The organism is Streptomyces sp. NPDC088387 (assembly GCF_044753385.1).
In the GTDB taxonomy this organism is placed as follows: Bacteria; Actinomycetota; Actinomycetes; order Streptomycetales; family Streptomycetaceae; genus Streptomyces.
Window position 1 is genome coordinate 761,397 of the sequence record NZ_JBIVNC010000002.1, and the last position, 56,666, is coordinate 818,062.

Sequence of the window (56,666 nt, forward strand, 5' to 3'; positions counted from 1 at the left end):
CGGCGCTCCGGACGGGGGCTGCCCATCAATCCCTCGGCGCCTGGACTCGGTGTCGGCCCTGTTGTCACAGACGCTCCGGAGTCCGTCATCGTCACGCTCGCATCCCCTCCGTCCACGACGCCCGTCCTGCGCACTCCGGTTCGCCGGGCGGTGCGCCGGACCCGCGGCGCCGTCGCCTTCGCCGTACCCGCCGCCGTGTCGCTCGCCCTCGGTCTGTGGGGGCTGCGGCGCGGGGGCAGCATGTGGCGGGACGAGGCCGTCACCTACGACATGGCCCACCGCGAACTCCCGCAGCTGTGGGGGACGCTGGCCGGCATCGACGCCGTGCACGGCCTGTACTACCTGTTGATGCACGGCCTGTTCCGGCTGTTCGGCGACGCCGATCCGCTGCTGGTGCTGCGGCTCCCGTCGGCCCTGGCGATCGCCGCGGCCTGCGGCACGCTGGCCCTGGTCGGCCGCCGTCTCGCGGGCCCCCGGGCGGGACTGCTCGCGGGGGTCGCGTTCGCGCTGCTCCCGTCGGTGCAGCGGCACGCGCAGGAGGGCCGCTCGTACGCGCTGGTCTGCGCACTGGTGGTCTGGGCGACCTATCTGCTGGTGCGGGCGGTGGAGAGCGGGACGCGCCGGGCATGGGCCGGGTACGGGGCGGTACTGCTGGGCGCCTGTCTGCTGCACGAGTTCGCGGTGCTGGCCCTCGCCGCGCACGCCCTCGCGGTACCGCCGGGGCGGCGCCGGGCGCTGCTGCGGGTGGCGGTGCCGGTGTGTGTGCTGCTCGCGCCGCTGGCCGTGCTGAGCATGGGCCAGTCGGAACAGGTGGCGTGGATCGGCTTCCCCGCGGACGAGTTCGCCGCCTTCCTGGGGATGGCGCTGGCGGCGTTGGTGTGCGCGGGGCTGCTGCTGCCGCGGTCCGGGACCGTCGGACTGCCCGAACTCCGCGGCGCCCTGCGGCCGTCCACCCTGCGGACCACGGTACGGACCGTCCTGCTCCACGGCCGCGGTGGACTCCCCCTGCTCGGCCTCGCCCTGCTGATCGTGCCCACGCTGATCCTCGTGGTGGTCACACCGGTCAAGCCGCTCTACGTCGACCGCTATGTGCTCTACGGCAACGCGGGCGCCGCCCTGCTCGTCGGGGCCGCGCTGAGCCGGGTCCGCGCACGGGCGCTGCTCGTGACCGTCGGCTGTGTCGTCCTGGCGCTGCTGCTGCCGCCCTCCCTCCAGATGCGCACGCCGGACAGCCGCGTCGACAACGTCACCGCCGTCGCCGAGACGGTCCGCGAGGCCGGGCGGGACGCCGACGGGGTGCTCTACATGCCGGCCCGGCGGCGCGTGTGGTCGCTGCCGGATCCCGGCGCCTTCCGGGGCCTGCGGGACGTGGCGGCGGCGGGCACACCGGTCGCCTCGCACACGCTGTACGGCACGGAGGCCGACCCGGCCGTCATCCGGGCGCGGATGCTGGCGACGCCGCGGATCCTGGCCGTGAGCGACCCGCAGGGCCAGCCGCTGGACCGAACTCCGCAGGAGGAGGTCAAACGGCAGGTCCTGGCGACGGCGTTCGAGGAGTGCGGGAGCCTGCGGGTGAAGGGGGCGCGGATCACGCTGTACGCGCGGCCCGGCGACTGCCCGTGACACGGCACCGTGAGCCCGGCGACTGCCCGTGACGCCCCGGCGGGCCGGAGGCTACAGCGCCCTGGTCGCCGTGTGGACCGTGTGGGCCGCCAGGACGAACAGGTCGGCGCGGTGGTGGACGCTCGCCCTGTCGTCGGGGTCGAGGAGCCGGTCCAGGGTGTCGCGGTCGACGGTGTCGAGCCGGTCGCCCATCGCGTCGCGCAGCCGCCCCAGGGAGGCGGCGACATAGCCGCGGGCGCGGTCCGGGACGGGGGCGGGCAGGTCGAGCAGGAACGTGCGGGTGCCGGTGGGCTTCAGACCGGCGGCGGTCAGCAGGGCCGGCCAGTCCTCGGTCTCGGCGACGGCGCCGGGCAGCGAGGCACGCATCTGCGTGAACCACTCGTCCTCCAGCGCGTCGAGCCGCGACTGGAGCCCGGGGCGGCCCATCCCGAGGTCGCGCGGCAGGAAGCGGGCCGGCAGTCCGCCCTCCATCAGCGCGAGTGTGCCGCCGGTGGCGAGCCGCCCGGCGAACGCGGCGAGCGCCGCCCGCTGGTCGCCGAGGTGGTGCAGGCTGCGGCTGGCCCACAGCAGGTCGGCGGGGTAGTCGAGATCGTCGAGCACCTCGGGCAGCTCCCCGGTGAGGGTGCCGAACCGGTCGGCCACACCCAGCCGTTTCGCTCGGGCGCCGGCCCGCTCCAGGAGCGGCTCGTTGGCGTCCACGGCGACGACCCGGGCGCCGGGGAAGGTGTCGGCGAGCAGACAGGCGACGACTCCGGGACCGCTGCCCGCGTCGACGACCAGGCCGGGTGCCGTCTGCCGCTTGGACAGCCAGGCCAGCGCCCGCTCGTACAGCGGTGTGAACAGCTCGGCGTGCGTTTCCAGCAACGGGCCCATCTCGGCCCAGTCGATGTCGACACCGTCATGACCGTGGTGGTGTCCACCGCCGTGCCCCGGGTGGACGCCGCCGTCTCCCGGGTGTCCGTCGCCGTGCCGCCGGTGTCCGTCGCCGTCCTCGGGGCGGTGGTCGTCGTGCGCCATGGTGGTCAGCCTCTCCTGCCGGTTGCGGACAGCGTGCTCCGCGACGGCGGGAAGGGCAACTTCTGTTGCCGTATCGGCAAGGTGCCGCACCGCCGCCACATTTCACTCCGCCTTCCGGAACGCCCTCAGCGCGAAGCTCGGTTCGGGGCGTGGGCGGTCCTGGTCGGGGAGGGCGGCGAGGCGGGCCGCGTAGGCGTCGGCGCGCGGGTCGCCCGGCGGCAGGGTGACGAACCAGCCGCGGCGCAGGTCGGCGATGGTCCGGCGGGGGCTGCGGCCCTGTCCGCGCCCCGGGAAGCGGGAGGCCCCGACGGGCAGCAGGCCCTGTGCGACGGCGTACGCCTCGACGGCTCCCGACGCGTCCAGTACGGGGCTGGGCGGGCGCGAGGCGAGGATGGCATCGATGTCACTTCCCACGTTGTGGGCGGCGGACTTGTCGACCGTCGTGACATAGACGCCACCGGGGCGCAGTACGCGGGCGCACTCGGCGACGGCGGCCCGGACGTCCTCGGGGCGCCGGAGCAGATGCAGCAGCCACACGCTGGTGACGGCGTCGAACTCGCCGTCCCGGAACGGGAGTCGGCGGCTGTCCGCGAGGACCACCGCCCCGGGCAGCCGGGCGGCGGCGTAGCGGGCCATCTCCGGGGTGAGGTCGGCGCCCGTGACCCGGATGCCGTCGCGGCCGGCCGCCAGCCGCCGGGTCACTATGCCGGTGCCGCACGCCACGTCGAGCAGGCTGCGGACGTCGGCCGGTAAGAGTCCCAGTACGGCGCGGGCGGCGGCCTCGGCCCGGGGTTCGCCGCCGCGTGAGGCGTCGTAGCGGGCGGCCTCCTCGCTGTAGTCCAGCACCGCCGGGCTCACTGGGCACCGTGTGCCGGGGCGAGGGCCTCCACCCGGGTCGCCAGCTCGAAGTCCTTGGCGGTGACCTTGCCGCCCACGCTGTGGGTGTTCACCGTCAGGGAGACGGTCCGGTAACCGAGGGTGAGGTCGGAGTGGTGGTCCAGTTCGTCCTGCACCCGGGCCACGTGCACCACCAGGGCCGCCGCCGCGAAGTGCGAGCCGAGCCGGTAGGTGCGGGTGAGCCGGTCGCCGTCGGCGGTCCAGCCGGGCAGCTCCGTCAGCCGGTCCTCGATCTCGTGCTGCGACAGCGGTTCGACGGCCATGGCCGGGCTCCCTCCGTGGATGGCGCTCTCCCTTCAGCGTGCCACACAAGGGGAGGTGAGGGCCTGGTCGAAGCGGTCCGGGAGCACGGTCGCGGGGAGTCTCCGGGCTCACCCGTTACCGTCGTACACATGACCACTCATCCGTCCCCGCCCGCCGCCGCGTCGACCGACCGGGGTGTGGGCTCACTGCTGCGGGCCTGGCGGGAGCAGCGGCGGGTCAGCCAGCTCGAACTGGCGCTGCGGGCGGACTCCTCGGCACGGCACATCAGCTTCGTCGAGACGGGCCGCGCCCGGCCCAGCGAGGAGATGGTGCTGCGGCTCGCGGAGCATCTGGAGGTGCCGGTGCGGGAGCGCAACGCCCTGCTGCTCGCGGCCGGTTACGCCCCGCGCTACCCGGAGACACCGCTGGACGACCCGGCGCTGGACACCCTGCGCGACGGCCTGGAGCGGCTGATCCAGGGTTATGAGCCGTACCCGGCGCTGGTGGTGGACGCCCTCTACCAGGTGGTCGCCGCCAACCGGGGCATCCTGATGATCCTCGACGGCCTGCCGGAGCATCTGCTGACACCGCCGGTCAACGCGATGCGGATCACCCTGCACCCCGAGGGCCTGGCGCCGCGCATCCGCAACTTCCCCGAGTGGCGCGGGCATCTGCTCGCCCAGATGGAACGGCAGATCGCGCTGCGCCGCTCGGACCGGCTGCGGGAGCTGTACGAGGAGGTGGCCGCCTACCCGGTCCCGGAGTCGGAGACAACAGCGACGGCGCCGGACGGCGAACCGCCCCAGGACGTCCCGTACTTCGCGCTGCCGATGCGGCTCGAACACGAGGGCCGCACGCTGTCGTTCGTCTCGTCGATCTCCACGTTCAACACACCCATGGACGTGACCGTCGCCGAGCTGGCCATCGAGACACTGCTCCCGGCCGACCCGGCGACGGTCAAGTACCTTCACGCACTGTCCCCCTGACGGACCTTCAGGGCCGCCCACTGCACCGCCGCGAAGCCGGCCACCACCAGCGCCTGGAGCACGGTCCACACCGCGCCGGCGGTGGTCGGCGACAGCCACAGCAGCGGGGCGAGCAGACTGAGCACGGTCCAGGCCAGGTTGGTCTCCACCACGGCCCGCACCGGCAGCGCCGCCGGACGGGGCCGGGAGGCGAGCAGGCCGACGGCGACGCCGTACACCGTCAGGACCGCGCCGAGGACGAGGAGCAGCCCGGAGTCCACCCCCAGGAGGCGGCCGAGAGGGCCGGAGACGGCGAGGTAGGCGAGCCCGTTCGCGCCGGTGACGGCCGCGTCGAGGGCGAGGAACCGGCGCAGCATGACGTGCGGCTCGGAGGTGCGGGCGAGCGCGGCGAGCTGGGTTGCGGACATGGCTGATCACCCTTCGTGAAGGTCGGACGGGCGGGGCCGGATCCCGGACCGGAGTGCGCCGGCCCGGGATCCGTGACGACCACGATGGCGGGCCGCCGGACAGCGGTCGATTACGCGTGAGGTAATGGCCGGGTGACACCCCGTCCGACGCCCGGCACCCGGAACCCGCCCGCACGGCGAACGTGGCAGGCGTCTCCCGGCACCCCGGTGAAGGCGCCGGAGGAACATGACAGACTGCACACGTACGTTCGGCCCATAATGGAGGCGTGGCGTGAGTGAGCGGCGGCCCGCGCCGACGGTCGGCCAAGTGGTGCTCGGCAGAAGGTTGCAGGAACTCCGGGAAGCGGCCGGTATGCGCCGCGAGGAGGCGGCCCACGCGCTGCGTGTGGCCCCCGCGACGGTGCGCAGGATGGAGACGGCCGAGGTCTCGCTGAAGATCCCGTACGTCCAGGTGCTCCTGGAGACATACGGCGTGAGCCCGGACGAGACCGCCGCGTTCGTCGCGCTGGCCGAGGAGGCCAACGAACCCGGCTGGTGGCAGCGGTTCCACGACGTGCTGCCCGACTGGTTCAGCATGTACGTCAGCCTGGAGGGCGCGGCCCGGATGATCCGGTCCTACGAGCCGCACTTCGTCCCCGGGCTGCTCCAGACCGAGGACTACGCGCGTGCCGTCCTGGAGGCGGGCACGATCGGCCAGGACGGTCCCGAGACGGTCGAGCGGCACGTGGCGCTGCGGATGACCCGGCAGAAGCTGCTGACCGGCCCGAACCCGCCGCATCTGTGGGTGGTCATGGACGAGACGGTGCTGCTGCGTCCGGTGGCGGCGGACAGCGCGGTGATGCGTGCGCAGCTGGACCGGCTGCTGGAGTTCGCGGAGTCCGACCGGGCCACGCTCCAGGTCGCGGAGTTCGCCCAGGGCCCGCACCCGGGGACGTACGCGCCGTTCTCGCTGTTCCGGTTCGCCGAGCCGGAGCTGCCGGACATGGTGTTCACCGAGTATCTGACCGGCGCGCTGTACCTGGACTCGCGTGAGGAGGTCGCGGCGCACCTGGAGGTGCTCGACCACATCTCGACGGTCGCGTCCTCGGCCACCCGCACCAAGAAGCTCCTGCGGGAGCGCCGCGAAGCCTGCTGACCCGCCCACCCCGTACGTTCCGAGGAGACCGGACCCATGAGCGACGCCGAGCCCCTGCGCATCGACACGAGCCGCCCGCACCCGGCGCGGGTCTACGACTGGTGGCTGGGCGGCAAGGACAACTACCCGGTGGACGAGGAGCTGGCCCGCCGGATCGCCGACGAGGACGAGGCGGCGGTGCGCTCGGCGCGTGCCAACCGGCGTTTTATGCACCGGGCCGTCCGGGTCGTCGCGCACGCCGGGATCCGGCAGTTCCTGGACATCGGCACGGGCATCCCGACGGAGCCCAACCTGCACCAGGTGGCGCAGGAGGCGGCGCCGGAGGCGCGGGTGGTGTACGCGGACAACGACCCGATTGTGCTGCGGCACGCGGAGGCGCTGCTGCACAGCAGCCCGGAGGGCGCCACGAACTACGTGCACGCCGACGTCCGTGACCCCGGGACCATCCTGCGGCTGTCCGCCGAGACGCTGGACTTCTCGCGGCCCGTGGCGCTGTCCCTGGTCGCGCTCACCCACTACCTGGACGCGGAGCCGGCCGGGGACGATGTGTTCGGCCTGGTCAAGCGGTATCTCGCCGAGCTCGCCCCGGGCAGCTACCTGATCCTCTCCCAGGTCACGCCGGACCTGAACCCGGACGTCATCCAAAAGGTCGCGGACCACTTCCGGGCCGGCGGCACGCCGTTCCACCCGCGGCCGATCGCCGAGTTCTCCCGCTTCTTCGAGGGCCTGGAGCTGCTGGGTCCCGGGGTCATCCCGGCGTCCGGCTGGCGCCCCGGTGCGGAGGACGTGGCGGTCCAGGCCGAGGGCATCGTGCCCATGTACGTGGCGGTGGCCCGCAAGCCCTGACCCGTACGGGCGCCGTGAAAGGGTGCGTTCCCCGCTTCGCCCCTAGCTTCGAAGGCACGGGCAAGCGAGGGAGCGTACGTGACGGACACCCGGACACCCCCGGCCGAGCCCGGCGCGGCACTGCTGAGGGCCGGCCGTTTCCTCCGGCCCGGCACACCCGCGCCGGACCCGCACGGCATCGGGCTGACGGGCGGCCGCGGGGCCGACGCCGCCGAGGAGGCCTGATGCCGTCGGACGCCGTGCTGTACCAGGGGGCCGCACTCTGTCTGACCTACCCGGACGACGACTTCCGCGCCCGGCTCCCCCTGCTGCGCGAAGCGGCCCCGCAGTTGCGGGAGTTCACGGACCACGCGGCGCTCACCCCGCCCCGGGAGCTGGCCGCGCACTATGTCCAGGTCTTCGACGTCAAGAACCGGCACAGCCTGTACCTCAGCCGGTGGCAGGACGGCGACCCCCGCCGCCGCGGTATGTCACTGGTCCGCTTCAAGGACGTCTACCGGGCCCACGGCCTGGAGTTCACCGGCGAGGAGCTGCCCGACTTCCTGCCCGCGGTCCTGGAGTTCGCCGCCCGCACCGGCGACACGGACCTCCTCACCGACCACCGCGCCGGCCTGGAACAACTCCGCGCCCGTCTCACCGACTTCGGCACCCCCTACGCATCCGTCCTGGCCGCCGTCTGCGCGGCCCTGCCGACCGTCCGCAACGGAGCACACCCATGACGACACCGAACAACTGACGTCCGGCCGGAACCGCCGAGGCCAGGAAACTCCCTGAAGCTCAGACAGCACCCCCCTTCTGGTTCTTGTCGTCATCGACGATCTCGGCGTCCACCACACCCTCCTCGTCCTGAGGAACGCCCTGTTCGGTCCCCTCCCCGGCAGGCGCCTGCGCATACATGGCCTGCCCCATCCGCTGACTCACCGAAGCCAGCTTCTCCACCCCGGCCCGCAACGCGGCGACGTCCACGTCGTCCCGCTCCAGAAGAGCCTTCAACTCCCCCGCGGCGTCGAGGACTTCCGCCTTCGTCTCCGCGGGCACACGCTCGTCGTTCTCCCGGACGAACTTCTCCGTCTGATAGACAAGCTGCTCCCCCTGATTCCGCGTCTCCGCGGCCTCCCGTCGCCCCCGGTCCTCCTCCGCGTACTGCTCGGCCTCCCGCATCATCCGGTCGATGTCGTCCTTGGGCAGCGCGGACCCCCCGGTCACCGTCATCTTCTGCTCGCGCCCGGTCGCGAGATCCTTCGCGGAGACGTGCATGATCCCGTTGGCGTCGATGTCGAAGGCGACCTCGATCTGCGGGACACCGCGGGGCGCCGGCGGCAGACCGGTGAGGTCGAAGACGCCGAGCTTCTTGTTGTACGCGGCGATCTCGCGTTCGCCCTGGTAGACCTGGATGCCGACGGACGGCTGGTTGTCGACGGCGGTCGTGAAGATCTCCGAACGCCGCGTCGGGATCGTCGTGTTGCGTTCGATGAGCTTGGTCATGATGCCGCCCTTGGTCTCGATGCCGAGGGACAGCGGGGTCACGTCGAGCAGCAGCACGTCCTTGACGTCGCCGCGGATCACGCCGGCCTGGAGCGCGGCGCCGACGGCGACGACCTCGTCCGGGTTGACGCCCTTGTGCGGGTCCTTGCCGGTGAGTTCCTTGACCAGGTCGGTGACGGCGGGCATCCGCGTGGAGCCGCCGACGAGGATGACGTGGTCGACCGCGGACAGCTTGATGCCGGCGTCCTTGACGGCCTGGTTGAAGGGCGTCTTGCAGCGGTCGAGGAGATCGGCGGTCAGCTCCTGGAACTGGGCGCGGGTGAGCTTCTCCTCCAGGTGCAGGGGGCCTTCGGCGGAGGCGGTGACGTAGGGCAGGTTGATCGAGGTCTCGGTGGAGCTGGACAGCTCGATCTTCGCCTTCTCCGCGCCCTCCCGCAGCCGCTGGAGCGCCATCTTGTCCTTGCCGAGGTCGATGCCGTACTGCCCCCGGAACCGTTTGACCAGGTGTTCCACGATCCGCTGGTCCCAGTCGTCGCCGCCCAGGTGGGTGTCGCCGTTGGTCGCCTTGACCTCGATGACGCCGTCGCCGATCTCCAGCAGCGAGACGTCGAAGGTGCCGCCGCCGAGGTCGAAGACGAGGACGGTCTGTTCCTCGCCGCGGTCGAGGCCGTAGGCCAGCGCGGCGGCGGTGGGCTCGTTGATGATCCGCAGCACCTTGAGGCCGGCGATCTCCCCGGCCTCCTTGGTGGCCTGCCGCTGGGAGTCGTCGAAGTAGGCGGGGACGGTGATCACGGCGTCCGAGACGTCCTCGCCGAGATAGGCCTCGGCGTCCCGCTTCAGTTTCTGGAGGACACGCGCGGACAGCTCCTGGGCCCGGTAGCGGGTGCCGTCGACGGAGCCCTCGGCGGGGAAGCGCCAGTCCGTCTCGCCCATGTGCCGCTTCACGGACCGGGCGGTGCGGTCGATGTTGGTCACCGCCTGCCGTTTGGCGACCTCGCCGACGAGCACCTCGCCGTTCTTGGCGAAGGCCACCACGGAGGGGGTGGTACGGGCGCCCTCCGCGTTCGCGACGACGGTGGGTTCACCGCCCTCCAGGACGGCGACCACCGAGTTCGTGGTCCCGAGATCGATGCCGACTGCACGTGCCATCGCTGTCCCCTTCCGTCGGCCTCTTCCTCCCATGAGTACCCGGAAACGGCGATGCCGCATCCCGGCGGGCGGGACACGGCATCAGGGGCTGCGAGCGACGCGTCAGGCGAGCTTGGCCGTCAGCGTGATCGTCGTGCCGGTGAGCGCCTGGCTGACCGGGCAGTTGGCCTTGGCGTTCTCGGCGGCGGCGGTGAACGCCTCGTCGTCGATGCCGGGCACGGTGCCCTCGACGGTGAGGTGGATGCCCGTGATGCCCTCACCGGGCTGGAACGTGACGTCCGCCGAGGTGGTGAGCTTGGTGGGCGGGGTGCCGGCGCCGGCCAGGCCGTGCGACAGCGCCATGGAGAAGCAGCTGGAGTGGGCGGCGGCGATCAGCTCTTCGGGGCTGGTCTTGCCGTTCGCCTGCTCGGCGCGCGACGGCCACGACACCGGCTGCTCGCCGATGCCGGAGGAGTCGAAGGTGACGACGCCGCTGCCTTCGAGGAGGTTGCCTTCCCAGACGGTGTGTGCGGAGCGCGTGGTGGCCACGGTTTTTCCTTTCGCATACTTCCGATGCGACCCCGTTGCCGGGGTTCTCGTGCCCTATCCGATCACATTCCGGCTCACCGCACCCGAAACACCGGGCCACGGGCGGTGAACGGCAGGCGGGCGCCCTGGGGAATCAGGTAGGCGTGCTCGCGCCGCACCCGCAGTACGTCGCACCAGCCGTCCGTGATCACCAGCAGTGGCGCGCCGGGCGGGAAGTCGTCCGCGCGGTGCAGCAGATCGATCCCGGGCTGGAGGACCGTACCGCCGCGGCCGTGCACCCGGACCCGTCCGGCGATCTCCGTGACCGGCAGATAGCCCGCGTCGTGCGGGGCGGCGTCGCACATCACGAGCCGCGCGGCGGGTACGTCCCGGGCCTCGGCGTACGAGGCGATGGCGCCCAGCGCCTTGCCGAGCAGGGTGCGGTCCATGGAGCCGGAGGTGTCGAGGACCACACCGAAGGTGCAGCGGGCGATCTCCTCGGGCGGGAAGTGGCGTCCGGCGCGCGGGATGTCCGGGGTGGAGGACTGGCGGCGCGAGGGCCGGGCGTACGACCGCACCGGCTCCGGGCGGGGTACGAACTCGTCGAACCAGCGGGCGAGTTGCGCGTCCCAGGGCAGCGGCGGGTGGCTGAGCGCGCGGATGTCGTCGACCAGGCCGCCGGGCAGGAACCCGCGCTCCTGGCGCTCGTGCAGGTCGAGGCCGTTGACGAGGCCGCGCCGGTAGAACTCGTCCAGGTCGACGTGGTCGCGGGGGTCACCCAGCGGGGCGCCGAGGATGTCGCCGACGCCCTTGCCGCGCAGGGTCGACAGACGGCGCATCCGGCGCAGGTCGCCGGCGATCCGGTCGTAGACCTCCTCGGCGGACAGGCCGGCGAGCGCGGAGTCGTACAGCAGGCCCTCGGGCATCTCGCCGACCTGCATCTCGCGCAGCCAGCCGTTGATGACGTAGTCGGCGGCGATGTTGAAGAGATACGGGTCGCGGGCGCCGCAGCGGTCGCCGTGGCGCAGGGCGGCGTGCAGCATCTCGTGCGCGAGGACGAACCGCCACTCCTCGTCGTCGAGGTCCCGGTGCGGGTTGACGTAGATCTCGCCGGCCTCGGCGTTGACGGCGGCGATCGCGATGCCGTGGGCGCGGGTGAGTTCGGGGTCGGCGACCAGCTTGATGCCGGCCGCGATGCCGCCGAGCAGCGGGTAGGAGGAGACGAACCAGCTCAGGGCCTTCTCCCAGGGGCGCCGCGGGGCGAGTTCGCCGTCCAGGGAGTCGCGCCGGCCGCCCGCGAGGTCGAGGGTCGCGGACATGGTCCGGGTGAGCGCGTCCGCGAAGGCGCGCTGCCAGTCGGGGGGTGTTCCGTACCAGTGGCTCGACGCGACGAGCAGCTGGTCGGGGGTGCCGTCCGCGGTGCCCAGGTGCTCGTGGGCGGCCGGGAGACCGTCGCGTCGCCAGCGGGCGGCGAGCCGCTCCTCGTCGCCGTCGGGGTAGGCGGCGGGCAGGTGCTCCGGGGTCCGGCCGATCGTGAAGGTGAGCAGGAAACGGTTGACGACCGCGCAGCGCGCGGCGAGGTCGAAGCGGTCGGGCTGCTCGCGTACCGCCTTGGCCGCGGGGACATGACCGAAGCCGAGGTGGAGTACGGCGTGGGCGAGTGCCCAGGCCCAGTCGCGGCCGTCGGCCAGCCGGTCGGGGTGCGAGTGCAGTACGCCGTCGGAGTCGACGCGGACCAGGCCGTCCCTGGGGGCGAGTTCGCAGTTCTCGGCCCGGCAGGTGTTGAACTCGACCGCTTTCAGCGCCGGGTTGGCGAGCAGCAGCCGCATGCCCTCCGCGTACGCCTCCCCCGCGACGTCGCGTTTCTTCTGCCCCTTGCCCCGGCCCCGGCTCACCTGCGCGCGTCCACGAGCCGCGGCATGTCCCGCGCGGCCTCGATCAGGAACCAGGCGGGCAGTACGGGGTTGCCGTCCGGGTCGGCGGCGATGACGCTCTGCGCGACCTCGACGGAGATCTCGGCGAGCTGCACCAGCAGCGACTTGGCGCGGTACGCGGTCTGCCGGCCGGCCGCCGACATGTGCTCCTTGTCCGCGGGGAGTTCCTTGACGATCCGTCCGCGGAACGACTCGGCGAGGTAGTACAGCAGGTCGCGGTCCTCCAGGCGGTGCGGCCAGCGGGCCTCGCCCTTGATGATCGCCTCGATACCGAACCGGCTGCGCACGATCTTCACGTAGCCGCAGAACGCGGTGGCGTGGGCGGGCGTCAGGGTGCCGTGCGCGAGCACCTGGAGCGTCGCCTCGTCGAGACCGTCGCCGAAGGAGTGCAGGGCGTCGGAGAGCATGTGCCAGGAGCGCGGTGTGGAGAACGGCTCCTCGGTCTTGGGCGGCTTGGACCACAGATGGTCGGGGCGGTCGGTGAGATGGTCCTGGATCCACGGGTGGATGCCGTTGCCGGCCGCCCAGACCAGCCAGTCCTTCGAGGACGCCGCCAGGTGCACGTGCGCGAGCCGGTTGACGAGCGCGGAGGCGATCGGGCGGGCGAGCGCGTTGTCCGTGGCCCGGTTGCCGGCGCCGATGACGATGGAGCCCTTCGGCAGTTCGTAGGTGCCGATCCGGCGGTCCAGGATCAGCGAGTAGAACGCCTTCTGCACGTCCGGGGTGGCCGCGTTGAGCTCGTCCAGGAACAGGCAGTACGGCTCGTCGCGGGCGATCGCCTCCGGCGGGCAGAACACCGAGCGGCCGTCGCGGATCTGCGGTACGCCGATGAGGTCCTCCGGGGCGAGCTGGGTGCCGAGGAGGCTGACGCACTCCAGGCCCAGGGACTCGGCGAACTCCCTTACCAGGGAGGACTTTCCGATGCCGGGGGCGCCCCAGAGGAAGACGGGGCGGACCGTCGCGAGGCCCAGGAGGAGTTCGGGGATGCGGGCGGGGGTGACGGTTATCGCTGCCTGCAACGGAGAGAGCTCCTCTTCGGGGGGTGGCTCCCCAGTGTGCGCTCGGCGCGGGTGCGGTGCAGCTGATTTACGGGGCCTACGGGTGGGGTTCGTCTGCGGGTTCGTGGGGGCTTGTCGCGCCCCGCGGCGGAGCCGCAGATGTCACTGCCCCGCGCCCCTTGGGTCGGCTTCCGAGACGTTGGTGGTGTTGGTCACCGGGACTTGGGGGCCGTTGGTCTCCCGCAGCCAGCGGCGCAGGACCCTGTGGATCTGTTCCGCACCCACCAGGGGGGTGCCGTCCGTTGTCGGGGTGGAGAAGGCCCGGGGGGAGAGGAGGAAGGGGCGGGACTGGGGGCCGCCCAGGCCGCCGTGGGAGCCGATCTGCTCCTCGAAGGCGAGGACTTCGCCGTCGGCCGGGTCGTGGAAGGAGTTGACCATGATGTCGGCGGTGTGCGGGAAGGAGTGGGTGCGGCGTACGGCGTCGGCGGCGCCCGGACCGAACGCGGCGAGGGGGCCGGGGGACGCGTCGTCGAGTTCGTCGACGGGGACCTCGGCGCCGTACGCGCCGAGCACGACTCCACCGTGCCGCTCGCTGCGGACCAGCAGGAAGCCGACGCCGGGGTGGTTGGCGAGGGTCGCGAGAAGCGCCGGGTGGCGGGCGTCGATCTCCTCCTTGGTCATCCGGTGCGGGACGTCCGGGAAGGAGACCAGGCCGAGGTTGCCGGAGGCCAGCACGATCGGCTCGGAGCGGCGCGAGGGCCGGTCCTGCTCGCCGCCCATCTCGACCGGCCGGCGCAGCGCGGCCCGTACGGCGGCGCGGGCCTCGGCGCCGCTGCGGGTGCGGCGCGCCCTGCGCGGCACGGGCAGTCCGCAGCCGGCCCTGACCAGGTCGCCGAGGGTGAGTCCGTAGCGGGAGCGGAAGGTCTCGCCGGGGCTCTGGCCGTGGTCGGAGAGGACCACGATCCGGTAGGGCCGCGGGGCGTGGTCGGCGGCCTTCTCGATCAGCGCGAGCGAGCGGTCGAGGCGCTGGAGGACCTTGCCTGCGTCCCGGCTGTGCGGCCCGGAGTGGTGGGCGACCTCGTCGTAGGCGACGAGGTCGGCGTAGACGGAGGTGCGGCCGGCGAACATGTCGCCCATCACCGCGGCGACGACGACGTCCCGTTCGACGACGGTCGCGAAGGCGCGGACGAGGGGGTAGAGGCCGCCGCGGGAGACGCGCGGGCGGGTCTTGCACATCCGGGCCCGGGTGGACTGGCCGATCTCCCGGCCGACCTCGGCGAAGAAGGACAGCGCGGTGCGTACCGCGTTGGCGGGGTCGGAGAAGTAGGCGAAGTAGCCCTCGCGGGAGCGGTTCTCGCGGCCGCGCCGCCTGGTCGCGATGGACAGGACGAGGGCCTGTTCGTCGGCGCCGCCGCCGAAGAGGTTGCCGCGGCTGGCGCCGTCCGCGGAGAGCAGTCCGCCGTCGCCGGTGCGCTCGACGGCCCGGCGCTGGAGTTCGGCGGCGCTGGTCGGGCGGTTGCAGACGACGACCTCGCGCTGGTCCTTCTCGTACCAGCGGAAGGCGGGGACGTCGAAGTTGCTGCCGTGCAGGATGCCGAGCTGGCTGGCGCCGGTCTGGCTGGACCAGTCGGTGCGCCAGGGGACGAGGCGGTGGGTCGGGCCGGTGCGGACGCCGGCGCCGAGGAGCCGGGCGACGGTCGGCATCAGGCCCTTGGCGACGGCGTCGAGGAGCACGTCGTGGCCGACGCCGTCGAGTTGCAGGAAGACCGTGCCGTGCGAGAAGGGGCCTGGTGGCAGGTTCCTGCGGCGGCGGTCGGCGAGCCGGTACAGGCGGCGCCGGTAGGCGTCGTCGTCGCGGACGGCGAGCGCGCCGCCGGTCGCGGAGGCCACCGCCGACATCACGGCGGCCACCACCACGGCGGTCTCGGGTCCGGCGCCGCCGCGTTCGGCGGGGTTCAGCCGCAGGGCGAGCAGGAGCAGCGCGCCGTTGAGGAAGAACACCAGCAGGCCGAGGACCAGGGCGGGCACCAGCAGCAGGAGGCGCACGAGAAGCGGCCAGACCAGGGCGGACAGCAGAGCGAAGGCGCCGGCGCCGAACGCGGCGGCCACCGCGATCCGGGTGGCGCTGTCGCCGTCGGGGGACTGCAACTGGAAGTCGGGCAGGATCCCGGCGAGCACCAGCATGGTGACCGTGGAGACGGCCCACACCGTGGCACTGCGCCCCACCTGGCTGGCGAGCCGCCGCCAACGTCCTCCTAGCACGCCCCGCACACCTCACGTCCCGGGCCCACCACCGGCGCAGGCCTGCACCCAGCCTGTCACAACGCCCCGCAGAACCGGTTCGCCGTCCACGGACCGAACCGCACATCAGGAGGTCGCGGCGGCCTGGTGAGGGTCAGCGGCCGTCGTATCCGGCCGTCGGCATCGACAGCCGCCGGTGCACCTGGGCCTTCATCTGTGCGTCGTACGCCGGTTCCGCGCGCCCCACGGTCTCCACCCGCACCCCGCGGCGGGCGCACTCCTCGGTGAACTCCTCGACCGAGGCCAGCGCGCTCTCCAGCACCCGGCGGCTGGGGGCCACGAAGACGTCCCGGCCGGGGCGGACGTCGTCCCAGAGGATGCAGTGGTCGGGGCGCAGGCCGCGGACGAGCAGCTGCCGCGTGACGACGTATCCGCGCTCGGCGGCCCAGCGGGCGCACATGGCGTGCTGACTGCGCGAGTCCACGAGGAACGGATCGGCGTCCAGCTCCTCCAGCGGCGTCAGACTGGCGATCGCCGTGACGCGTGTGCCGGAGGCAGCACGCAGCTCTCCCATGGCGTCCCCCCTCACCTCCGGGTTTCGCGGCCGACCCTACTCCTGCACGTAGGCTTCGGGGAGTCGCGCGAAGGAGGCAAAGAAGTGCCGGTGGAGATCACCTGGTGGGGTCACGCAACGTGCGCCGTCGAGGATTCGGACGTACGGGTCCTCACCGATCCGTTGTTCGCCCGCCGGCTCGCTCATCTGCGCCGCCGCCGGGGCGAACTGCCCCCGCGCGACGACCGGCGCGCGGACGTGGTCCTGGTGTCCCATCTGCACGCCGACCATCTGCACGTGCCGTCGCTGGCGGGGCTCGCGCCGGGCACGCGTGTGCTCGTGCCCCGGGGTGCGACCCGGGCCGTGCCGGGACTGCGCCGGCTCACGGGGCTGCGGCTGACCGAGGTGGCGCCCGGCGACGAGACCCGGGTGGGTGATCTGGTGGTACGGACCGTGCCGGCGCGGCACGACGGGCGGCGGCTGCCGGTGGGGCCGCACCGCGCGCCCGCGCTGGGTTTTGTCATCGAGGGCGAGGCGCGTACGTACTTCGCCGGGGACACCGGTCTTTTCGACACGATGGCGCGGGAAGTCGGGCCGGTCGACGTGGCGTTGCTGCCGGTGGGCGGGTGGGGCCCCTATCTCGGGGAGGGGCATCTGGACCCGGAGCGGGCGGCCCGTGCGCTCGCGCTGCTGGCGCCGCGCAGTGCGGTGCCGGTGCACTACGGCACGTACTGGCCGATCGGGATGGACGCCGTGCGCCCGCACGAATTCCACACGCCGGGCGACGAGTTCGTCCGGCTCGCGGCCGAACTCGCGCCCGGCACGGCCGTGCACCGGCTCGCGCACGGGGAGAGCGTGCGCCCGGAGGTCGCCCGGTGAACTGGCTGGCGGCGGCCGCCACCACGGTGTCGCCGGCGAGTACGCAGCAGGCGATCGGGCTTCCGACGCTGTTTGTGCTGGTGTTGCTGGGGGCGTTGGTGCCGGTGGTGCCGACGGGGGCGCTGGTCAGTTCGGCGGCGGTGGTGGCGTTCCACCAGACGTCGCCGCTGTCGCTGGCGCTGGTGTTCGTGACGGCGTCGCTGGCCGCGTTCCTGGGGGACGCGACGTTGTACTGGCTGGGGCGGCGCGGCATAGGTTCGAAGAACGGGTCGCGGTGGCTGGAGGCGATACGTTCGCGGGCGCCGGAGGAGCGGTTGGCGCAGGCGCAGGAGAAGTTGGCGGATCACGGGGTGGCGGTGCTGGTGCTGTCGCGGCTGGTGCCGGCGGGGCGGTTGCCGGTGATGCTGGCGTGTCTCCTGGCGGAGTGGCCGTTGCGGAGGTTCTCGCGGGGGAATCTTCCGGCGTGCCTCGCCTGGGCGGTGACGTATCAGTTGATCGGGATTCTGGGGGGCTCCCTCTTCAGCGAGCCGTGGGAGGGGGTGGTGGCGGCGGTCGTCCTGACGGTGGTCATCAGCGTGGGCCCGGCGCTGTGGCGCCGAGCGCGGCGAGCCTGAGCGGCGCCGGCCACCGGGGGTGCCCTGAGGGTCGTGCGTGTGCGGACCCTGGATGCCCGATCGCGCAGTTCCCCGCGCCCCTGGAGAACCTCGCTCGCGAGGAGTCTTGTCCGTGCGGGCCGGTGGGGGCTGGTCGCGCAGTTCCCCGCGCCCCTAAAAGCACCACCGGCGTTGCCTGCAACCCCCTCAGGGGCGCGGGGAACTGCGCGACCAGCCACCCGCGGCCCGCACACGCAAGCCCTTCCGGAGCGAGGCTCTCCAGGGGCGCGGGGAATGTCAGTCGAGGACCCGGGATGCGCCCACCGGCAGGTCCCACAGGTGTTCCCGGGCAAGCCCCGCCCGCTCCCAGGCGACCCTGACCCGCGTCAGAGGCTCAAGCACCGGCTCCGCCGACAACACAAACGTCCCCCAGTGCATGGGAGCCATCCGCACGGCCCCAAGATCCGTCACCGCCCGCACCGCCTCCTCCGGATCACAGTGCACGTCACTGAGCCACCACCGGGGGTCGTACGCACCGATCGGCAGCAGCGCGAGGTCGATCCCGGGATAGCGCCGTCCGATCCGGGAGAACCAGTGCCCGTACCCCGTGTCCCCCGCGAAGTACACCCGCCGCCCCGCCCCGTCGGTCAGCACCCAGCCTCCCCACAGACTGCGGCACGTGTCGGTCAGGGACCGCTTGGACCAGTGGTGGGCCGGCACGAAGTCCAAGCGCACACCACGCAGTTCGGCCGCCTCCCACCAGTCAAGCTCGGTGACCGTGGTGAACCGCCGCCGGCGGAACCAGGCACCCAGTCCGGCCGGCACGAACACCGGCGTGTCGCGCGGGAGCCGCCGCAGTGTGGGGGCGTCGAGATGGTCGTAGTGGTTGTGGCTGATGACGACCGCGTCGACGCGCGGCAGGGCGCTCCAGGCCACCCCGACGGGTGTGACGCGGGGCGGTGTGCCGAGGATGCGCCGGGACCAGACCGGGTCGGTGAGGACGTGCAGCCCGCCGATCTGGAGCACCCAACTGGCGTGTCCGGCCCAGGTGACGGCGACGGTACCGGCGTCCACGCGGGGCAGCGGGCCCGGGTCGAAGGGGAGACGGGGGATGTCGGCGAGCCCCTCGCGGCCGGGCCGCACCGCGCCTTCGCGGGCGAACCGGGCGAGCGCCTTGAGGCCGGGCAGCGGAGCGGTCAGCCGGTCGTGGAAGGTGCGCGGCCACACCCGCCGCTCCGCCAGCGGCCGGGGTTCGGCGAGCGGCGGGAAGGGGGGCGCGAGCGGGGAGACGGCCGACGTCGTGGGTGCGCCGGGCTCCTGGGTCGTGGTGTCCGTGGTCGACTCGGACTGCTGCGTCATCGAGGAGGCTCCCATCGCTGGGCGTCGTCGCGGAGATCGTCGAAGACCGTACTCAGGGTGATCAACGCGCGTTGCACGTGTGGCAGTTCCAACGGCGAGGGTGAATCGAGGCACTGGGCGCGTTCGGCGTCGGTGTCGCCGAGGAGCGGGCCGGTGGCCAGCCGTACGCGCAGTGCGGCGAGGTCGTCGCCGAACCGGTGGCCGCCCGGCGCGGGCATGCCCAGGCGGTGGGTGAGGAAGTCCTCCAGGTCCTGTGCGTCGCCGACGCCGTGCGCGGTGAGGGCAGTGCGCAGGGGGCCCAGGTCGACGTAGAGATGGCGGCCGGACCGGGGTGGCCTGGCGAGCGCGCCGGCACCGGTGACGGCGGAGTGCGCGGCGCGCGCCACGCGCGCGTGCAGATGTACGGCGGCGGCGACCCGCGCGGTGACCGGTCCGGGCTCGGTCAGGGCGTACCCGGCGGCCGCGGCGACGGGGCCCGCGACCTGGGCGCCGAGCGCGGTCAGGACGTCGAGCACACGCGCGTGCAGGTTGTCGCCGGCGGCTCCGGCCGGGAGGCGGGCCACGGCGGCCGGCCAGGCGGGCGGCAGCAGCGCTCCCGCGAGGTCGCTGACGACGGTGACCCGGTCGGGCAGCATCTCGGCGGGGCTGACGAGCACGGTGTCGTGCGGTTCGTGGAGGGTGTCGCGCCAGGTCTCCTCGCTGACCAGGTGCAGCCCCTCCGCCGCGGCGGCCTCGACGACCCCGTGCAGTACGTCGGGCGGAGCGACCGTCGCGGTGGGGTCGTCGGCCACCGACAGGACGAGGAGCCGCGGATCGCCGCCCTCGTCGCGCACCCGGCGCACGGTCTCCAGGAGGGCGTACGGGTCCGGTACGCCGCCCCACTCGGCGGGGGTGGCGACGTGGAAGACGGGTCTGCCGAGCAGTCGGGCGTACGGCGCCCACCAGGCGGCGCACGGCCGGGGCGCGAGGACGTCGCCACCGACCGCGGCGGTCAGCGCGAGGAGCAGGCTGTTGGCGCCGGGCCCGGCGGCCACCTGGTCGCGGCCGGTGCGCAGGCCGCGTCGCTCCCAGTAGCCGGCCGCGGCCTCCCGTATCTCCGGGCCGCCGCCGACCGGCTGGGCCTCGGTGCGGGCGGCGGCGCCGGTGAGGGCGGCGGAGAGTTCGGGCAGCAGGGGCAGGCCGTCGGCGGGGAGGTGGGGCCCGTAGCGGACGGGGCCGTGACTCTCCGGGTCCGTCCGCCGCATGCGTACCTCCGCGCAGTGCCGTGTGCCGTGTGCCGGTGGAGCCGTGTGTGGTCGTGGGCCACGGGTGTGGTCCCGGAGGTCTGCGTACCCAGCCCGCGGGCCCGTCAGGCCTGCGCGCGCGGCGACTTGCGGCGCAGCCGGTAGACGGCCCCGCCGAACGCGCCCGCGATGAGCAGCCCGCCGCCGACGAGGGCGGGCACGGAGTCGGTGAAGGTGCCACCGGTCCCGGCGCGGACGCCGTGCTCGACGGTGGCCGGCGGGCAGGAGGTGGCGTCCCACGCGGTGTGGCACGGCTTGGGCGTGTTGCCGCCGCCCCCGCCGCCGCCATCGGTGTGGGTCACGGTGAAGGTGGCGCTCCACGGTTTGCCCTTGCCTCCGCGCGCGGCGGGGCAGGTGCCGTCGACGGTCCAGGCGGAGTCCCGTCCGACGGCGTTCTGGCCGCTCTCGAACTCCCCGGCGGGCGCGATCCGCGCGGTGCCCCGGTAGGCGGGCCCGGACACCTCGTCGTCGTTGCCGGAGACCAGGTGCAGGGCGACGGTGCCCTCGTCGAAGGCCTGTGACGTGGCGTCCATGGTCTTCGGCGCGGGCCCGCCGACGGGATCGCAGGAGACGGCCACGGTGATGCTGCCGCCGGGCCGGACACTCGCCGGGCTGATCTCCGCGGCCGGCTCCGCGGACACGGCCGACGCGGCACCGAGCAGGGCGGCTCCGGTCACGACGGCGACGGACAGGGCACGGGGTCTGCGGCGCATAGGACGAACTCCTCGGACCGGCGGCTCCGGGGACACGACGATCGCGCCCCCGACCCCATCACAGCCCCCCACCCCGCCCCCCGCACACACAGAAGCCCCAACAGAGTGAACGCCCCTCAGCGGGGGGGTACGTGGGGGCGAGCCGCGCAGTTCCCCGCCCCTAGGGGGTGGTGGTCGACGCCGGTGACAACAGTGCCGCCAGGGGCGCGGGGAACCGCGCGACCAGCCACAACGCACCCGCACCCGCCATCGCGAAAGACCCCCCACGGCCCCCGGCGCACACCCCGCACCCCCGGCGGAGCCCTACGCGGCGTCCTGCAACACCTGCTCCCGCAACCGCCGGCAGCTCCGGCTGATCAGCCGCGACACATGCATCTGCGAGATCCCCAGCTGATCGGCGATCCGGCTCTGCGTCATGTCGTCGAAGAACCGCATGTAGAGAATCACCCGCTCCCGCTCGGGCAGCGCCGCGAGCCGCGGCTTCACGGCCTCACGGTCCACGACCGTGTCGAGCGCGGGATCGGAGGAGCCGAGCGAGTCGCTGAGCGAGTAGCCGTCGTCACTGCCCCCGACCTCCGCGTCCAGCGACAACGCGGTGAAGCTCTCCAGCGCCTCGAGCCCGTCCCGTACGTCGTCCTCGCTCATCCGCGCGTGGTCCGCGATCTCGGCGACGCTGGGCCGCCGTCCGGAGAGGCCGGAGGAGAGCTCCTGGGAGGCGATCCGGACCCGGTTGCGCAGGTCCTGGACGCGGCGCGGCACGTGCACGGTCCACATGTGGTCGCGGAAGTGCCGCTTGATCTCGCCGGTGACGGTGGGCACGGCGTAGCTCTCGAAGGCGTGGCCGCGGTCGGGGTCGTAGCGGTCGACCGCCTTGACCAGGCCGAGGGCAGCGACCTGACGCAGGTCGTCGAGGTTCTCGCCGCGGCTCCGGAAGCGGCCGGCGAGGCGGTCGGCCATGGGCAGCCAGGCGACGACGATCTCGTCGCGCAGGGTGTCCCGCTGTTCGCCGGGCGGCAGCGCGGCGAGGCGGCGGAAGTCGGCCGAGGTGTCGGGGGCGTCGTCGTGCGGGTGGTGCTTCGCCTGGGCTCGAGTGCGCATGATGCGTCGCAACTCCCTTGACTGCGTGCTCTGGGTGGACGGTCCCGTGGAACGCGGCCGCCCACCGGACGGGGCGCGCGTGGGGGCGGGTCTCCCGGCCCTCTCCACGGACGTGCCTCCTGTCCGAAGCACTGATACTGCGCCTGCCCTCGGACCTGCCGCACAAACACCCCGTCTGCACAAGCGGAGCGTTGGCGTTTTCCGGCGGGCGGAAAGGCGGAGGACGGCGGACGAAAGGCCGGAGACCGCCGGCCGGTCGCACCGCCCACGCCTCGGCGCCGTCAGCTGGCGCGTTCCCGCGCGCCTTCACGCGTGCGGCCGGCGGCGACGAAGCGGCGCGGGTTGCGGCGCAGGTACTCGCCCTCCAGCTGGGCCATGCGGTCGTTGTGGGCGCGCAGCGCGTCGTTCGAGCCGTGGAGCAGCGTGTCGTGGCGTGTGCGGTGGATGGTCTCCAGCGCTCTCATGAGCTGCTGGTCGTCCAGCCGACCCGGGTCGACTCCGGTCATCGTGGTGCCCCGATCGTCGTGTCCGTCCGTGCTCAGTCCACTGTACGAACATTCCGGCCGGACGGCGTTTCCGCAGCTAGCGCGCGCGTTCCACCCGCCGCTCGTCCCACACCGGCTCGGCCGTCTCCCGGACCCGGCCGTCGCTGCCGAAGACCAGGTAGCGGTCGAAGGAGCGGGCGAACCAGCGGTCGTGGGTGACCGCGAGCACGGTCCCCTCGAAGGCCTCCAGGCCCTCCTGGAGCGCCTCGGCGGACTCCAGGTCGAGGTTGTCGGTGGGCTCGTCGAGCAGCAGGGCGGTGACGCCCTGAAGCTCCAGGAGCAGGATCTGGAAACGGGCCTGCTGGCCGCCGGAGAGCCGGTCGAAGGCCTGCTCGGCCTGCTGGGTCAGCTCGTAGCGGCGCAGCCGTGAGCTGGCGGCGCCCCGGTCCTGGGCGTGCTCCTTCCACAGGATGTCCAGCAGGGTGCGCCCCTCCAGTTCGGGGTGCGCGTGGGTCTGCGCGAAGTGGCCGGGCACCACCCGCGCGCCGAGCTTCCAGCTGCCGGTGTGGGCCACGTCGTCGCCGGCCAGGAGGCGCAGGAAGTGCGACTTGCCGGAGCCGTTGGAGCCGAGGACGGCGACCCGCTCGCCGTAGAAGACCTCCAGGTCGAACGGCTTCATCAGGCCCGTGAGTTCGAGGGACGCGCAGGTCACGGCGCGTACGCCGGTGCGGCCGCCCTTGAGGCGCATCCGGATGTCCTGCTCGCGCGGCGGCTCGGGCGGCGGTCCGGCCTCCTCGAACTTGCGCAGCCTGGTCTGGGCGGCCCGGTAGCGGGAGGCCATGTCGGGGCTGTTCTCGGCCGCCTGACGGAGTGTGAGCACAAGCTTCTTCAGCTGTGCGTGCTTCTCGTCCCAGCGCCGGCGCAACTCCTCGAAGCGGGCGAACCTCGCGCGCCGCGCCTCGTGGTAGGTCCCGAAGCCGCCGCCGTGCACCCAGGCGTCGGCGCCGGCGGGCGAGGGCTCCACTGACACGATCTTCTCGGCCGCGCGGGAGAGCAGTTCGCGGTCGTGGGAGACGAAGAGGACCGTCTTGCGGGTCTCCGCGAGCCGCTCCTCCAGCCAGCGCTTGCCGGGGACGTCGAGGTAGTTGTCGGGCTCGTCGAGGAGCAGCACCTCGTCGGTGCCGCGCAGCAGTGCCTCCAGGACGAGCCGCTTCTGCTCTCCGCCGGAGAGGGTGCGTACCTGGCGCCACTGGGCCTTCTCGTAGGGCACGCCGAGTGCGGCCGTGGTGCACATGTCCCACAGTGTCTCGGCCTCGTACCCGCGGACTTCCGCCCAGTCGGAGAGCGCCTGCGCGTAGCCCAGCTGGGCGGCCTCGTCGTCGACGGTCATCAGGGCGTGCTCGGCGGCGTCCACGGCCTTCGCGGCCGTCTGGATGCGGGGGGTGGCGACGGACACCAGCAGGTCCCGTACGGTCGTCTCGTCGCGTACGGAGCCGACGAACTGGCGCATGACGCCTAGGCCGCCGCCTACGGTGACGGAGCCGCCGTGGGGTTTGAGCTCGCCGGAGATCAGGCGGAGGAGGGTGGTCTTGCCTGCGCCGTTGGGGCCGACGAGGGCGACGACGGCGCCTTCGCCCACCCGGAACGACACGTCGCCGAGCAACGCCCTCCCGTCGGGGAGGTAGTACTCAAGATGCGCCGCTTCCAGATGTCCCATGCCCCCGATTCTCCGCGCCCCCGGGAACCCCGGGCAAACCGTTATCGCCAACGCGGCCGACGGAAGCTGTTCGCGCCCCCAACAGGCCGGTGGCCGACCGCGCAGTTCCCCGCGCCCCTGGGTGGATGGGGGTTGACGCGGGGACGACAGTGCCGCCAGTGACGCGGGGAACCGCGCGACCAGCCACAACGGGCCCGCACATACCCACCCACCCGCCCACCCGACAGGGGCGCGGGGAACTGCGCGAACAGCCACAACGGCGCCGCACACACCCACCCACCCATCCGACAGGGGCGCGGGGAACTGCGCGACCAGCCGCAACGGGCCCGCACATACCCACCCACCTCACAGGGGCGCGGGGAACTGCGCGGTCACGCCTCGCTCACCGGCTCTCCCGCCGGACCCCCCTCCCCGTGCGGAGTCACGGTCGCGCCCGCCCAGGTCAGGGCCTTGAAGCCGTCGGCCAGGGAGCCCTCCAGGACCACCACACCGGTGTTCTCCAGACCGTGCGTGGCAGCGAAGTCCACATCGACGTTGCCCGCACGAACGGCGGCCCACAGCCGAATCACCGCACCGTGACTGAACACGGCAACCGTGCCCGCCCCACTCGCCGCGGCCTCCGCCACCACCGCGTCGTACCGAGCGAGAACCTCGTCCCCGCTCTCCCCACCGGGCATCCGCACCCCCGTGTCACCACTCATCCACGCGAACACGGTCCGCATGTACGTCTGCCCCCGCTCGGTGTCCCCGGGCAGCATCTCCAGGTCGCCGGCGGCCACCTCCCGGACACCGTCACGCACCCGCACCTCCAGCCCGCGCGCGGCGGCCAGCGGCGCGGCGGTGTCCTGGGTGCGGGTGAGGGTGGAGACGTAGACGGCCTCGATGTCCTCGTCGGCGAGGACCTCCGTCAGGGCGGTCGCCTGCTGCCGCCCGAGGTCGGTCAGCCCGGCGCCGGGGACGGCGGTGTCGAGCAGGAACCGCACGTTGGCGGTGGTCTGGCCGTGACGTATCAGGAGCAGGCGCATGTGCGGGATTCCTTCTGTGGCGCGGGACCTCGTGTCGCGCGGGACCTCGGCGCGCCGGTCACGGGCGGCCTCGCGCGCCCGTGTCCCGCACGGCCGGCGGGCGGCCCACCTGGCGGGACAGCAAACGGCCACTTCAGGGTACCCGTCACCGCATGAACCCAGATGTCGACCTGACCATCCCGCGGCCCGGCCGCCACGAGCTGCGTGACTGGCTCCTCACCCTGGACTCCCGGCTCTTCGATTTCGCCGCCGAGCGCGACTGGCCGTACGCCGAGCGGGTGCTGCCCCGGCTGAGCCGGAGCGCGAACCACGGTGTGCTGTGGTTCGCGACGGCCGCCGCCGTCGCGGCGAGCCGCTCGCCCCGGGCCCGCGCCGCCGCCGTCCGTGGCCTGGCCTCGCTGGGCCTGGCCTCCGCCACGATCAACACCGTGGGCAAGCGCAGTGTGCGCCGCCCGCGCCCGCGTCTGGACCAGGTTCCGGCGGTGCGGCAGCTGAAGCGGCAGCCGATCACCACGTCCTTCCCGTCCGGCCACGCGGCGTCGGCGGCGGCCTTCTGCGCCGGTGTGGCGATGGAGTCGCCGACCTGGGGCGCGCTGGTGGCGCCGGTCGCGTTCTCGGTCGTGATGTCCCGCGTGTACACCGGCGTCCACTTCCCGAGCGACGTGCTGGCGGGCGCTGCGCTGGGCGTCGGCGCCGCCTACGCCGTACGGGCCCTGGTGCCGCCGCACGGACATGCCGTGCACCCGTCGCGTCCGCGCGTGGCCGCCCCTCCGCTGCCCGAGGGGGAGGGGCTGATCCTCGTGGCGAACCAGGCGGCCGGGACCGCTGAGCGGGCGAACGCGCTGCGGGACGTGCTGCCGCGCGCCCGGATCGTCGAGTGCCCGCCCGAGGAGATGCCGGCCCAGCTGGAGAAGGCGGCGACCGAGGCGCGGGCGCTCGGTGTGTGCGGCGGCGACGGGACCGTGAACACGGCCGCGGAGGTCGCCCTGCGGCACGGTCTGCCGCTCGCGGTGCTGCCCGGCGGCACCCTCAACCACTTCGCCGTGGACCTGGGGGTGGAGGACGCCCGCGCGCTGGGCCGGGCCGTCGAGGGCGGCGAGGCGGTCCGGGTGGACGTGGGCCGGTTCGTCAGCCGGGACCGGACGGGCATCTTCCTCAACACCCTCAGTCTGGGCGTCTATCCGGAGCTGGTGCGCGAGCGGGACCTGTGGTCGCACCGGATCGGCGGCTGGCCGGCCGGTCTGGTGGCGGCGCTGCGGGTGCTGCGGGCCGACCGGCATCCGCTTCAGGCGGGCCTCGGCGGCCGGGCACGCCCGATGTGGCTGCTGTTCGCGGGCAACGGCACCTACCACCGGATGGGCCTGGTGCCGGGCCGCCGTCTCGATCTGGCCGACGGACGGCTGGACGTGCGGGTGGTGCACGGTGGCCGCCGCCCGGCGCTGCGGCTGCTCGCCGCGGCCCTCGCCGGCCCCCTCACCCGCTCCCCCGCCCACGCGGCCGTACAGGTCGGCACGCTCCGCCTGTCCGACGTACCGCCCGGCACGCTGCTCGCCTACGACGGCGAGGTCACGGACGTACAGGGCGAGGTGCGGCTGGAGAAGCTGCGGGAGGCGCTGGTGGCGTACCGGCCGGCGGGTGGCTCCACCCAGCACGGCTGACACTCCGTCAGTCCAGATTCCGATACGAACTGTCTCAGCATGCGGCTGTGCGCGTACCGTTCCGGAGGAAGGCCGGACGAGGGGAAAGGTGCACAGCCATGCCACAAGCGCGTGAGACCGCCGTCTACACCCACGGGCACCACGAGTCGGTGCTGCGGTCGCACAACTGGCGTACCGCGGCCAACTCCGCGGCGTATCTGCTCGGTTCGCTCAAGCCGCACATGCGGATCCTGGACATCGGCTGCGGACCCGGCACGATCACCGCCGACCTGGCCGCGCTGGTGCCCGACGGCCGGGTCACCGGGCTCGACCACGCGCCCGGCATCCTGGACCGGGCGCGTGCCGTCGCCGCCGAACGGGGCCTGGACAACGTCGACTTCGCGGTCGGGGACGTGCACGCGCTGGACTTTCCGGACGACACGTTCTGTGTGGTCCACGCCCATCAGGTGCTCCAGCACGTCGGCGATCCCGTACAGGCGCTGCGCGAGATGGTCCGGGTGACCAGACCGGGCGGGTACATCGCCGTACGGGACTCGGACTACGAGGCGATGACCTGGTATCCCGCGTCGCCGGGCCTCGACGACTGGCTGGATCTGTACCGCCGGGTGGCGCGCGCCAACGGGGGTGAGCCGGACGCCGGGCGACGGCTGAAGGCGTGGGCGCTGGCGGCCGGGCTGACCGACATCACGGCGACGTCCGGCACCTGGACGTTCGCCACGCCAGAGGAGCGTGCCTGGTGGAGCGGGCTGTGGGCGGACCGCACGGTGGCCTCGGCCTACGCCGCGCTCGCCGTGCGGGGCGGACACGCCACCGAGGAGCGGCTGGCGGCGGTGTCAGCGGCCTGGCGGGAGTGGGGCGAGCGGCAGGACGGCTGGTTCTGTGTGCTTCACGGGGAAGTTCTGTGCCGGAAGCAGGTCTGACTCAGAAGTCGTCGGCGGCGAACGAGTAGGCCGCCGACGGACCCGTGAGCTCCACCAGGACTCCTGGTTCCGTCCCCTTCACCCGATCGACGATCTCCACGAACTCCTCGGAACGCGCCCGCGGCACCAGATAGGCGGCATTGAGCACGTTGCGGCCTCCGGTGCCGTCGGGCGCGCGGTTGCGCAGGGGATAGGTGTGGGAGGCGTCGGACTGCCCGGAAAGCGCCGTGTGCAGACGGGCGGAGAAGTCCTCCGCCGGTGACTCGTACGGCGCTTCCGTCATGCCCTTCTCCTGCGACACCCGGGCCGGGTCCATTTCCTGCGGCGCCCCGGAGTCCCGGAAGACCCGTACGCCCCATTCCACCCGCCCCTCCAGCCGGTCGAGGGTGCGCCGGAGCTCGTCCTCGCGCATCTCCATCATCAGCCGCACCGCGCTGTCGTCGCGGAACACGGAGGCGGGCCGCAGCGGCAGCGGGGTGGTGACGGTGGTGAGGGCGTCGACGACACCCTGGTGCAGCCGGGCGACACCCGCGAGCCAGTCGGCGTCCTCCAGCCGCCCGGTGTCCTCCAGCCGGGCGCGCAGCTCGTCCTCCGCGAAGTCGCCCTTCGGCACATGGCTGACCACGGCGACCAGCCCGTGGTGACGCAGCAGGCGGGGTGGATCGCCCGCCACGCCGGTCAGCTGGCACTGAAGGGCCGCGTCGAACGGCCGGCAGACGGCGTACACGTACCGCAGTGTGCTCATGAGGCCTCCTTCAGGGGGGACCTACCCGGTGCCGGCGTCGTGACGCGTGTCCCGCCGGGCCCGTCTACGGCACCACCGCCTGCTCGACGAGCAGCCGTACGGCGGCGGCGACGGCCTCCGCGTCGATGCCCGCGGCGTGCAGCTGCTCGTCCGGGGTCGCCGAGCCCGGCATGGTGCCGACGGCGAGCCGGACCAGCCGCGGCACGGGCCGCCCGTCGAGGAAGGCGTCGAGGACCGCGTCCCCGAGCCCGCCCTCCTCGTGGTGGTCCTCGACGGTGAGCAGACAGCCGGTGTCCTCGGCGGCCTGGCGCAGGGTGGCCCGGTCGACGGGTTTGACCGAGTACAGGTCGATCACCCGGGCCCGGATGCCCGCCTCTTCGAGCGTCTCGGCCGCGGCGAGGGCCTGCGGCACGGTGACGCCCGCGGCGACGATGGTGACCCGGTCCAGGCCGGACGAGCGCAGCACCTTGGAGCCGCCGACCGGGAACTCCTCGTCGGGGCCGTAGATCACCGGCGTCGCACCGCGCGAGGTGCGCAGATAGCGCACACCCTCCAGGCCGGCCATGGTGGCGACGAGCCGCGCGGTCTGGTTGGCGTCGCACGGGTAGAGCACGGTCGAGCCGTACACGGCCCGGAACATCGCGAGGTCCTCCAGGCCCATCTGCGAGGGCCCGTCCTGTCCGATGGCGGCCCCGGCGTGCGAGCCGACGAGGTTGATGCCGGCCCCGCTGATCGAGGCCATGCGCACGAAGTCGTACGCGCGCGAGAAGAAGGCCGCGAAGGTGGAGGCGTACGGCACCCAGCCGCGCGCGGCAAGGCCGACCGCGGCGGCGACCATCTGCTGCTCGGCGATGTAGCACTCGAAGAACCGGTCGGGGTGTTCCTTGGCGAAGAACTCGGCGCGGCTGGAGTCGCTCACCTCGCCGTCGAGGGCGACGACGTCACCGCGGGTGCCGCCGAGGGCGGCGAGCGCCTTGCCGTAGGCGTCGCGGGTGGCGACCGGGTCGCCGCCGCGTTCCCAGCGCGGCGGTTCGCCCGCCCCGGCGGTCACGGAGTGCAGCATCCGCGCCTCGGGCGGCTCGGTGACGGATACGCGCAGGTCGCGCCGCCCGCCCAGTTCGGCGATGGCGCGGTCCGCGTCGGGCAGCGGTTTGCCGTGCATGCCCTCGCGGTCCTGGACGGCGTCGACGCCCTTGCCCTTGAGGGTGCGGGCGAGCACCACGGTCGGCTGCTCCCTGGTCGACGCGGCCTCGGCGTAGGCGCGTCCGATCGCGTCGACGTCGTGGCCGTCGATCTCCACGGTGTGCCAGCCGAAGGCCCGGAACCGCCTGGCGTAGGCGTCGAGGTCGTGGCCGTGCCGGGTGGGGCCGCGCTGGCCGAGCCGGTTGACGTCGACGATGGCCGTGAGGTTGTCGAGATGTTCGTACGAGGCGTGCTCGGCGGCCTCCCAGACGGAGCCCTCGGCGAGTTCGCTGTCCCCGCACAGCACCCACACCCGGTAGCCGGTGCGCTCCAGCCGCTTCCCGGCGAGCGCGATGCCGACGCCGACGGGCAGCCCCTGGCCGAGCGATCCGGTGGCCGTCTCCACCCAGGGCAGCCGCCGCGGTGTGGGATGCCCCTCCAGCCGGCTGCCGAGTGTCCGGAACGTGAGCAGTTCGGCGTCGTCGATCGCGCCGGCCGCCTTGTACGCGGAGTACAGCAGCGGCGAGGCGTGTCCCTTGGACAGCACGAACCGGTCGTTGGCGGGGTGGTCGGGGCGGTCGAAGTCGTAGCGCAGATGCTCGGCCAGGAGTACGGCCATCAGGTCCGCGGCGGACATCGACGAGGTCGGATGCCCGGAGCCCGCGGCGGCTGAGGCGCGCACGCTGTCGACACGCAACTGCTGGCCGAGTTCGGCGAGTTCACGGGTGTTCATCGGTCTCCCTCGGGGTCTTCGGAAGGGTCGCCGGCCCTGACGGGGCCGGGTGGTTCGGTGTGCGCCGGGGCGGGCCGGCCGGGGACGCGGGCCAGTTCGGGCGAGGCCGACTCCAGCGGCACCGACCAGGACCGGACGAGGCCCAACTGCACGGCCTGGCGCGGCAGTACGGCGTCCAGCAGCCAGTCGGCGCCGACCCGGACACGGTTGCCGGGCATGGCGGCGAGGTGGTAGCCGCGGGTGACCGCGCCCGCGAGCGGACCGGACAGGGGGATGCCCAGCGGGTTGGCGGCGGCCTGGACACCACCGAGGTCCACGACGAAGCCGAGGTCGCGGTGGTGGTGGGGCCGGCACTCGCCCCTGCCGAGCGAGGCGAGGACGTTGCGGGCGGCCGAGCGGCCCTGCCGCCAGGCGTGCTGTGCGGTCATGGGGGCCAGTTCGCCGGGCCGGTCGAGATCCGGTACGGCGGCCGCGTCCCCGCACGCGAACACCTCGGGCCTGCCGGGCACCTGGAGATACGGGTCGACGACCAGGCGGCCCTGCTCCAGGGGCAGCCGGGTGGAGTCGACGAGCGGGTCGGGGCGTACGCCCACGCACCACACGAGTGTCCGGGTCGCGACGGACTCGCCGTCGCTGAGCAGGACCCCCTCCCGGGTGGCCTCCTTCACGGAGGTCTCCGTGCGTACCTCCACACCACGGCGGCGCAGGACCCGGGTCGCGGTGCGGGCGAGGCGTGCGTCGAGTCCGGGCAGGACGCGCGGGGCGATGTCGACGAGCAGCCAGCGCGGCCGCACCTTGTGGCGCAGCGGGTTCCTGCGGACCTGCGCGTCGGTGAACAGCCGGCCCTGTGCGGCGACCTCGGTACCGGTGTATCCGGCGCCGGCGACCACGAACGTACAGCGCTCCGCGCAGGTCGCCCGGTCGTCGGCCGCGGCGGCCAGTTCCATCTGCCGGGTGACGTGGTCGCGCAGGTACAGCGCCTCGGGCAGTCCGCGGAAGCCGTGTGCGTGCTCGGCGACGCCGGGGACCGGGAGGAGTTTGTTGACGCTGCCCGCCGCGACGACCAGCCGGTCGTAGGCGAGGGTGCCGGCGCCGCCCTCGGGGTCGGAGTAGTGCACGGTGCGGGCGTCGAGATCGATGCGGTCGGCCTCGCCGAGGACCAGCCGGACGCCGGGCAGGGTGCCGGTGAGCGACACGGTGACGCGGCGCGGTTCGAGGATGCCGGCGGCGACCTGGGGCAGCAGGGGCAGGTACAGAAAGTAGTCGGTGGGGTTGAGCAGGGTGACATCGGCGGTGCCCCGGGCCTGCCGGGCCAGTTCACGGGCGGCCCGGAACCCGGCGAAACCGGCACCGACGATGACGACGTGTGGTCGACTCACGAACTTCGCCTCCGGTCAGCGCTCGCCTGCGGGACCTGTCGCGTCCCCCCGAGCGGGCCCGCCAAACACCCCGGACCGGCACGAAACACCGTGCGGCGGCGCACCCGACCGCAGTGGAGGCCGGGCGGGAGGCCCGCTGCGGGCCCCGGTGGGTGGCAGACCGCTCCCCCGCCGACCGCCCGTCCGTTCCCGCCCGCTCACGCCCTCTCAGCGAACCGCGATCCCCGACCGGCCGCAAACGCCCGCGGCCTGCCCCCGGCTATCCCTCCGGCCGCATCCGGAAGTCGAATCCCTCCGGCAGCGGCTCGTCCGACAGCCGTGCCCACAGCCGGCCGATCGTCTCCGCGCCCTCCCGCAGGTCGGCGACCTCGAAGCCGGCGTAGAAGACGGCCAGCGCCTCGTCCGGGCGGGCCTCCGCGAGCAGCAGCCCGGCCTCGATCAGCCGGAACCGGCCTCGGTGGCGGGTCGTGGGGTGCAGCCGCTCCCAGACACCGCGGGCGGCGGCCACCCGGCCCACGGCGAGCAGGGTCTCCAGGGCCTCGCGGCCCAGCGCGGCGGTGGCCGCCGTCCACTGTTCGCCGTCGTCGCGGCGCTCGCCGCACAGGTCGTCGAAGGCCTCCTCGTACCGGTCGGCGGCCCGCTCGTGGTTGCCGGCCTCGCGGTCGGCGACGGCGAGACAGCGCAGCAGGGGCCAGAGGGAGGGCGCGAGTTCCAGGGCGCGCTCCCAGCTGCGCACGGCCTGGGCCCGGTCGCCGGCGTGCCACTGGGCGACACCGAGGTGGTACTCGGTGAGCGGGGTCGCCGGGGCGGTCTCCAGCATGTCCCGCCAGTGCGGGGCGACGAGGGTCTCGCCGGGCGGCCGTACCCGGCGCGGTTCGGGCACGAGGCCGGAGCGCAGCAGTTGGAGCCACGGTGTCTGGGCGTCGGTGAGTGTGGCCTCGTCGAAGGGTGTGCCCGGCAGCTTGAAGCCACCGCGCAGCACCTCCAGCGCGCCCCAGCCGGACCCGGTGGCGAGGAGTTCGCCGGGTTCGGTGTCGGCGTACGGCTTCCAGGCGGCGTAGGCGGCGTCGACGTCCGCGCGGGGCAGGACGGTCTCCAGCCGGTCCTCGGCGGCGCCCAGGACGGCCGGCCACTCCCCCTCGGGGTCGGTGTCGAGCGGGCCGTACGCCTCCAGCCAGGAGAGCTCGCCCCCGGCGTCGAGGCGGACGTGTTCCAGCTGGGTGCGGGCGAGGCCGGCCTGGATCTCGCAGTAGCCGCCGGTGCCGGGTTCGGTGAGCCAGTTCTGCCAGCGTCGGCCGCCGCTGCCGGTGCCCCAGACGAACAGCTTGCGGCCGCGCAGGGTGTCGGTGGACGTCTGCACCAGCCCGTGCCCGTCGGCGTCGAGGGCGGCGATCCAGCGGCGCCGCCCGTCCGGCACGTCGTAGAAGTAGTCGGCGGCGAAGGTGCTGTTCGGTGGGTACGTGCGGTCGGTGCCGTCGTACTCGGGGACGGGCACCCGGCGCAGCCGCCGTTCGTAGCCGAAGTGCCAGGCCTCCTCCGCCGGGGCCAGCACGCGGCACCGCTCGGGCACGGCGATGTTGGACCACCAGTACGTCGGGACGGGCCGTTCGTGCGGATTGCGGACACGGACACCGACATGGAGGAAGTCGGAGCCGTCGGGGAGCCAGAGGTCGACCTGGAAGGGCAGGTCGCGCAGGCGTTCCCACTCCCACAGGCGGAGCATCTCGCCGCCGTCGGGGGCGGGGACGCGGGCGGCGTGCAGGGGTGAGCAGGACAGGGTGGTGTGTCCGGTGGCGCCGATGTTCCACTCGACGCCACCGGAGAACCAGGCGCCGTTGAGGGCGAAGTTGGCGGGCTGGAACACCGGGTTGCGGTAGAGGAGTTCGCGTCCCGTGGTGAGCTGCACGAGGGAGACGAGCCGGCCGCCGAGGCCCGGCAGTACGGTGGCCCGCAGCCGGTCGTTCTCGATCACCACGGCGTCGAACTCGCGCGGCTCACGCGTCCGTTCGTAGCCGTCGCGCACCCGGACCGGCAGCAGGCTCCGCAGCGGTTCGTAGTCGGTCTGCCGGGCCATGTCGCGCGGCAGCTCGTCGCGGTCGCGTTCGTCGACGCGGTGGACCTCGTCGAGCGGCAGAAGCGGAGGGAGGGGGTTGTCCGGGCCAAGCTGCGCGGCGGGCAGGGTCACTGCGGCGCGTCGGATCGTCGTCACGATCACCATGGAAGCGGGCCGTCCGCCGCTCGGCCAGGGCCCTGTCCGGTCAGGATTGGGCAAAAGGCCGAAACAGCCCCCCACGCCCTTGATTCGTTACGCGAACGCGTCCACCACGATGTCCGTGAGCAGGGCGCCCGCGGTGCCGTCCGGGTCCAGGTCGGGGTCGTAGATGGTGATGTTGAGGCCGACGCAGTGCGTGGAGGCGAGCAACGGCCGCAGCAGCGCGCGGAGTTCGTCCGGGAGCAGTCCGTCGGGGTCGGGGCTGTCGACGGCGGGCATCACACTCGGGTCGAGCACGTCCGCGTCCAGGTGCAGCCAGAACCCGTCGAGTTCGGGGATCTCGAAGGCCTCGGCGGTGGCCCGCGCGAGTGCCTCCGGGCCCCACTCCCGCAGGTCGCCGACGGTGACGACGGGGATCTTCAGCGCGGCGAGTTCGGCGCGGTCGTCCTCGAAGCAGTCCCGGATCCCGAAGAACCGCACGTCCTCGTCGCGCAGATAGGGCCGCAGCCCCTCCAGGTCCGTGAGGTCCGTCTGTCCGCGGCCGGTGGCGAGGGCGACCTCCTCGCCGCCGGCCGCGCCGATCCGGTCCGAGTTGCCGGGGTGGCGGAAGTCGGGCGAGGCGTCCAGCGCGGCCAGCCCGTACCGTCCCAGGCGGCGCAGCGCGAGCGAGGCGCCGAGCTGGATCGAGCAGTCCCCGCCGAGCACGACCGGGAAGTCCCCGGCCCGCACATGGTGTTCGAGCCGGTCGGCGAGCCGGCGGGTGTACCCGGCGAGCGCGGCGGCGTTGAACACCCCGTCGCCCTCCTGCCAGTCACCCAGGTCGTAGCGCGGCGGCACCACCACCCCGCCCTCCAGGGCCCGCAGCCGCTGGACGATCCGCTGCTCGCGCAGCGCGCCGGCGAGTTTGTGACAGCCGGGCACGGTTCCGGGGGCGGGTGGGCGCAGGCCCAGGTTGGAGGGGGCGTCGATCACCACGATGTTCCGCATACGGGCCATCCTCCGTGACCCGGTGCCGCCGATCAACGGCCGGAGCGCGCCACGGGTCCAGCGGCCGGCCGGGGCGCCGGGAGGATCAGCCGGAGGTCCGCATCTCGACGGTGAGCGCCCAGCGCTCGTGGTCGCGCCAGGCCCCGTCGATGAAGAGCATCTTCGGCGAGTAGCCCTCGCGGCGGAATCCGCAGCCGCGGGCCAGCGCGATCGAGGGGGCGTTGTCCGGCTGCACGTTGATCTCCAGCCGGTGCAGCCGCCGCGGTCCGAAGGCGTGGCCCACGACGAGCCCCAGCCCCTCGCGCATCAGCCCGCGCCCGGCCGCGTGCGCGAAGGCCCCGTAGGCGAGGGTGCCGCTCTGGAAGCCGCCCTCGACGATGTTGTTCAGAGTGATGAATCCGGCGATGTCCCCGCCGTCCCGCTCGCAGACCAGGAACCCCATCCTGGTGGGGTCCTCGATCAGCCGCTTCGCGTACAGGGCGTACGCGTCGGCGGTGTCCGGCGGGAACAGCCACGGACGGTGCAGGTCCCTGCTCTCCCGGACCCGGGCGACGAACTCGGTGCCGTCACCGAGGGTGAACGTACGGATGCTCACACGCGGGCCCTTGGCGAGGTGGAGCGAGGCGTCATGCGGCATTCGGCCAGCCTACGACGGCTGCCGCGCTCCCACCCACGGCGTCTGCCCGTACCCACGCCGACCTCCCGCGGCGCACGGTGAGCCGCCCGGGGCGGGGGGTCAGCGCAGTGCCGGCTCCTCCAGGGTCAGCGTCCCCGCTTCCGCGTCCAGTTCCGCGCGTACGCCGAACGGAATCGTCAGCGCCCCGTCCCCGTGGCCGAAGCCGAAGTTCTCCGCGACGGGCACACCCAGGGCGCCGAGGCGGTCGGCGAGCAGGGGCCGCAGCCGCTCGTAGGGGCCGCACTTCTCCCAGGAGCCGAGGAGTACTCCGCCCACCCCGTCCAGCCAGCCCGCGCGGAGCAGTTGGGTGAGGCAGCGGTCGAGGCGGTACACCGGCTCCCCCACGTCCTCCAGGCAGAGCAGGCCGCCCGCGGCGGACGGGCGGGCGTGGGCGGTGCCGAGTTCGGTGGCGAGCAGGGAGAGACAGCCGCCGAGCAGGACTCCGCGGGCACGGCCCGGTACCAGGGCGGTGCCGCCGGAGGTGATCGTGCGGACCGTCTCCGGGGCGAACAGGGTGGCCTTGAGATGGTCCTGCGCGCGGGCGTTCTTGATGAGGTCGACGCCGGCGGCCACGGGGCCGTGCAGGGTGACGAGGCCGAGGCGGGTGGCGAAGGCCTCGTGCAGGGCGGTGATGTCGCTGAAGCCGAGGAACACCTTCGGCCCGGCCGCGCGCATCGCCGTCCAGTCGAGGAGCTCGACCATTCGCTGGACGCCGTAGCCGCCCCGCGCGCAGAACACCGCGTCCACGGCCGGGTCGCACCAGGCCCGCTCGAAGTCCGCGGCGCGGTCGGCGTCGGTTCCGGCGAGGTAGTCGAACTCGCCGTGCCGGTCGAGGACATGAGGAGCCACGACCGGGTCGAGGTCCCAGCCGCGCAGCACGTCGAGGCCGGCCTGGAGGCGTTCCTCCAGCACCGGTCCGCTGGGGGCGACGACGGCGACCCGGGCGCCGGGGGCGAGCCGGGGCGGCCGGGTCAGCTCCCCGGGGAGGGATTTCACTTGGACAGCTCCAGCCGGCTGAGGTTCGGCGGGTTGAGGCCGAACACCTGGGCGTACAGGGAGAGTTCGGCTTCCAGGGCGCGGGTCATGGTGTCGGCGCGCCGGAAGCCGTGGCCCTCGCCCTCGAAGGCGAGGTAGGCGTGCGGGACCTGCCGGCCGGCCATCCGGGCGAGGAAGCGTTCGCACTGCGCGGGCGGGCAGATCACGTCGTCCAGGCCCTGGAGCAGCAGGAAGGGCGCGGTGATGTGCTCGGCGTGCTCGATCGGAGAGCGCTCGGCGTAGCGGGCGGGCACCTCGGCGAAGGGTCCGACGAGGCTCTCCAGGTACTGCGACTCGAAGTCGTGGGTGCCGCCGTCGTTCCAGCCGTCCAGGTCGAGCACCGGATAGATGATCGTGCCGCAGGCGTAGACGTCGGTGGTGGCGAGGGAGGCGGCCGAGGTCCAGCCGCCGGCGCTGCCGCCGCGGATCGCGAGCCGGGCCGGGTCGGCGGTGCCCTCCTCGGCGAGGGCGAGCGCGACGGCCGCGCAGTCCTCGACGTCGACGACGCCCCACTGCTCGCGCAGCCGGTCCCGGTACGCACGGCCGTAGCCGGTCGAGCCGCCGTAGTTGACCTCGGCGACACCGATGCCGCGCGAGGTGAAGTAGGCGATCTCCAGGTCGAGGACGAGCGGGCTGCGGCTGGTGGGTCCGCCGTGCGCCCACACCACGTAGGGCGGCAGCTCGCCGTCGGGCGCGGCGCACTCCGGGTGGTGGGGCGGGTACAGGTGGGCGTGGATCTCGCGTCCGCCGGGGCCGGTGAAGGCCCGGATCCGCGGATCCGGGTAGTAGGCGGGGTCGACGGCGTCCTGGTGCGTGACTCCGATCACCCGGCAGCGGCCGGTACGGGTGTCGAGTTCGACGACCTCGTGGGCGCTGCGCGGGCTAGCGCCGACGGCGACGACCCGCGCGCCGTGCACGGCGAGGGTGGGGCCGAACTCGGTCCAGGGGCCGGCCGCGTCGACGACCTCGCCGGTCTCCGGATCGAGTATGCCGAGGGCGGTGCCGCCGCGGCCGTGCACCACGGCGATCAGTCCGCCGTCCAGGGGCGCGAACCAGCGGTGGCCGATCCGCCACAGCGCCCCGCCGAACTCCTCCTCGCGCGGGCACAGAGGTGCGCCGTCGCGGTACAGGTTCCACCAGCCGGTGCGGTCGCTGGCGTACAGCAGCGAGCCGTCGGGGGCGAACTCGGCCTGCGCGACGGACTCGCCGGGCCCGCCGGCGACCGTGCGGGCGCCGGTGAGCGTGCCGTCGCCGGTCACGTCCGCGAGCAGCAGTTCGGTGCCGTCCCACGGCATCCGCGGATGGTCCCAGCCGAGCCAGACCGCGCGCCGCCCGTCGGGCGAGAGCCGGGGCCCGGTGACGAACCGGTGCCGCTCGGGCGCGAGTTCGCGTACGGCGGACCGGTCCTCGGCGGCCGAGCCGTCCAGCGGTACGGCGGCCAGGACCCGGCGGACGTCGGTGGGCGCCTCGCCGGTGAACTCCTCGAGCACGCACCACACTTCACCGCGGTCGGCGAGGATCTGCGGGTCGGCCCAGCGCAGCCCGCCGCCGACCGCGGACAGCGGGGTCAGCGGGCGCGGCTCGGCGCCCGGTTCACAGACGTAGAGCCGCTGGTCGGGGAAGTGCACGAACACCACAACGGGCCGGCCGTCGACGACGGCCCCCGCCCAGGGCTGTCCGCCGTACTCGATGACCCGGCTGCGGACGTTCCAGGGGGCCGGGAGCACCGGCTCCTCGGTGCCGTCGGCGTGCCGTCGCACCAGGGTGCGGCGGCCGCCCTCGGTGGGCCGCGGTTCGGTCCACCAGGCCTCGTCGCCGACGAACCCGACGTACTCGGGGCGTCCGTCGTGGGCGGCGGCGAGCGCCGCGTCCACCGGGGAGGGCCAGGATCCGTAGGCCAGTGTCCGCACGTCGTCCCCCATCGTCTAAGCCTGTCGCAGGAATCGGTCGAGCACCCGGACGCCGAAGTGCAGCGCCTCCACGGGGACGCGTTCGTCGACGCCGTGGAACATGGCCTGGTAGTCGTAGGTGTCCGGCAGCCGCAGCGGGGAGAAGCCGTAGCCGGTGATGCCGAGCCGGGCGAACTGCTTGGCGTCGGTGCCGCCCGACATGCAGAACGGCACCACGTCCGCCTCGGGCGCGAACTCCTCGACGGCGGCCCGCATCAGCCGGAACGTGGGCGACTCGACGGGCGCCTGGAGGGCGATCTCGCGGTGGCTGAACTCCCAGTCCACGTCGGGCCCGGTCAGCTCGTCGAGCGTGGCGCGGAACTCGTCCTCGCCGCCCGGCAGGAACCGCCCGTCGACATACGCGACGGCGTCGCCGGGGATGACGTTGACCTTGTAACCGGCGTTCAGCATGGTCGGGTTGGCGCTGTTGCGGACGGTCGCCTCGACGAGCCTGGCGGCCGGGCCGATCTTGGTCAGCAGGGCGTCGACGTCGTCGAAGTCGGGGGTGATGCCGTAGAGGGCGGCGAGTTCGGTGAGGGAGGCGCGCACGGTCGGGGTGAGCCGGAGCGGCCACTCGTGGGCGCCGATCCGCGCGACGGCGGCCGACAGCCGGGTCACCGCGTTCTCCCGGTTCACCTTGGAGCCGTGCCCGGCGCGGCCCCGCGCGGTGAGCTTCAGCCAGCCCGTGCCGCGTTCCCCGGCCGCGATCGGGTAGATCTGCCGTCCGGCGCCATCGTGGAAGGTGTACGCGCCGGACTCACCGACACCCTCGGTGCAGCCCTCGAACAGCCCGGCGTGCCGGTCGGCGAGAAAGCCCGCGCCGTCCTCGGCGCTGGCCTCCTCGTCGGCGGTGAACGCGATCACGATGTCCCGGCGGGGCCGTACGCCCTCGCGGGCCCAGGCGCGCACGACCGAGAGGATCATCGCGTCCATGTTCTTCATGTCGACCGCGCCCCGGCCCCACACGACGCCGTCGCGGATCTCGCCGGAGAACGGGTGCACGGTCCAGTCGGCGGCCTGTGCGGGCACCACGTCCAGGTGGCCGTGGACGAGCAGCGCGGCGGCGGTGGGGTCGGTGCCCTCGATCCGGGCGACGACGTTGCCGCGTCCCCGGGTGCGTTCCAGGACGACCGGCTCCAGGCCGGCGCCGGCGAGCTGCTCGGCCGCGTACTCGGCGGCGGGCCGCTCCTGGCAGTCGCCGCCGCCGCGGTTGGTGGTGTCGATGCGGATGAGGTCCGAGGTGAACCGGACGACCTCGTCCAGTGCCTGCTGGTCAGCCATACTGCTCCTCCACGGCGGCCGAGACGAGCGTGGTGACCGCCTTGAACGTCCGGATCGCCTCGTACATGGTTCCGTTCGTGTACGCCACTTTGCGCTCACCGGTCCGCTCGACGCCGGGCACGACGGTGGCGGCCAGGGCCAGGTGCTCGGCGTCGAACTCCAGGGCCACGGTGTGCGGTCCGGCGTGCACCGGCTCGTGCCGTACAGCCAGGGAGGCGGCCTCCTTGGCGGCGGCGCGGATGTCGGCGGCGGTCCTGGCCGGGGTGCGGCACACGGCCGCATACCGCGACACATGGTCCTTGACCGCGACCTTCAGCGCCCCGGGCGCGTACCCGAGCGCGTCCTCGCAGGCCACGTCGTCCCCGGTGACGAGGACGACCGGCACCCCGTACTCGGCGACGACGTGCGCGTTGAGCAGGCCCTCGCTGGCGCGGACGTCGTCCAGCCACACTCCGGTGATGGAGTTGGCGAGGTAGGTGTGGGCGAGGACGCCCTCGCTGCCGGCGCCCGCGTGGTAGCCGACGAACGCGATGCCGTCGACGTCGCCGTGCTGCACACCCTCGACCATCGACAGCGACTTGTGCCGGCCGGTGAGCATCTGCGCCCGCTCGTCGAGCTGTTCGAGGAGCAGGTTGCGCATGGTCCAGTGGGCTTCGTTGATGAGGACCTCGTCGGCGCCGCCGTCGAGGAAGCCGAGCACGGCGGCGTTGACGTCCGAGGTGAACATCGACCGGCACCGCTCCCACTGCGGTGTCCCCGGCAGCACGTCCGCCGGCCAGGTGACGCCGGTCGCGCCCTCCATGTCGGCGCTGATGAGGATCTTCATGGGGCGTCACGTTACGCCGTGGGGTGAGGGGCGGCCAGGACGCGGGTCCCGGTTTGCCGGAGTCTCAGACGCGCTCGGCGGAGACCAGGGTGCCGATCTTGTCTATGCGGTGTTCGGGGTTGCCGCGGTCGTCGCGCCAGAAGTTCCCGGCCGCGTTGTCCTCGGGCGTCGCACAGGTGGAGAGGGTGATCATCGCCTTCGTGGGGGTCGCGCCCGGATCGCCGGGGACGGCGGCGCGCTGCTCCGCGAGCGACTGCTCCGAGCGGAACGACGTCTCGCGGGTGGCGGTGATCCGGTACGTGTAGCGGACGTCGCCCAGGACGACGGTGACGGTGTCGCCGTTGGTGAGGTCGGGCAGGTCGCGCAGGGGGCCGCCGGCGCTGAGCCGGTGGGCGGTGACGAGATAGTTGCCGGTCTCGCCGGGGCCGACGCCGCCCTGGTCGCCGTAGGGGCTGGCGCCGTCGCCCTCGTTCTGGATGCGGGTGCCGGGCCAGTCGTCGGTGGTGCCCTCGTACGGGACTATCGCGAGGTCCCGCAGGCCTATGTCCGGGATGCTCAGCGCGGCGGGCTCGGTACGGGGGTCGACGTCCGGGGTGGGGGTGGCCGGGGCCTCGGAGGTGGACGCGGGCGCCGAGGGTGTGGCGGCGGGCGGCGCCTCCGCCTGCGCGGTCGCCGAACGGCTCGCGGTGGGCCCGGACAACGACGTCTCGGCACCGGGTGTGCTCGCACCCGTACAGCCGGTGACGAGGAGGAGCGTCCCCGCGGCGAGCGCTGTGCTCACGCCTCGCCAACCGGACATACAGTCGAGCATAAGCGCTTCCGCCCGCCGGGGAAGGGCCCAGCGCGCCCCGCGTACGGAACCGCCCGCCGCGCGGCTCACGCGCGGCCCACCACCAGCCACTTCGACGGCAGCTCGATCCGGGCGCCGTCGGGCGCGTACTCCGTGGTCGTCAGCGGCAGTTCCCCGCCGGCCAGGACCTCGAGGCCGGCCGCGCCCAGGTAGACGGGGACCGCCGCGTCGGCGACCTCGCCGGGTGCGATGCCGTGCCGGAAGACCGGGGCGAGTTTGGCGGGCGGGCCGGTGGGGCTCTGGGCCAGGCCCCTGAGGAGGGCGCCGGCGGCCTCGGCGAGTTCCACAACCAGAGCCCGGCCGCGGGCGCCGACCAGCGTCGCGATGCCGTCGACCAGCGCCTGCCGGTCGTCCGGCTCGCACTGGTGCAGCACCCCGCGCATGTAGACGTTGGCGTCGCCGAGCTCCGTGTGCAGCGCCTCCGCCTCGGTCCGCTCCGCCGCGTCCAGCAGCCGGTACGCCGCCTGCCCCGCCGGGTCGGCGTGCCGCGCGTGCTCCAGCGCCGCCTCCGAGAGATCGACGCCGAGGACACGCGGGAAGCGGTCGGCGAGGAAGCGGGTCTGGGTGCCGTTGCCACAGCCGAGATCGATCAGCGGCAGGCCCGGGTCGACGACGTAGGGCTCGAAGAGCGCGAGATGCACCCCGGAGGTCAGCACCGGCTCGGCGTCCCAGAAGACGGCCCCGGGTTCCCCCGTCGCCTCCCGCCAGAACCCCTCCCAGGCCTCCCGGTACTGAATCGTCACGCTCATGCCCAACTCCCCAGGGTGTGCCGCCAGATCACGGTGAGTGACGGTCGAGTACGGTCCTGTCGTGCGCCGCGGACCGCTGCGAGAAGCGCGCTCATTCCTTCACGCCTCGTCCGAAGAACGTACGTGGGTGCCCGTGAGTTGCGCTCAATCAGCTTCTGGGCAGGGTGAGTTCGAACCACACGGTCTTGCCCGCGGCGGTGCGGCTCGCACCCCACTCGCGCGCCAGGGTGCTCACCACGCGCAGGCCGCGCCCCTGTTCGTCGGCGGGTCCGGCGCTGCGCAGTGTGGGCAGTTCGTGATCGTCGTCGTCGACCTCGCACAGCAGCGTCTCGCCGCGCACCAGGCGCAGGGTGACGGCGGCCCGGTGGGAGTGGCGTACGGCGTTGGTGACCAGCTCGCCGACCAGCAGCTCGGCGATGTCCTCCAGCCGGTCCGCGAGGCCCCACTCGTGCAGCTGCTCGCGGACGGCCGCCCGCGCGCGGCCGACCTCGGCCGGGTCGGGCGCGAGGCGCCACTCGGCGACGTGGTCGGGCGCGATGCCGTTGAGGCGGGCCATCAGCAGGGCCACGTCGTCCTTGCGGCTGCCGCGGCCCGCTTCCGAGAACGTCACGGCCAGGGCGCGGATGATGGTGTCGCAGGCGGCGTCCATGGACGCCGCCGGGTGGGCGGCGGACTCGCAGAGGGTGGCGAGGCCGACGCCGATGTCCTCGCCGCGCATCTCGACCAGTCCGTCGGTGCACATCACCAGCCGGTCGCCGGGCGCCACCCGTACCCGTACGGACTCGAAGGGCACTCCGCCGACGCCGATCGGTGCCCCGGTGGGCAGGTCGAGCAGATCGGTGCGGCCGTCCTCGGCGCGCACCAGCACCGGCGGGATGTGGCCCGCGTTGGCGAGGTGCAGTTCGCCCGCGATCGGGTCGTACACGGCGTAGAGACAGGTCGCGAGGTAGCCGTCGCCGAGGCGCTGGGCGAGGTCGTCCAGGTTGCGCAGCAGCTGGGCGGGCGGCAGGTCGAGCGCGGCCATGGTCTGCACGGCCGTACGCAACTGGCCCATCATCGCGGCCGAGTTGAGGCCGTGGCCCATGACGTCGCCGACGACGAACGCGGTGCGCGCGCCGGGCAGTTTCACCGAGTCGAACCAGTCGCCGCCGACGCGGCCGAGCAGGGTGCCCGGGAGGTAGCGGGTGGCGATGTCACAGCCCGCCATCCGCGGCGGGATGTGCGGCAGCATGCTGTCCTGGAGGGTCTCGGCGACGCTCTCCTGGTAGGTGTACATGCGCGCGTTGTCGAGGACGAGGCCGGCGCGGGCGGCGAGTTCGGCGCCGGTGACGCGGTCCATGTCGTTGAACTCGGCGCGCTCGGGGTGCCGCAGCAGGATCATGAAGCCGAGCACCACATGGCGTGCCTTGAGCGGTACGACCAGCATGGAGCGTCCGGTGATCAGCGGCCGGATGTCGCGTTTCTCGAACTGCGAGGCGATGGCGTGGCCCATCTGCTCGCTGATCCGGGGCACCAGGACGGGCTCGCCGGTCGTCATGCACTGGAAGAACGGGGTGTGGGCCGGGAACGGCATCGCCTCACCGACGGGGACGACGTCGTCCCAGCGGCCGGGTTCGTCGGTGTGCTCCAGGGCGACCCGGTGCCACATGGTGGTGGTGTCGGGCACACCGTCCGCGAACCCCTCGCCGGCGACGACCTGTTCCCGCAGATAGGTGCCGGCGACGTCGGTGAAGCGGGGCACGACGGCCCGGCTGACCTCGACGATGGTCCGGGCGAGGTCGAGGGAGGTGCCGATGCGTCCGCTGACCTCGTTGAGGAACTCCAGGTGTTCGCGTACGGCCGCGTACTCCAGGTCCTCCTGCTCGTCGGCGAGTCCGCTCGGCACGGGCAGGCCCTCGGCGCGTGCCCGGTCGGCCTGTTCACGGCGGGCGCGGCGCTCGGCGCGCCGGGGCACACCCCAGTCGGGGGTGACCGGCACCCGGTCGTTCTGGCTGAACTCCAGGACGGGGTAGCCCAGTTCGAGGACCTGGGAGACGATCCGGGCGCCTTCGCCGACGCTCATGCTGGGCAGGATCTCGGGGAGTCCCCGGGCGAGCCGGTCGGCGCCGGGGAAGTCGGTGTGCAGCGCGAAGACGGGCGCGATGCGCTCCACGTCACGGGCGGCGGCGGGTGTGTCGCGGCGCAGCCCGGCGGCGTCCGCGGCGAGCACGAGCAGCCGCTCGCGGCCGGGACCCACCAGCGGGTAGGCCCACCACAGCACGTCGACCCGGCGTGAACCGCCGGTCATGGGCGCGGTGTTGCCGCCCTGCTCGGGCACGGTCTGCCCGCCCGGCTCGGGCACGGTGAGGCGGGCGCGGCCCGCGGCCGGGTAGGAGAGCCGGCCGCCGAGGGAGGACTCCAGGTCGGGGCCGAGCCCGTCGTACGCGGTGAAGGGCCCGTCGGCGGCGAGGTCCTCGTCGTCGGGGAGGGCGCCGGAGACGGGGAGCAGATCGCCGACGGGGCGGCCGATCGCGGTCTCCTTGGTGGCGCCGAAGAGACGGCGTGCGCCGCTGCTCCAGTGGGAGACGAGGCCGTCGCGGTCGACCACCACCACGGCCAGCGGGACGCGTCCGGCGGCGAGTTGCCCGGACACCGCGTCCCGGTCGGTGCCATGGTCCATGGCCCAGGCCCTCTCTCCCCCACGCCTCCACAAGATCTGTTCCCGCCACCACGGTACGGCGGCGGCCGCTCACGATGTGTGGCAATACGTGAATTGGTGGCGCCGGTGAGCTCCGGCGCACCCGCCCGCGCATCCGGGCCGCGGCAGCGGTCGGTCAGTCCTCGTGGCCGAGCTGGAGGTCGCGCTCCGTGCGGCCGCCGCCGGCCACCTGGAGGACCGTGGCGACCGGCGGGTAGCCGGCGGCGATGACGGTGTACTCGCCGGAGGACAGGTCGACGAACCGGAACGTTCCGTCGGGTCCGGTGGTGAGGGTGTCGACGACGTTGCCCGCGGCGTCGAGCAGGGTGACGCGGGCGTCCTCGACGGGCCGTCCGCCGCTCGCCCGGACCGTGCCGCGCAGCACGGCGCCGCCGGCGAGCTCGATGTCCTGCCGGGTCTCGCGGGAGGCCTGGACGCTGACGGGGAGCGCGGCCGGGCGGAACGCGGGCGCGCTGGCGGCGAGGGTGTACTCGCCGGCCACCAGCTCGCTGATGACATAGCCGCCCTCGCGGCCGCTGCGGGTGCTGGAGACGACCTCGCCGTGCACGTTGGTGAGGGTGACGGCGGCGTCCCGGACGGGGGTGCCGTCGGCGGTGAGCACGGATCCGGCGAGCCGGCCGGCGCCGCCGAGGACGACGTCGAGTTCGACGGGGCGTTCACCGACGGTCACCGAGACGGCCTGCGGCTGGTGGCCGCCGGCGGCGGCGATCAGGACGTAGGAGCCGGTGCCGGGGGTGGCGAGCGCGTACCGTCCGTCCTCGCCGCTGGCGCCCCGGCCGATCTGCTGTCCGGCGACGTCGATGAGGGTGAGGGCCGCGCGCGGGACGACGGTGCCGTCGGGGTGCTGCACGGTGCCGCAGACGGGGATGCCGGCGGCGTAGGACGCGCGGGACGTGGCGCCGCCGGGCGACGGCTGGTGGCGGGCGTGCGGCACCTGGACGCTCACGTGGAGGGCATCCGTCTCGGGCGCGGGAACGTTCTGGGACACCAGCGGTTTCTCCTTGAGGAAGAAGGCGAGCAGCAGGCCGAGGACGAGCACCGGCACGAGGTAGAGGAAGATCCTCGGCATGGCGTCGGCGTAGGCGTGGATGTAGGCGTCGCGCAGGGCGGGCGGCAGTGCGTGCACGGCCTGCGGGGTGATCGACTCGGCGTCGGGCAGTGCCGTGCCCGGCTGCGCGGGGAGCCGGTCGGCGAGGGCGTCGGTGAGCCGGTCCGCGAAGAGCGTGCCGAAGACGGCGGCGCCGACGCTGCCGCCGATCTGCCGGAAGTAGTTGTTGGCGCTGGTGGCGGTGCCGAGGTCGGCGGGGCGCACGGAGTTCTGCACCGCGAGGATGAGGACCGGCATCACCATGCCGATGCCGGCGCCGAGGACGGCCATCCAGATGCTGTACTGCAACCGGGACGTGCCGATCTCCAGCCGGGACAGCAGGTACATGCCGACGACGGAGAGCGCGCCGCCGAGGATCGGGTGGATCCGGTACCGGCCGGAGTGGCTGATGAGCTGGCCGGAGATGATCGAGGCGCCGACGATGCCGCCCATCATCGGCAGCATCAGCAGTCCGGACTCGGTGGCGGAGGCGCCGTCGACCATCTGGAGATACGTCGGCAGGTAGCTGGCCGCGCCGAACAGGGCGACGCCCACCACCAGGCCCACCAGGCCGGTGATGTTGAAGACGGAGTCCCGGAACAGCCGCAGCGGGATGAGGGGTTCGGCGGCGAAGTGCTCGGCGACCAGGAAGAGCAGCGCGGAGACCACCGCGCCGGCCGCGAGGGCGAGGATGGTCCGCGAGCCCCACGCGTACTCGGTGCCGCCCCAACTGGTCAGCAGCACCAGGCAGGTGGAGGCGGCGGCGAGCAGTACGGTGCCGAGGATGTCGAAGCGGGGTTTCGCGGTCGGTTTGGGGAGCTTGAGGACGACGGCGACCACGGCCATGGTGAGCAGGCCGAAGGGGACGTTGATGTAGAAGCACCAGCGCCAGGAGAGATGGTCGGTGAAGTAGCCGCCGAGCAGCGGTCCGGCGACCGAGGCGAGTCCGAAGGCGGCGCCGATCAGGCCCATGAACTTGCCGCGTTCGCGCGCGGGCACGATGTCCGCGATGATCGCCTGGACGCCGATCATCAGCCCGCCCGCGCCGACGCCCTGCACCGCGCGGAAGGCGATCAGCTGGTCCATGGTCTGGGCGCGGCCCGCGAGCGCGGAGCCGACGACGAAGATGACGATGGCGAACTGGAAGACGCTCTTGCGGCCGAGGAGGTCGCCGAGCTTGCCGTAGACCGGCAGTCCGATCGTGGAGGTCAGCAGGTAGGCGGTGATCGCCCAGGACATCTTGTCCAGGCCGTGCAGTTCACCGACGATCTTCGGCAGCGCGGTGGCCACGATCATCTGCTCCAGCGCAGCGAGCAGCAGCGCGAGCATCAGCCCGAAGAAGACCAACCGCACCCGGCGCGGGCTGAGTTCACCCGCGACCGGCTTGGCCGGGGCGGGGGGTGCCGGGGGTGCCACCGCCGGTTCGTCCTGCACCAGAGTGATCCCGCCCACGTAACGCTCCCCTCGTCGCGCCTGCCACACAATTCCCGCGTAAAAGCGACAACTACTGGCAAGCGCGACGAGTTACGGCGTACCGCTGCATCAGGAGCGGATCCACTCGAACCGGTGAGAGAACACCGGCGCCGGGCGTGGCGCGGCCTCAACGGCCGCCCGGCAGTGGGCTCTTGGTCTACTTCTCGACCTCGGTGGCGAGCCGGGCGAGGACCGCGTCGTGGATCCGGGCGAGGCCCTTGGGGGCGAAGGTCTTCTCAAAGAAGCCGCCGATGCCGCCCGCGCCGGTCCAGGTGGTGGTCACGACCACCCGGGAGTTGCCCTCGCCGGCCGGGGTGACCCGCCAGACGGTGACCATGGAGGAGTTGCGGTCCTTCTCGACCAGTTCGCCGTCGGTGGGTTCGGTGACCTCCAGGAGGCAGTCGCGTACGCGCTTGCTGGTGGCCTGGAGCTTCCAGTGGACGAGGGTGCCCTCGCCGTCACCGCCCTCGCGCACCTCGTACTCGCTGTACTGCTCGGGGAGCAGCTTCGCACGCGTGCCGCTGTAGTCGGCGAGGGTGTCGAACACCGTCTCCGGGTCCGCGGCGACTACTCGCTCCGTGGTGGCCTCAACCTGCGCCATCGGCTTCCTCCAGGACGTGAGTGCTCGGGGATTTGGACCAGCCAACCACCCCGGTCGCCGGGCGCCCAAATCGGGGTCCGGTCGTGGTCGGGGAAGTGATCGATCGGGTGTCACGACGCGCCCGGAAATGACAGTCGCACGATCATGGGAACATGTGTTCTATTCTGTGGTCAGTGCTACCGAGGAGGCGTCATGCGCTGGGAGAACCTCACAGCGGACTCACGCGACCACAGCCGGGCGGCCGACGCCGCGCTGTTCGGCGCGGACGCGGTGACCACCCGAACCTTCGACACGCCCGAATTCCGGGGGATCACCTTCCACGAGGTGCGGGCCCGCTCGATCATCAACCGGGTGCCGGGGGCCTCCCGGATGCCTTTCGAATGGACGATCAACCCCTATCGGGGCTGCTCGCACGCCTGCGTGTACTGCTTCGCCCGCAAGTCGCACAGCTATCTCGATCTCGACACCGGCATCGACTTCGACTCGCAGATCGTGGTGAAGGTGAACGCGCCGGAGCTGCTGCGCCGCCAGCTCGGCTCGCGCCGCTGGCAGGGCGAGCACATCGCCATGGGCACCAACGTGGACTGCTACCAGCGCGCGGAGGGCCGCTACCGGCTGATGCCGGGCATCCTGACCGCCCTGCGCGACCACGCCAACCCCTTCTCGATCCTGACGAAGGGCACGCTGATCCTGCGTGACCTGGACGTGCTGACCGAGGCGGCCCGGGTGACCGACGTCGGGATATCGGTCTCGGTGGGCTTCACCGACACCGAGCTGTGGCGCACGGTCGAGCCGGGCACCCCGGCCCCGGAGCGGCGCCTGGACGTCGTACGGGCCTTCGCCGAGCGCGGTATCGGGTGCGGGGTGCTGATGGCTCCCGTACTCCCGTTCCTGAGCGACCAGCCGGCCCAACTGCGGGCCACGGTACGGGCGATAGCCGCCTCCGGCGCCACGTCCGTGATGCCGCTGGTGCTGCATCTGCGCCCCGGCGCGCGCGAGTGGTACATGGCGTGGCTGGCCCACCACCACCCGCATCTGGTCCGCCGCTACGAGCGGCTGTACGCGGACGGCGCCTACGCGCCGAAGTGGTACCAGCGCCGGATCACCCGTCAGGTCCACGACCTGGCGCAGGAGTACGGCATCGGTCCCGCGCACGGGGGTATGCCGCGCCGCCCGCGCGACTCCGGCTCGGCGGCACCCGGAACGGCGTCGGCGACACCGTCCGCAACGCCGTCCGCAACGCCCTCCGCGACGCCGGAACCGACCCAACTTTCGCTTATTTGAGAGCATTCGAGCGCAACATTCGACCCAATTGGGTCAAGTATCGACCGAAGAAGTTCCTCCAGGGCCTCACCTCGGAAGGTGCGGCGAGACCGTGACTCGCGCGGTCCGAGCCCCTCCGTCCTGGGAGGACCCCATGAGAAGACGCGCAGCCGTGCTGTGCGGCGCCGCCGCCGTCCTGGCCGGTTCGGTCACCGCCGTCCCGACCGCGGCGGGCGCCCCCGGCGCCGCGCAGGCGGCACCGCCCGCCTGGAAGAAGTGCGGCACCTCCGACTACCCGACGCTCCAGTGCGCGTCGTTGAAAGTGCCGCTGGACCACGCCAACCCGGGCGGCCGGCAGATCACCCTGGCCCTCTCGCGCGTGCCGCACACGGCGAAGACGTACCAGGGGCCGCTGCTGGTGAACCCCGGTGGCCCCGGCGGCAGCGGACTGACCCTGGCCGGCTTCGTCGCCTCGGCGCTGCCCAAGGGGGTCGCGGCCCAGTACGACGTCATCGGCTTCGACCCGCGCGGTGTGGGCCGCAGCGAGCCCGCGCTCGACTGCTCGCCGGGCCACTTCGACCCGGTCCGCCCCGACTCGGTGCCGAGCGGCTCGGCGATCGAGAAGGCCAACCTCGACCGGGTCCAGTCCTTCGCCGCGGCCTGCGGCAAGAAGTACGCCTCCGTGCTGCCGTACGTCGACACCGTCAGCGCCGCGCGGGACATGGACCTGATCCGCGCGTCCCTGGGCGCACGGCAGATCAACTACTTCGGCTACTCGTACGGCACCTACCTCGGCGCCGTCTACGCGAAGCTGTACCCGGACCGGGTGCGGCGGGCCGTGCTCGACTCGATCGTCGACCCGCGCGGTGTCTGGTACGAGGACAACCTCGCCCAGGACCACGCCTTCAACGACCGCCACCAGGCGCTCATGGCCTGGATCGCCCGGCACGACACCACGTACAAGCTCGGCACCGACCCGGCCGGGGTCGAGGCCAAGTGGTACGCGATGCGCGCGGACCTCGCGCAGAGCCCCGCGCAGCGCAAGGTCGGCGCCTCGGAGCTGGAGGACACCTTCCTGCCGGGCGGCTACTTCAACGGCTACTGGCCGCACCTCGCGGAGGCGTTCGCCGCCTACGTCAACGACAAGGACGCCGAGCCGCTGGTCGAGGCGTACGAGAACTTCGCCGCCGTCGACAGCGCGGGCGACAACGGTTACAGCGTCTACACCTCCGTGCAGTGCCGGGACGCGGGCTGGCCGCGCGACTGGGGGCACTGGCGGGCCGACAACTGGGCGACGTACGAGAAGGCGCCGTTCATGACCTGGAACAACGCCTGGTACAACGCGCCGTGCGCGTTCTGGCCGACCGAGGCGCTGGAGCCGGTCGACGTCTCCAACGACCGGGTGCCGCCGGTCCTGCTCTTCCAGGCCACCGGCGACGCGGCGACCCCGTACGAGGGTGGCGTCGCGGTCCACGAACTGCTGCGCGGGTCCAGCCTGGTGGTGGAGCAGGGCGGCGGGAACCACGGCATCACGCTGAGCGGCAGCTCCTGCCTGGACAAGCACCTGGCGGCCTATCTGACCGACGGCACGGTGCCGCGCGGCGAGGGCGAGGCCGACGCGGTGTGCGCGGCCCTGCCGGACCCGAAGCCGCTGGCCGCGAAGTCCTCGGAGGGCTCGGGACACGGGACGGCGCTGCACGGCCTGCTGGGGTTCCGGGGCTGACCCGAGCCTCGTCGGAGGTGTTGTCGGACCCGTGATCCATCATGGACGCATGAGTGAGCTGACGAGGATTCCCGCCCCCGACGGGGTCGCCCCCGCCGCGCAGTACGCGCATGTGGTCATGGGCACGGGCCGGTTCGTGGCCGTCGCCGGTCAGGTCGCGCTCGACGAGCACGGCGACCTGGTCGGCGAGGGCGACCCGGCCGCCCAGGCCGAGCGGATCTTCGAGAACCTGCGCCGCTGTCTGGCGGCGGCCGGCGCGACCTTCGACGACGTGGTCAAGCTGACCTACTTCGTCACGGACACGGCGCACCTGCCCGCGATCCGCGAGGCCCGCGCCGCTCACATACCCGCCGACCGTCTCCCGGCCTCCTCGGCGGTCCGCGTCGCGGGCCTGGTCCGCCCCGAGTTCCTGATGGAGATCGAGGCGTTCGCGGTGGTGGGCGAGGCGTGACGGTTCGCGACATGAGGCTCGCGGACTGCGACCGGGTCGCCGAGATCCGGATCGGCGGCTGGCAATCCGCCTACCGCGGGCTGATGCCGCAGTCCCATCTCGACGCGCTGAGCGTCACGGACGACGCCGAGCGGCAGCGCACACGCTTCACCCGGGGCGACGGCAGTGTGGTGAACCTGGTCGCGGAGTCCGGCGGCGAGGTGACCGGCTGGGCCTGCCACGGCCCGTACCGCGAAGGTGAACTGCGCACGGCAGACGCCGAGTTGTACGCGATCTACGTCGATCCTGCGCGGTACGGCCGGGGTGTCGGGCAGGCGCTGCTGCGGGAGTCGGTGCGCCGGTGCACGGAGGCCGGACATCCGCGGATGCTGCTGTGGGTGCTGAAGGAGAACACACGGGCGCGGCGCTTCTACGAGCGGCACGGCTTCCGTCCGGACGGGGCACAGGAGCCGTACGAGGTCGCGGGGGTGCGGGTGCCGGAGGTGCGCTACGCCCGGGCGCTGACGGGCTGAACCCGGGCGCACACAGGCCCGCCCGACCCGCGTGTGTGCCGCCCCGCAGCCAGGACCACCCCGAACCCCGCCCGGCGTCAGCGCTGTTGGGGGATGCGGGCCAGCGCGCCCGCCGCCGCGGCGGCCAGTGGCGGATGTCCCAGGGCCTGCTCCAGCACGGGTCGCGCCCGCCGGTCCCCGAGCGCGCCCAGCCCCTCCACACACGCCAGCGCGACCTTCCCGTACGGGTCGTGCGGGCGGCGCAGCCGGCGTTCCAGGGTGGTGACGAGGGCCGGCACGGACTCGGGTGCGCGCAGGTCGGTGAGGAGCCGCACCGGGTGCAGGGCGTAGGCGACACGGAGTTCGTTGGTGGCGAGGGCGGCGGCGGCGCGGGCCGTGCGCGGGTCGCCGAGGCGGGCGAGGGCGTGGGCGGCGGAGGCGCAGCGCGCGGGCTCGCGGTGGTTGAGGAAGAGCACCAGTGACTCGAAGGCCCGCGGGTCACCGGCGACTCCGAGGCGGAACGCGGCGAGTTCCCTGGCCCACAGCGGCTGGCCGGGCGCGGTCAGTACCCGCCCGAGTTCGTCGCGATCCCCGGCGGTCACCAGATACGCGAACGCGTCCGAGTGGCCCGACTCCCGCCGCAGTCTCGCGAAGACCGCCTGCTCCAACGCCGCGCGCTCGGCGTCCTGTTCCGGGTCCGACTGTTCGACGTCCTGTTCCGGGTCCGACTGTTCGACTTCCGCCATGACGACGCACCACTCCGGTCGCTCGGGGACAGCACTGACATACCCGGCAGGGGCATCGCACCACCCCGGCCGACCATCCGGTCGGTCAGTGGTGGTACCCACCGACTCCCTGGCATCAACCGTGCCGGGCGGCACGGGACACGGGATGCGCGCACAATCGGCGAATCCGAGGGGGTCGTTGACTTGTTCGGGTCACCCCCTGGCGCGCTCGTTACTCGCGGGTTAAGCTCAGACGAGCGAGTTACCCACTCGCATGTTTGCTCATGGCGGCCTGGTGACGCAGCCGCCGTGGGTCCAGTCGGTTCGGTACTTCCGGTACCGCAGTACGACCCGGCCACGGGACAGGGCCGGTCGGCATCACCGTTCCCCGGGCGTGTGCACGTCCGGCGGTGACGGCACCGGGCGTGCGTTCGCGGCCCGGCTCACCCGCGTTTCTCCCGCACCCGGTGGTGCGCCCTCCCGGCGCACCCGGCGTGCTTCCAGTCGTCACCCTCATTCCTGGAGTCCGCGATGGTCTCTCCCCTGTCCCCTCAGACGCCCTTGTCACACACCCCCGCGTCCCCACTCCAGACGGTGGCCGTCGTGGGTCTCGGCACCATGGGCTCCGGCATCGCCGAGGTCCTCGTCCGGGCCGGCCGCGACGTCGTCGGCATCGACATCAGCGAGGCCCAGGCCGCGCTCTGCGTCGCCGCCCTGGAGTCGTCCACCGCCCGTGCCGTGGAGCGCGGCCGGCTCACCGAACGCGAGCGCACCGAGGCGCTGGCCCGGCTGCGCACCGGCACCGATCTGCGCGAGGCGGCCGCCGCCGACCTGGTGATCGAGGTGGCGCCGGAGTCGTACGAGATCAAGCACCAGATCTTCCGGGAGCTGGACGGGATCGTGCGCCCGCAGACCATCCTGGCGACCGGCACCAACGCCCTGTCGGTAACCCGGCTCGCCGCCGACTCGGCGCGTCCGGAACGGGTCCTCGGGGTGCACTTCTTCAACCCGGCGCAGGCCATGCGGCTGGTGGAGGTGGTCTCGTCCGTGCTCACGGCGCCGGCCGCCGTCGCCGCGGTCACCAACCTCGCGCTCGACCTCGGCAAGGAGCCCGTGGCGGTCGGCGACCGGCCCGGATTCGTCGCGGACGGGCTGCTGTTCGGCTATCTCAACCAGGCCGCCGCGATGTACGAGGCGAGGTACGCCTCCCGCGAGGACATCGACGCGGCGATGCGGCTCGGCTGCGGACTGCCGATGGGCCCGCTCGCCCTGCTCGACCTGATCGGCGTGGACACCGCGCGGACCGTCCTGGACGCCATGTACGCCGAGTCCCACGACCGGCTGCACGCCCCGGCGCCGATCCTCAAGCAGCTCAGCGAGGCGGGCCTGACCGGCCGTAAGACGGGGCGCGGCTTCTACACGTACGAGGCGCCGGGCAGCGCGACCGTGGTGCGGGACGCGCTGACGCCGCTGGACGGCGGGGTGCGGCCGCAGGGCCGGCTGGTGCGCTCGGTCGGTGTCGCCGGTTCGGGGACCATGGCGTCCGGGATCGCGGAGGTGTTCGCGAAGGCCGGCTACGACGTGGTGCTCGCCGCGCGCAGCGAGGAGAAGGCCAAGGCGGCCAGGGCCCGGATCGGCAAGTCGCTGGCCCGCTCGGTCGACAAGGGCCGGATGACCGCCGACGCGGCGGCGGGGACCCTGGACCGGATCACCGCCGCCGGGACCTACGACGCCTTCGCGGACGTGGACCTGGCGGTCGAGGCGGTCGCCGAGGACCTGGAGGTCAAGCGGCAGTTGTTCGCCACGCTGGACAAGGTCTGCAAGCCGGGCGCGGTCCTGGCCACCACGACCTCCTCGCTCCCGGTCGTCGCCTGCGCCCGTGCCACGTCCCGCCCGCAGGACGTGATCGGTATGCACTTCTTCAACCCGGCCCCGGCGATGAAGCTGGTCGAGGTGGTCCGTACGGTCCTGACCGCGGACGACGTGCACGCCACTGTCCGCGAGGTCTGCGGGACGATCCGCAAGCACGCGGTGGACTGCGGCGACCGGGCCGGTTTCATCGTGAACGCGTTGCTCTTCCCGTATCTGAACAACGCGATCAAGATGGTCCAGGACCACTACGCCTCGCTCGACGACATCGACGCGGCGATGAAGCTGGGCGGCGGCTACCCGATGGGCCCCTTCGAGCTGCTGGACGTGGTGGGTCTGGACGTCTCGCTGGCGATCGAGAAGGTGCTGCACCGCGAGTTCCGCGACCCGGGCCTCGCGCCGGCGCCGTTGCTGGAGCATCTGGTGGCCGCGGGCTGCCTCGGCCGCAAGACGGGCCGCGGCTTCCGCGAATATGCGCGACGGTGATCGACCCGGCGACTGGTTCACGGCCGGCGCCGAGTGGGGCGGGCTGCTCGACCCGGCAGGTTCTCCCCCGCCCGCGAAGGGCGGGGGAAACCCCCCGGGAAACCCCCGACCTGCGCACCAAGCTGCGCACATGCAGTACGTTCGGGTCATGTCCCAGCCCGCCAAGTCCTCACGTACACCAGCCACGTCCGACGCACCGGAGAGCGCCGCGGGCAGCCGCGCCGCGACCCAGCGGCTGAAAATGCGCCGGGAACTGGCGGCCGCGGCCATGGAGCTGTTCGCGACCAAGGGGTACGAGGCGACCACCGTCGACGAGATCGCGGCCCAGGCCGGCGTCGCCCGCCGTACCTTCTTCCGGCACTTCCGTTCCAAGGAAGAGGCGATCTTCCCGGACCACGACGACACCCTGATCCGCGCGGAGGCCGTGCTCAACGCGGCGCCGGCGCACGAGCACCCGCTCGACACGGTGTGCCGCGGCATCAAGGAAGTCATGAAGATGTACGCGGCCCGGCCGGAGATCTCGGTCGCCCGCTACAAGCTGACGCGTGAGGTGCCCACCCTGCGCGAGGCCGAGATCGCCTCGGTGGCGCGCTACGAGCGGCTGTTCACCCGCTATCTCCTCGGCCACTTCGACGAGCACGCGCACGACGACGACGCCAACGACGACCCGCTGCTGGCGGAGGTCGCCGCGTCCGCGGTGGTCACCGCGCACAACCACGTGCTGCGGCGCTGGCTGCGGGCGGGCGCGCAGGGCGATGTGGAGGCGCAGCTCGACCACGCCTTCGCGATCGTCCGCAAGACCTTCGGCACGGGCATCATGGCGGGCCGCACCACGGCCCCGAGGCCGGTCGCGGCGACCGCCTCCGCACAGGGCGAGGTGCTGGTGACGGTGGCCCGCACGGACGCCCCGCTGGACGAGGTCATGCGGACCATCGAGGAAGCCCTGAAGGACCGCTGAGCCCTGGCGTTCCTGTGACGACGGCCACCCCACGGGGTGGCCGTTTTGGCATGTAAGAGCACCTTTTCCTGTCGATTCCAGCCCCCGTTCGATCGATCATCGCTCATTTGTTACGTAAAGATTTCACCCGAGCGCAATTTCTGGCACTCGGTGCCTTGTCAGCTGACACGCCGTGCCATACGTTGAAGGAGTCCGGGCGGCCGGCGCGCAGCGACCCTTCGTGCGCCGGCTGTCCCAGCAAGCCGATGGCCTGCCCGCCCGGACGCCTGCGTCACAGGCAACCTCCCGCGCCACCACGCGCTGCCGAACAAGCCCCACCGCCGAACCGACGGCACACCCCTCAGCAGCACCGACGTAACCCTCAGCGCCCCTCCCCCGGGACGCCATTCGCCGGAGGCAACACCGTGACCGTGAAGGACATCCTGGACGCGATCCAGTCGGCCGACGCCACGCCCGCCGACTTCGCCGCACTGCCGCTCCCCGAGT

The 56,666-nt window shown here is 73.1% G+C and carries 50 protein-coding genes (1 of these 50 only partly in view); 17 read left to right on the forward strand and 33 right to left on the reverse strand.

Going from position 1 to position 56,666, the window contains the following annotated elements; genetic code table 11:
- The first annotated feature begins 150 nt into the window (after positions 1-150).
- The gene (locus ACIQAC_RS07840) at positions 151-1,623 is read left to right on the forward strand and encodes a glycosyltransferase family 39 protein (RefSeq protein ID WP_402188049.1); all 1,473 of its coding nucleotides are present in this window, start codon (positions 151-153) and stop codon (positions 1,621-1,623) included.
- Between the two features lie 51 nt (positions 1,624-1,674).
- On the opposite strand, the gene ACIQAC_RS07845 is transcribed toward ACIQAC_RS07840, so the two are convergent.
- The 3 genes from ACIQAC_RS07845 to ACIQAC_RS07855 all read right to left on the reverse strand — a co-directional run bounded on the left by ACIQAC_RS07845 (position 1,675) and on the right by ACIQAC_RS07855 (position 3,800).
- The gene (locus tag ACIQAC_RS07845; protein ID WP_402188051.1) at positions 1,675-2,640 is read right to left on the reverse strand and encodes a class I SAM-dependent methyltransferase; all 966 of its coding nucleotides are present in this window, start codon (positions 2,638-2,640) and stop codon (positions 1,675-1,677) included.
- A gap of 102 nt (positions 2,641-2,742) precedes the next feature.
- Entirely contained in the window at positions 2,743-3,486 is a 744-nt protein-coding gene (locus tag ACIQAC_RS07850; RefSeq protein WP_402188053.1) for a class I SAM-dependent methyltransferase, read from the reverse strand.
- An 8-nt stretch (positions 3,487-3,494) separates the two neighbouring features.
- Entirely contained in the window at positions 3,495-3,800 is a 306-nt protein-coding gene (locus ACIQAC_RS07855; RefSeq protein WP_402188055.1) for a 4a-hydroxytetrahydrobiopterin dehydratase, read from the reverse strand.
- Between the two features lie 129 nt (positions 3,801-3,929).
- Here ACIQAC_RS07855 and ACIQAC_RS07860 point away from each other — a divergent pair, with 129 nt between their 5' ends.
- Complete coding sequence (locus tag ACIQAC_RS07860; protein ID WP_402188057.1) at positions 3,930-4,766, forward strand: helix-turn-helix domain-containing protein; 837 nt, start codon at positions 3,930-3,932, stop codon at positions 4,764-4,766.
- Here ACIQAC_RS07860 and ACIQAC_RS07865 read toward each other — a convergent pair.
- Positions 4,748-5,173, reverse strand: coding sequence for a hypothetical protein (locus ACIQAC_RS07865; protein ID WP_402188059.1), 426 nt, complete (start codon positions 5,171-5,173; stop codon positions 4,748-4,750). The two genes, ACIQAC_RS07860 and ACIQAC_RS07865, sit on opposite strands and share 19 nt — an antisense overlap.
- Before the next feature lie 271 nt (positions 5,174-5,444).
- Here ACIQAC_RS07865 and ACIQAC_RS07870 point away from each other — a divergent pair, with 271 nt between their 5' ends.
- From ACIQAC_RS07870 to narJ, 4 genes are all read left to right on the forward strand, one after another.
- On the forward strand, positions 5,445-6,308 hold the full coding sequence (locus ACIQAC_RS07870; RefSeq protein ID WP_402188060.1) for a helix-turn-helix domain-containing protein: 864 nt from the start codon (positions 5,445-5,447) through the stop codon (positions 6,306-6,308).
- Between the two features lie 36 nt (positions 6,309-6,344).
- Positions 6,345-7,154, forward strand: a complete 810-nt coding sequence (locus tag ACIQAC_RS07875; protein WP_402188062.1) for an SAM-dependent methyltransferase — start codon at positions 6,345-6,347, stop codon at positions 7,152-7,154.
- 78 nt (positions 7,155-7,232) lie between these two features.
- Complete coding sequence (locus ACIQAC_RS07880) at positions 7,233-7,379, forward strand: hypothetical protein (protein ID WP_402188064.1); 147 nt, start codon at positions 7,233-7,235, stop codon at positions 7,377-7,379.
- Entirely contained in the window at positions 7,379-7,873 is a 495-nt protein-coding gene (gene narJ / locus ACIQAC_RS07885) for a nitrate reductase molybdenum cofactor assembly chaperone (protein ID WP_402188066.1), read from the forward strand. Before ACIQAC_RS07880 ends, narJ begins: the two co-directional genes overlap by 1 nt.
- A gap of 58 nt (positions 7,874-7,931) precedes the next feature.
- Here narJ and dnaK read toward each other — a convergent pair whose 3' ends face one another.
- The 6 genes from dnaK to ACIQAC_RS07915 all read right to left on the reverse strand — a co-directional run bounded on the left by dnaK (position 7,932) and on the right by ACIQAC_RS07915 (position 16,042).
- Positions 7,932-9,788, reverse strand: a complete 1,857-nt coding sequence (gene dnaK / locus ACIQAC_RS07890; RefSeq protein ID WP_402188067.1) for a molecular chaperone DnaK — start codon at positions 9,786-9,788, stop codon at positions 7,932-7,934.
- Between the two features lie 102 nt (positions 9,789-9,890).
- Positions 9,891-10,316 (reverse strand): OsmC family protein, encoded by a 426-nt coding sequence (locus ACIQAC_RS07895; protein ID WP_402188069.1) that lies wholly within the window; start codon positions 10,314-10,316, stop codon positions 9,891-9,893.
- 74 nt (positions 10,317-10,390) lie between these two features.
- Complete coding sequence (locus ACIQAC_RS07900) at positions 10,391-12,124, reverse strand: hypothetical protein (protein WP_402188220.1); 1,734 nt, start codon at positions 12,122-12,124, stop codon at positions 10,391-10,393.
- Positions 12,125-12,186: 62 nt separating this feature from the next.
- Positions 12,187-13,248 (reverse strand): ATP-binding protein, encoded by a 1,062-nt coding sequence (locus ACIQAC_RS07905; protein WP_402188071.1) that lies wholly within the window; start codon positions 13,246-13,248, stop codon positions 12,187-12,189.
- 141 nt (positions 13,249-13,389) lie between these two features.
- Positions 13,390-15,498: a phage holin family protein gene (locus ACIQAC_RS07910; protein ID WP_402188073.1), complete on the reverse strand. Its 2,109-nt coding sequence runs from the start codon at positions 15,496-15,498 to the stop codon at positions 13,390-13,392.
- A gap of 124 nt (positions 15,499-15,622) precedes the next feature.
- A complete protein-coding gene (locus tag ACIQAC_RS07915; protein ID WP_402188075.1) occupies positions 15,623-16,042 on the reverse strand; it encodes a hypothetical protein in 420 nt (139 codons plus the stop codon).
- 84 nt (positions 16,043-16,126) lie between these two features.
- On the opposite strand from ACIQAC_RS07915, the gene ACIQAC_RS07920 reads away from it, so the two are divergent.
- Together ACIQAC_RS07920 and ACIQAC_RS07925 are read left to right on the forward strand one after the other, a co-directional pair.
- Positions 16,127-16,900, forward strand: a complete 774-nt coding sequence (locus ACIQAC_RS07920; protein ID WP_402188077.1) for an MBL fold metallo-hydrolase — start codon at positions 16,127-16,129, stop codon at positions 16,898-16,900.
- Positions 16,897-17,514, forward strand: a complete 618-nt coding sequence (locus tag ACIQAC_RS07925; RefSeq protein WP_402188079.1) for a DedA family protein — start codon at positions 16,897-16,899, stop codon at positions 17,512-17,514. The genes ACIQAC_RS07920 and ACIQAC_RS07925 overlap by 4 nt, the downstream gene beginning before the upstream one ends.
- Positions 17,515-17,790: 276 nt before the next feature.
- On the opposite strand, the gene ACIQAC_RS07930 is transcribed toward ACIQAC_RS07925, so the two are convergent.
- From ACIQAC_RS07930 to ACIQAC_RS07960, 7 genes are all read right to left on the reverse strand, one after another.
- The gene (locus ACIQAC_RS07930) at positions 17,791-18,852 is read right to left on the reverse strand and encodes an MBL fold metallo-hydrolase (RefSeq protein WP_402188081.1); all 1,062 of its coding nucleotides are present in this window, start codon (positions 18,850-18,852) and stop codon (positions 17,791-17,793) included.
- Positions 18,849-20,096 carry an aminotransferase class I/II-fold pyridoxal phosphate-dependent enzyme gene (locus ACIQAC_RS07935; RefSeq protein ID WP_402188083.1) on the reverse strand — a complete coding sequence of 416 codons (1,248 nt, stop codon included), beginning with the start codon at positions 20,094-20,096 and terminating at the stop codon, positions 18,849-18,851. The genes ACIQAC_RS07930 and ACIQAC_RS07935 overlap by 4 nt, the downstream gene beginning before the upstream one ends.
- 104 nt (positions 20,097-20,200) lie before the next feature.
- Entirely contained in the window at positions 20,201-20,848 is a 648-nt protein-coding gene (locus ACIQAC_RS07940; protein ID WP_402188085.1) for a hypothetical protein, read from the reverse strand.
- 303 nt (positions 20,849-21,151) lie between these two features.
- Entirely contained in the window at positions 21,152-21,946 is a 795-nt protein-coding gene (locus ACIQAC_RS07945) for a SigB/SigF/SigG family RNA polymerase sigma factor (protein ID WP_402188087.1), read from the reverse strand.
- Between the two features lie 281 nt (positions 21,947-22,227).
- Entirely contained in the window at positions 22,228-22,452 is a 225-nt protein-coding gene (locus tag ACIQAC_RS07950; protein WP_402188089.1) for a DUF6158 family protein, read from the reverse strand.
- 76 nt (positions 22,453-22,528) lie between these two features.
- A complete protein-coding gene (locus ACIQAC_RS07955) occupies positions 22,529-24,148 on the reverse strand; it encodes an ABC-F family ATP-binding cassette domain-containing protein (RefSeq protein ID WP_402188091.1) in 1,620 nt (539 codons plus the stop codon).
- A 371-nt stretch (positions 24,149-24,519) separates the two neighbouring features.
- Positions 24,520-25,173: a histidine phosphatase family protein gene (locus ACIQAC_RS07960; protein ID WP_402188092.1), complete on the reverse strand. Its 654-nt coding sequence runs from the start codon at positions 25,171-25,173 to the stop codon at positions 24,520-24,522.
- A gap of 152 nt (positions 25,174-25,325) precedes the next feature.
- Here ACIQAC_RS07960 and ACIQAC_RS07965 point away from each other — a divergent pair, with 152 nt between their 5' ends.
- Together ACIQAC_RS07965 and ACIQAC_RS07970 are read left to right on the forward strand one after the other, a co-directional pair.
- Positions 25,326-26,831 carry a bifunctional phosphatase PAP2/diacylglycerol kinase family protein gene (locus ACIQAC_RS07965; protein WP_402188094.1) on the forward strand — a complete coding sequence of 502 codons (1,506 nt, stop codon included), beginning with the start codon at positions 25,326-25,328 and terminating at the stop codon, positions 26,829-26,831.
- A gap of 98 nt (positions 26,832-26,929) precedes the next feature.
- Entirely contained in the window at positions 26,930-27,751 is an 822-nt protein-coding gene (locus ACIQAC_RS07970; protein WP_402188096.1) for a methyltransferase domain-containing protein, read from the forward strand.
- Between the two features lies 1 nt (position 27,752).
- On the opposite strand, the gene ACIQAC_RS07975 is transcribed toward ACIQAC_RS07970, so the two are convergent.
- From ACIQAC_RS07975 to ACIQAC_RS08045, 15 genes are all read right to left on the reverse strand, one after another.
- Entirely contained in the window at positions 27,753-28,496 is a 744-nt protein-coding gene (locus ACIQAC_RS07975; protein ID WP_402188098.1) for a GvpL/GvpF family gas vesicle protein, read from the reverse strand.
- Between the two features lie 64 nt (positions 28,497-28,560).
- The gene (locus ACIQAC_RS07980; RefSeq protein WP_402188100.1) at positions 28,561-30,411 is read right to left on the reverse strand and encodes a transketolase; all 1,851 of its coding nucleotides are present in this window, start codon (positions 30,409-30,411) and stop codon (positions 28,561-28,563) included.
- Positions 30,408-31,790: an NAD(P)/FAD-dependent oxidoreductase gene (locus ACIQAC_RS07985; protein ID WP_402188102.1), complete on the reverse strand. Its 1,383-nt coding sequence runs from the start codon at positions 31,788-31,790 to the stop codon at positions 30,408-30,410. Before ACIQAC_RS07985 ends, ACIQAC_RS07980 begins: the two co-directional genes overlap by 4 nt.
- A 259-nt stretch (positions 31,791-32,049) precedes the next feature.
- The gene (locus ACIQAC_RS07990) at positions 32,050-34,008 is read right to left on the reverse strand and encodes a DUF5107 domain-containing protein (protein WP_402188104.1); all 1,959 of its coding nucleotides are present in this window, start codon (positions 34,006-34,008) and stop codon (positions 32,050-32,052) included.
- A gap of 87 nt (positions 34,009-34,095) precedes the next feature.
- Positions 34,096-34,989, reverse strand: a complete 894-nt coding sequence (locus ACIQAC_RS07995; protein WP_402188105.1) for an arginase family protein — start codon at positions 34,987-34,989, stop codon at positions 34,096-34,098.
- A gap of 85 nt (positions 34,990-35,074) precedes the next feature.
- Positions 35,075-35,626, reverse strand: coding sequence for a GNAT family N-acetyltransferase (locus tag ACIQAC_RS08000; RefSeq protein ID WP_402188107.1), 552 nt, complete (start codon positions 35,624-35,626; stop codon positions 35,075-35,077).
- A gap of 99 nt (positions 35,627-35,725) precedes the next feature.
- The gene (locus tag ACIQAC_RS08005; RefSeq protein ID WP_402188109.1) at positions 35,726-36,661 is read right to left on the reverse strand and encodes an LD-carboxypeptidase; all 936 of its coding nucleotides are present in this window, start codon (positions 36,659-36,661) and stop codon (positions 35,726-35,728) included.
- Complete coding sequence (locus tag ACIQAC_RS08010; protein ID WP_402188111.1) at positions 36,658-38,622, reverse strand: prolyl oligopeptidase family serine peptidase; 1,965 nt, start codon at positions 38,620-38,622, stop codon at positions 36,658-36,660. The genes ACIQAC_RS08005 and ACIQAC_RS08010 overlap by 4 nt, the downstream gene beginning before the upstream one ends.
- 3 nt (positions 38,623-38,625) lie before the next feature.
- A complete protein-coding gene (locus ACIQAC_RS08015; protein ID WP_402188113.1) occupies positions 38,626-39,930 on the reverse strand; it encodes a M20/M25/M40 family metallo-hydrolase in 1,305 nt (434 codons plus the stop codon).
- Complete coding sequence (locus tag ACIQAC_RS08020) at positions 39,923-40,756, reverse strand: M55 family metallopeptidase (RefSeq protein ID WP_402188115.1); 834 nt, start codon at positions 40,754-40,756, stop codon at positions 39,923-39,925. The genes ACIQAC_RS08015 and ACIQAC_RS08020 overlap by 8 nt, the downstream gene beginning before the upstream one ends.
- A 64-nt stretch (positions 40,757-40,820) precedes the next feature.
- Positions 40,821-41,555 (reverse strand): class E sortase, encoded by a 735-nt coding sequence (locus ACIQAC_RS08025; protein WP_402188117.1) that lies wholly within the window; start codon positions 41,553-41,555, stop codon positions 40,821-40,823.
- A gap of 77 nt (positions 41,556-41,632) precedes the next feature.
- Positions 41,633-42,355: a class I SAM-dependent methyltransferase gene (locus ACIQAC_RS08030; RefSeq protein ID WP_402188119.1), complete on the reverse strand. Its 723-nt coding sequence runs from the start codon at positions 42,353-42,355 to the stop codon at positions 41,633-41,635.
- A gap of 148 nt (positions 42,356-42,503) precedes the next feature.
- Positions 42,504-45,014 (reverse strand): SpoIIE family protein phosphatase, encoded by a 2,511-nt coding sequence (locus ACIQAC_RS08035; protein ID WP_402188121.1) that lies wholly within the window; start codon positions 45,012-45,014, stop codon positions 42,504-42,506.
- Between the two features lie 154 nt (positions 45,015-45,168).
- On the reverse strand, positions 45,169-47,592 hold the full coding sequence (locus ACIQAC_RS08040) for an MFS transporter (RefSeq protein ID WP_402188123.1): 2,424 nt from the start codon (positions 47,590-47,592) through the stop codon (positions 45,169-45,171).
- A gap of 178 nt (positions 47,593-47,770) precedes the next feature.
- Complete coding sequence (locus ACIQAC_RS08045) at positions 47,771-48,214, reverse strand: SRPBCC family protein (RefSeq protein WP_402188124.1); 444 nt, start codon at positions 48,212-48,214, stop codon at positions 47,771-47,773.
- Between the two features lie 192 nt (positions 48,215-48,406).
- On the opposite strand from ACIQAC_RS08045, the gene ACIQAC_RS08050 reads away from it, so the two are divergent.
- The 4 genes from ACIQAC_RS08050 to ACIQAC_RS08065 all read left to right on the forward strand — a co-directional run bounded on the left by ACIQAC_RS08050 (position 48,407) and on the right by ACIQAC_RS08065 (position 52,163).
- Entirely contained in the window at positions 48,407-49,498 is a 1,092-nt protein-coding gene (locus ACIQAC_RS08050) for an Rv2578c family radical SAM protein (RefSeq protein ID WP_402188126.1), read from the forward strand.
- A 133-nt stretch (positions 49,499-49,631) separates the two neighbouring features.
- Entirely contained in the window at positions 49,632-51,200 is a 1,569-nt protein-coding gene (locus ACIQAC_RS08055) for an alpha/beta hydrolase (protein ID WP_402188128.1), read from the forward strand.
- Between the two features lie 49 nt (positions 51,201-51,249).
- On the forward strand, positions 51,250-51,651 hold the full coding sequence (locus ACIQAC_RS08060; RefSeq protein ID WP_402188130.1) for a RidA family protein: 402 nt from the start codon (positions 51,250-51,252) through the stop codon (positions 51,649-51,651).
- Between the two features lie 11 nt (positions 51,652-51,662).
- Entirely contained in the window at positions 51,663-52,163 is a 501-nt protein-coding gene (locus tag ACIQAC_RS08065; protein WP_402188132.1) for a GNAT family N-acetyltransferase, read from the forward strand.
- Positions 52,164-52,240: 77 nt separating this feature from the next.
- On the opposite strand, the gene ACIQAC_RS08070 is transcribed toward ACIQAC_RS08065, so the two are convergent.
- Positions 52,241-52,888: a HEAT repeat domain-containing protein gene (locus ACIQAC_RS08070; RefSeq protein ID WP_402188134.1), complete on the reverse strand. Its 648-nt coding sequence runs from the start codon at positions 52,886-52,888 to the stop codon at positions 52,241-52,243.
- Positions 52,889-53,398: 510 nt separating this feature from the next.
- On the opposite strand from ACIQAC_RS08070, the gene ACIQAC_RS08075 reads away from it, so the two are divergent.
- From ACIQAC_RS08075 to ccrA, 3 genes are all read left to right on the forward strand, one after another.
- A complete protein-coding gene (locus ACIQAC_RS08075; protein WP_402188135.1) occupies positions 53,399-55,222 on the forward strand; it encodes a 3-hydroxyacyl-CoA dehydrogenase family protein in 1,824 nt (607 codons plus the stop codon).
- Between the two features lie 148 nt (positions 55,223-55,370).
- Positions 55,371-56,180, forward strand: coding sequence for a TetR family transcriptional regulator (locus ACIQAC_RS08080; protein WP_402188137.1), 810 nt, complete (start codon positions 55,371-55,373; stop codon positions 56,178-56,180).
- A 410-nt stretch (positions 56,181-56,590) separates the two neighbouring features.
- Positions 56,591-56,666, forward strand: partial view of a crotonyl-CoA carboxylase/reductase gene (gene ccrA / locus ACIQAC_RS08085; RefSeq protein ID WP_402188222.1) — the start only. The gene runs 1,298 nt beyond the window's last position; 76 of the gene's 1,374 nt are visible here — the first part of the coding sequence; its start codon is at positions 56,591-56,593; its stop codon lies beyond the right edge, outside the window.

Coding starts and splice junctions, on each gene's coding strand:
- ACIQAC_RS08050 (WP_402188126.1), top strand. CDS start 48,407: ATGCGCTGGGAGAACCTCACAGCGGACTCACGCGACCACAGCCGGGCG.
- ACIQAC_RS08055 (WP_402188128.1), top strand. CDS start 49,632: ATGAGAAGACGCGCAGCCGTGCTGTGCGGCGCCGCCGCCGTCCTGGCC.
- ACIQAC_RS08045 (WP_402188124.1), bottom strand. CDS start 48,214: ATGGCGCAGGTTGAGGCCACCACGGAGCGAGTAGTCGCCGCGGACCCG.
- ACIQAC_RS07855 (WP_402188055.1), bottom strand. CDS start 3,800: ATGGCCGTCGAACCGCTGTCGCAGCACGAGATCGAGGACCGGCTGACG.
- narJ (WP_402188066.1), top strand. CDS start 7,379: ATGCCGTCGGACGCCGTGCTGTACCAGGGGGCCGCACTCTGTCTGACC.
- ACIQAC_RS07990 (WP_402188104.1), bottom strand. CDS start 34,008: ATGGTGATCGTGACGACGATCCGACGCGCCGCAGTGACCCTGCCCGCC.
- ACIQAC_RS08075 (WP_402188135.1), top strand. CDS start 53,399: ATGGTCTCTCCCCTGTCCCCTCAGACGCCCTTGTCACACACCCCCGCG.
- ACIQAC_RS08010 (WP_402188111.1), bottom strand. CDS start 38,622: ATGGGGGACGACGTGCGGACACTGGCCTACGGATCCTGGCCCTCCCCG.
- ACIQAC_RS08020 (WP_402188115.1), bottom strand. CDS start 40,756: ATGAAGATCCTCATCAGCGCCGACATGGAGGGCGCGACCGGCGTCACC.
- ACIQAC_RS07935 (WP_402188083.1), bottom strand. CDS start 20,096: ATGCGGCGGACGGACCCGGAGAGTCACGGCCCCGTCCGCTACGGGCCC.
- ACIQAC_RS07955 (WP_402188091.1), bottom strand. CDS start 24,148: ATGGGACATCTGGAAGCGGCGCATCTTGAGTACTACCTCCCCGACGGG.
- ACIQAC_RS08030 (WP_402188119.1), bottom strand. CDS start 42,355: ATGAGCGTGACGATTCAGTACCGGGAGGCCTGGGAGGGGTTCTGGCGG.
- ACIQAC_RS08000 (WP_402188107.1), bottom strand. CDS start 35,626: ATGCCGCATGACGCCTCGCTCCACCTCGCCAAGGGCCCGCGTGTGAGC.
- ACIQAC_RS07975 (WP_402188098.1), bottom strand. CDS start 28,496: ATGAGCACACTGCGGTACGTGTACGCCGTCTGCCGGCCGTTCGACGCG.
- ACIQAC_RS07960 (WP_402188092.1), bottom strand. CDS start 25,173: ATGCGCCTGCTCCTGATACGTCACGGCCAGACCACCGCCAACGTGCGG.
- ACIQAC_RS07915 (WP_402188075.1), bottom strand. CDS start 16,042: ATGGGAGAGCTGCGTGCTGCCTCCGGCACACGCGTCACGGCGATCGCC.
- ACIQAC_RS07945 (WP_402188087.1), bottom strand. CDS start 21,946: ATGCGCACTCGAGCCCAGGCGAAGCACCACCCGCACGACGACGCCCCC.
- ACIQAC_RS08025 (WP_402188117.1), bottom strand. CDS start 41,555: ATGTCCGGTTGGCGAGGCGTGAGCACAGCGCTCGCCGCGGGGACGCTC.
- ACIQAC_RS07995 (WP_402188105.1), bottom strand. CDS start 34,989: ATGCGGAACATCGTGGTGATCGACGCCCCCTCCAACCTGGGCCTGCGC.
- dnaK (WP_402188067.1), bottom strand. CDS start 9,788: ATGGCACGTGCAGTCGGCATCGATCTCGGGACCACGAACTCGGTGGTC.
- ACIQAC_RS07875 (WP_402188062.1), top strand. CDS start 6,345: ATGAGCGACGCCGAGCCCCTGCGCATCGACACGAGCCGCCCGCACCCG.
- ACIQAC_RS08065 (WP_402188132.1), top strand. CDS start 51,663: ATGAGGCTCGCGGACTGCGACCGGGTCGCCGAGATCCGGATCGGCGGC.
- ACIQAC_RS07950 (WP_402188089.1), bottom strand. CDS start 22,452: ATGACCGGAGTCGACCCGGGTCGGCTGGACGACCAGCAGCTCATGAGA.
- ACIQAC_RS07845 (WP_402188051.1), bottom strand. CDS start 2,640: ATGGCGCACGACGACCACCGCCCCGAGGACGGCGACGGACACCGGCGG.
- ACIQAC_RS07930 (WP_402188081.1), bottom strand. CDS start 18,852: ATGACGCAGCAGTCCGAGTCGACCACGGACACCACGACCCAGGAGCCC.
- ACIQAC_RS08080 (WP_402188137.1), top strand. CDS start 55,371: ATGTCCCAGCCCGCCAAGTCCTCACGTACACCAGCCACGTCCGACGCA.
- ACIQAC_RS07980 (WP_402188100.1), bottom strand. CDS start 30,411: ATGAACACCCGTGAACTCGCCGAACTCGGCCAGCAGTTGCGTGTCGAC.
- ACIQAC_RS08035 (WP_402188121.1), bottom strand. CDS start 45,014: ATGGACCATGGCACCGACCGGGACGCGGTGTCCGGGCAACTCGCCGCC.
- ACIQAC_RS08060 (WP_402188130.1), top strand. CDS start 51,250: ATGAGTGAGCTGACGAGGATTCCCGCCCCCGACGGGGTCGCCCCCGCC.
- ACIQAC_RS07860 (WP_402188057.1), top strand. CDS start 3,930: ATGACCACTCATCCGTCCCCGCCCGCCGCCGCGTCGACCGACCGGGGT.
- ACIQAC_RS07965 (WP_402188094.1), top strand. CDS start 25,326: ATGAACCCAGATGTCGACCTGACCATCCCGCGGCCCGGCCGCCACGAG.
- ACIQAC_RS07940 (WP_402188085.1), bottom strand. CDS start 20,848: ATGCGCCGCAGACCCCGTGCCCTGTCCGTCGCCGTCGTGACCGGAGCC.
- ACIQAC_RS07900 (WP_402188220.1), bottom strand. CDS start 12,124: ATGCGGCTGCTGCTCGCCAACCCGGCGCTGAAAGCGGTCGAGTTCAAC.
- ACIQAC_RS08070 (WP_402188134.1), bottom strand. CDS start 52,888: ATGGCGGAAGTCGAACAGTCGGACCCGGAACAGGACGTCGAACAGTCG.
- ACIQAC_RS08015 (WP_402188113.1), bottom strand. CDS start 39,930: ATGGCTGACCAGCAGGCACTGGACGAGGTCGTCCGGTTCACCTCGGAC.
- ACIQAC_RS07970 (WP_402188096.1), top strand. CDS start 26,930: ATGCCACAAGCGCGTGAGACCGCCGTCTACACCCACGGGCACCACGAG.
- ACIQAC_RS07865 (WP_402188059.1), bottom strand. CDS start 5,173: ATGTCCGCAACCCAGCTCGCCGCGCTCGCCCGCACCTCCGAGCCGCAC.